The organism is Dysgonomonas sp. BGC7, assembly GCF_001261735.1.
Taxonomy (GTDB): Bacteria; Bacteroidota; Bacteroidia; order Bacteroidales; family Dysgonomonadaceae; genus Dysgonomonas.
The window spans coordinates 173,014-230,684 of the sequence record NZ_CVRP01000009.1 but is presented as its reverse complement, the minus strand read 5'-3'; the positions used below and the strand labels follow the sequence as shown (position 1 = coordinate 230,684).

The window sequence follows — 57,671 nt, the reverse complement described above, 5'->3', positions numbered from 1 at the left end:
CAATCCATTATTAAAGAAAATCGGGATAATCTTTTTATTCATCGCACCTTTGTCTTCAAGCGCACAAACCATTACTCCTGATAGCCTTACGGTAGAAAGAGAACAAGCCGACAGATTTAGTGAACTCTGGATGCTATACGACGGACGTATAACCCCTGTTGCCACATTTGCTCATGATTTCACCTTAAAACTAACAGGAAAATCAAGATTTGGCTATCTCAACTCTAATCAGTTCTTAATGGCTTTCCTCTTCTTTCCTCAAAAATGGGAACAGGTAGCCTTGTTCGAAGTGCATAGTCCCGAATTAAAGAAATTATTGAATGCAGAAACAGAGAAAGCCGCCTTACAAGATTTCTTCGACAAAGAACATAACTATAAGCTAGCCGACTATTTGAATAACGATATTATTACAGGGGCAAAAAAGACAGAGGTACAGAAAGAGGTAGAAAAGCTCAACGAGAAAATTCAACTTATAAATATGTTACACAGTGGAGGTTTACTTCAATTGTATCCTCAGCTTGTGAAAAACAGACTGGAATGGTTCTATCCTACTCAAAATTTACGAACACCCGAAGAGCAGGCCGGTATCCAAATCATCCGCAATTCGCTATTTGACTACTACAAGGCAATATCGGCTAACGACAATAATGCAGCCAATAATGTTATAAAGGAAATATCAACTTTTCAACAAAAAAATGGAGGAGAATTTCTACCATCGCAAATGCACAAAGATGCTGAGATATTCTATCTGAAAGTAGATTTCACATCTATCCTTTTTATGCTAAATCTGACTTTGGGCTGTCTTTCATTACTGACCGTATTCATATTGCCTGAGTCTAAGTTGAAGGTATTGCACAAAATATTTTATTTCTCTCTTCTTTTCAGCTTTTTAGTACATACGTTCTCTCTCGGATTACGTACATATATTGGAGGCAGACTTCCTTTCAGTAATGGATTCGAGACGATGATGCTAGTTGCATGGTGTGCTATGGGAATAGCTTTGATATTTTCTTCAAAGATAAAAATTGTTGTAACATTCGGCTTTCTCATATCCGGCTGCTGTCTGTTGGTAGCTCATCTAGGAATGATGAATCCTAAAATAACGCCTTTAGTCCCAGTCCTTTCATCTCCCTTACTGAGCATACATGTTTCTATTATTATGCTGGCATATACTCTTCTGGCATTTGTAGCCCTAAATAGTCTAATCTCAATTATATCAGTATTGATTGTAAGGAAGAAGGATACATCTAAGCTATTTCAACAGTTGGAACGTAATAAAATTTACAGTGAGATCTGCCTTTATCCATCATTATTCTTTTTGGGCGGCGGAATATTTATAGGAGCTGTGTGGGCTAATATATCGTGGGGCAGGTATTGGGGATGGGATCCAAAAGAAGTTTGGGCATTAATTACATTCCTTCTCTATAGTCTTATTTTACATCAAAAGAATATAAAATGTCTCTCTCATCCTTTATCATTCCATATTTTTGGTCTTCTAGCATTTTTATCGGTATTGATGACATACTTTGGAGTCAATTATTTTCTTGGAGGTATGCACAGCTATGCAGGAAGCATAGAGTTTGACAAAGTATGGATATGGACTATAATTGTATTTATTATTATATTCACTCTCATTATAAGCTCTTATCTCAGATATAAGTCATTGGAAAAAGAACTATATAAACAGGGGCATCATTAAAATAAAGCTGTCATATAATATGGAAGTATACTAATTCTATTTTCCATATTATATGACAGACATTTAGTTTTTTATTATTCTATCGGATCTCCAGGTTTCTTTTTAGAAGGATCGTAAACAGCCACACCAACCATAGAGTCGGCACAACCATAATATAAATACCACTTCTTCTTATAAAATGCTAACCCTTCAATAAAAACAGTACCATCCACATACTGTCCACTTTTTTCGAAATCATCCATAGGTCTAAAGAATGGCACGTCGAGCCTTCCGATTACTTTATATGGATTATTCAGATCAAACAGAACCTGCCCTGCACTATATGTTCCGGCATTGAAACGTTCATCTCTTCTATCATCTGTTCGATTCTTACCATTATACAATAATAAGATACCTTTATCTGTAATTATGGCAGGAGGTCCACACTCAGTTAAGGCACTATCGAAATATTTGTAACGAGGGTAAATCAATCCTTTCAATTCATTTTTCTCATTTAATTGAGGCTCCCAGTTAATCAGATCTTCTGAAGTCGCAGCATTAATCATTCTTTCGCCCCAATACATAAGATATTTGCCATTAACCTTTGCTATAACTTGCTTTCCATCAACCAGCTTTGTTACAATAGAGGCTGATTTACTTTCCAAATTCTCAAACCGTCCATCATATGCTTTTCCAAAAGCTAAGCCATGTTTCTCCCATGTTATTAGGTCACGGGATGTAGCTACACATAAACGAGGAACACTCCTATTCCAACCTGTATAAAACATTACATATAAACCTTCTTCAGTAACCGCAACACGGGGATCCTCACAACCTCCACGCCACTCAAGGTCTTTTGCATTATCTTCGGCCGGATATAACACAGGCTTGTCTCTCAACTTCATTGTTATACCATCGGAACTCTCAGCAAGACCTATACGAGAAGTGCGTTTTCCAACTCCGGTAGCAGAGTTATCCTCTGCTCTATATAATACAAAGATCTTCCCATCCTTTACTACAGCAGCAGGATTGAATGTATCACTTTCTTCCCATCCCACAGAACCCTTCTGCATAGGACAGTAAAACTTAGTCGCTGTATTTGGCTTAATTACCGGATTTACTCCCTCGGGACGAACGAATCCGCCAAAAGCCCAATCAGGCAAACGATTTACTTCCGACGTTTTTTTCTGTCCAAAGACCATTCCTGAACAGAATAATAAAACACTAATTACAATTAATCTAACGTACTTCATCAATTTTTTATCTTTTATAGTTACTATTAATACCAATGACTATTTATGCAACTTTTTCAGAAAAGAAAGAGAAGGTCGTATTTCTTTTTAGGCCCTCTCTTTCTATATATCATTTTTATACAATCTTATTCTAAAATAGGGTCAACAGTCCACGTCGTTATTTTATTAGCCGCTATAGCTTCAAAATCGTTATTCGTTAAAGACACAAATTTCTGTACATCCGCTCCCGGATTGCTAAAAGCCCAATAAGCAGTTAAACCTAAAGTAGAAGGGTCAACAAATATACCATTATATTTAGAAATATCAGATCCACTTAAAGCTTTAGTCCAAATACGAGCATAGCTTATTGCACCATTAAGTCTTCGTTTACCATCCGATTGAGCAATAAAGAAATTGGAAGTAAGATCTATCTCTTTAAGATCTGCCGGAGTACCTGCCGATAATTGTAGAGTTTCTTCTACACCGTTTACATATAATTTAAGGCGGTCAGTTCCTGTTTTAGAACCATCAAGAACCACAGCTACATTATACCATATTCCTGTTTCTATCTTTGTAGAGCCCTCAAATCGAACGCTTCCCTTCTTATCTGCTGCAAGTTGCAGGAATCTATCGCCGGTATCTCCTTTATGCACATCTACACGCATCAGGAATATTTGTTCAATACCCATAATAGTATTAATACGTGCATTACCATTATCATCTCCATTATGCTGATCTATCCTGAAACGAGCTTCATAAGTAATATTATTAACACTCTTCAATGACGGATCGGCAACTCCCTTCAAATAGAATGGAACGCTAAAATAATTAGATGAACCCATATTAGCAACCTGTTTTACCTTAGATACATTTACTGTGAAACTATATTGCTGCCCTTCTCCATCTTCAAGCAATACAGGAGTTGAACCTTCTGCTTTACCAACAATATACACAAGACTATCTTTCACGCTTACCGCTACTTTAGCATCATCTTCAGGCGTAGCCACATAGTTCAGATTACCTTTCAAGACTTTCACGACAAGCTTATTGTTAACTCCGACTACAGCTTCTTTGCCAACAAGATCGGTCTCGATACCAACAGGGGTGATTTCAATATTTACAACAGCCTCTTTACCCAATCGGTCTGTGAAAGTAACTGTTGTAGAGCCTATACTTACTCCTTTAAGAGTATAGTAAGGGCGATAAGGGTCTGTATTATCAAGACTTATAATAGAAGGGTCTGCAATAGAAATAGAGAGTTCGTCATTACTTGAAAAATTTCCGGAACTAACAATTAATGATATGCTATTTCCTCGCTCCATAGAAATATCTTTATGATTTACTTCTAAGTCAAAAACTCCTACTGCAACAGTGATATCACCAACGACTCCTTCTTTGTCCTGAATCTGAACTGTGGTTGCACCCAGTTTATTAAGGCTTTTTATAGTGATTACATCTCCTGAAATAGATGCTGTAGCAATAGACGAGTCAAAGCTTTTCACAGAATATCCTCCATTTCCGAATACAATTTTTACAGTCGCTTCCTCATTAGCTCCAATACGCACTACAGGTTTATCCACTACAATTTCATACAAATCTACAGAAGTAGAGTTATCATCATCATTATCGCAACTGGAATAAGATAGCAATATCAACAACGAAAGAAGAGTAGCTATATATTTAAAATAATTATTCATATTATTCATGTTGTTTTTCTTAATATAAGACTTATTACCATCCTGGATTTTGTATAAGAGATGGCGTACGCTGCAATTCGCTCTGCATTATAGGAAACAGATAGTGTTGGCTTTGGAATACTCTTTCTTCGACACAGAAACGTTCCATTGCATAATTCTCCCCACTTATTACGATCTTTCCATTTGCTTTCTTTACAGGACGCATACCGTTTATCATCCTTTGACATTTAGGTAAAGATCCATAATTAGAAGCCCAATAGTTCTTGGTTCGGGTAGAATTATCTGTACCCGATGCTTTCCACTGGCTTTCTTTTGAAAGTTCGTCTCTGCTATTAGGCTCCAAATATAGACGACAGCTCCAAGGACGTTTATTTTCATAGAAGAATTCAACTCTACGTTCACGTTGGATGTATTGAAACATAAGAGCTTTGTCCGTTTTAACCTCAGGTGGCATCGGTTTCATAAACGATCTCTCCCTCACAGAATTTACTAAGTTGTAAGCTTCGGCTATTTTATCCGCTTCACCCAATTCGTTCACGGCTTCAGCATAAATATAAATAAACTCAGGGAGCCTCCATATTGCAGGAGCATTAACACTAAAACTACTATTATTATTCCATGATTCCTTTTGCAATTTGCGTAGATAATACCCCGTAGTTGTAGCATTAGACGCCCCAATAGCATCAGAACCACTTGCAGTATTCATTGTTTTTGCATTATTACTATTATCTCGATATGGGGCTCCATGATAGATTATATCACGATAGAAACGTGGGTCACGAGTTCCTCTTTCGTACGGATTAGCATCGTCGTATCCTGCTTTACGGGCTTCGGAAGAATAAATAGGATAACCATAATTACCTACAATATATTCGTACTCATCAACTTGTTCCTGAACAGGTTGTTGACGAGAGCTACCGCCTCTGCTAGGAGGATAAACATCTCCTTGCCAAGCCTGATCTTTGTCTTTAGTGATGAAGAAAACACACTCTCCTGCAAATGCATCCATATCAAAAAACATATCCCACAGTCTTTTATATACACGACTGTCATTCAGATTTCCTCCATTAGGATCATCAAAATCAGCACTCGTATATTTAGTATATAGAGCATAACGTTTGTAGCCGCCTACCTCATAGTCGAGAACAGCCTTAGCTGCGTCACGAGCTGCTTCCCAACGTTTTTTATCATATCCATATTCGCTTTCGAAGACACGGGTCTGAGGATAACCTGCTGTCTTTGCCCCATTCCAAAGAGGTGTTGCTGCCATCCAGCGGGCAATAGAAATAAGGCCAAGACACGCTCCCTTATCAATGCGGCCAAAGTTAGGAGAGGTTTTTACATATTTAGCGGGAACTCTTCTGTATGCTTCTTCTGCATCTGCAACCATTTTCTCGACCATAGCATGAACAGACTCCTTTTTAAAATTCATAGACTCGTTTGCTTCTATTTTCCAGTTAATGTATGGAGCTTCTCCATACATACGAAATAATAGTAAATGGAAATAAGCACGCATAAAATACACTTCTCCTATACGAAAGCTTAATTCTCCGTCCTGAAGCGGATTATCAGGCGTATTGTATTTTACAACATTTTCAATAATCAAATTTGTTTTACGAATACCCTCATACAGATTCCACCAATATTGTCCCGAACTTCCGGGAAGTGAATTGGGATTCCATGCTCCATTATTAAAGTTATTTGTAATATTTCCCTCAACATTTGTACCTTCGCATTCATCTGTGATTGCAGAGGAACTAAAATGTTCGAAAAATACTAATGGTCTATTGGCTTTTTTAGCAGCAGCATATACATCAGTAACCATTTCATTTACTTTTTCGTAACGAGAAAAAGCTTCTTTTTCAGTTATCTGATCATTGTCATCCCTATCCAGATAATCATTACAAGATGAGGAAATCAACATCGCAACAGATAATCCGATTGTATATAATAAATTTCTTTTTTTCATTTTCTTCTTACTTTTTTAGAATGTTATATCTATACCAAAGTTGAATACTTTCTGGATAGGATACCAAGAGGCTCCATCTCCCGATTTTGTTTCCGGATCTATATCTACATCATCCAATCCATCCCATGTAATCAGATTAAGAGCTTGAGCATATATACGCACCTGCTGCAAACTATATTTCTTAAGTATTTTTTGAGGAATATTATACCCAACCTCTATATTTTTCAGACGAAGATATTTGGCATCATATAAGAATAAGCTACTCTGCCCATTTTTATTATTATCGTGCGTACCATAGTGTAATGCAGGATACTTAGCCGTAGATGCAGTTTCCGGAGTCCAACGATCTAAGTGCATTCTTTTTACTTTTCCTATCTTATCCTGATCGAACTGAGGAAAATCATAAACCGCAGGTCCATTCAACAAAATCGAAGTTCGTGCAGCACCTTGGAATAACACACTAAAATCGAAGTTTTTGTATTGAATACCTAATGGAATACCAAACATTAATTCAGGGCTACGAGGATTACCTAATGCTGTACGATCTTCATCTGTTACAACACCATCCCTATCGAGATCCTTATACACAGCATCCCCCGGTATAAGTTTTCCCCAAGGCTGATAGTTTATAGCATTTAGTCTGTCTGCCTCTGCCTGATCGGCAACGAAATGATCAAACACATATACATAGTTTTCATACAGTCTACGACCAGTCTCTCTACGCCATTCATTCTTACGGGCAACCTCTGCTTTATATTCCAGTTTGTTGCGGGCAAAAGTTAGATTTGGCTTAATATAATATCTTATATCTTTCCCTATTTTATCATTCCAGCTTATTTCTAAATCAATTCCACGATTGCTTACTTCTCCAATATTAGCTAACGGTGCATTTTTTCCAACAACAGTAGGAAAGCCCATTATACCATCTCCGCTCATATCTGTTATTATATCGTAACGATACTCATGGAAAAAATCGACAGTTAGATTGAGACGTTGATTGAAAGTTCCTATATCTAAACCTAGATTGAATTTCCTAGATTTTTCCCATGTTAAATTAGCATTTGCCAAATTACCTTCGGCCGTTCCACCTAGTCCTGTTCCAAAATCTTCACCAAAACTATAACCGCTACCTCCTCCATAAAAAGACAGATATGGGAATCGAGAACTCACATTATCGCTACCAACCAACCCAAATGATGTTCTAATCTTGAGCATATCAAGCCATGATGAAGCGTTTTCCATAAAAGACTCTCGACTTATAACCCATCCTAACGAACCGGCAGGAAAGAATCCATAACGTTTGCCCGGTGCAAAATTCTCAGAGCCGTTATATCCGAAATTAAATTCAGCCAAGTATTTCTTATCATAATAATATGCCAAACGACCTGTTATACCCTGATAACGATATGCTAATTCATTATTAACAGAACGATTGGAACGGTTGGCCAATAACATACCTGTAAATTCATGTACATCTTTGAATGTATTATTATAGTCTAGTCGAGCCTGAATATAAGTTCTGCTATCAGAAGCATTGTGGGTAAGTCCATTACCTATAGTCTGGTCGATACTATATTTATTACCTGTCTTGTAAGAACCACTGTAATATCCGGGATTCATATATACATCACTACCTTCCATCGGCATGAATGTTGCATATTGAGGATACTCTCGATAACCATCCTTGTACGTATCTAACTTTCTATTTAACCAACGTCCCTCTGACGCATCATAAGAAAAATTGAAATCGGCTTTTAATCCTTTCAATAAAAATGCCATATCCAATGTCATGGAGAAGCTTCCGTTCAGGTAGGTATTTTTTTCATTAAGATAACCAGTTCTGCTCAGTTCTCCCAACATATTGAAACGATATAAATTATCTCCATACAGCATTCCATAAGGATTTTGAGAAATATACTCCTCGTTCAGTGGATGATTATTCTCTTCCACCAATATTGGTAAATGAGGAGGTTGTGTTGCAGCTATTGTCATCAGACGACCGGCTGTTGTTCCCGGAGCATTACGATCTGTAATACGGGCACCAAGGTCTAGTCTGGCTGTTAAGAACTTTGTAATATCAATATCAATATTCGAACGAAAGTTATAACGTTTAAATTTCGCTTGAGTATCAAAGTCAGTCACATCTGTATATTTGTAATTACCTCCCTGCGAAAAGTAATTAGCAAGTACATAATAGCGGGCTCTGTCAGATCCTCCACGGATAGAAAGACTTACATCTTCCTGTACCCCTGTTTGGAATGCAAAATCGTAATAGTCCCAATTGTAACCTAAGCCATCAGAGTTATCCCCTTTAGCTCTTCTGAATTTATCTATAGCATCCTGAGAAAAAAGCTTAACATCATCAAGGCTACTTCCTGTCATTTTCGCATCGTTTGCACGGGCTTCGTTATACAACATTGCATAATCTGCCGATCCTAAATATTCCGGAAATTTTACAGGATTATTGAATCCTAAGGATGCTTTGAAATTAACACTTGCTTTTTCTGCTGCTTTTCCTCTCTTTGTGGTTATCACTATTACCCCATTTGCCCCACGAATACCATAAGCTGCTGTTGCCGACGCATCTTTTAGTATAGTAAATGTTTCTATTTCCTCTGGAGCCAGATAGCTCATATCCCGTTCGATACCATCAACTATTACAATTGCACCTTGATCTCCATAGGTTGATTTACCGCGAATAAATAGTTCACTTCTATCGACACCCGGTTCTCCTCCCGAATACTGATTTGCAATCAAGCCGGGCAAACGTCCTGCCAAAGCATTATTGATATTAGCAGTAGGACTCTGCTTCAGGTCTTTGGTAGTAATAGTAGCAATAGAACCAATCATCGTTTCTTTACGCTGCTTTGTATATCCTACTACTACAACTTCTTGCAAAGCCTTTGAGTCTTCATCCATAAGCACAGCAAGCTCCTTTTTTCCTGCCGGAGTAACTTCCACCGGCTGGAATCCTATATAAGAGAAGACCAAAGATGCCTCAGCATACGGCATATTGATAGAGAATTTCCCGTCAATATCAGTCATTGTGGCTACCTGGGTTCCTTTTACAACAACTGTCACACCAATAAGAGGATCATTGTTACTTTTATCTAAAACGACTCCCTTCACAGTTGTTTTACTTTGTTGCACCTCCTTTACATCTTTAATATTATCAGATGCATTGGCTATCAAAGGGCTACCAACCGCCAATAGAGAAGATATAGCAATAAAACAGATCTGAGACGAAGCAAAGATTTGTTTTTTTATTTTTTTCATTATCTGCATATTATTTATGTTGATAAAATTTATGTTTTCTTAGTATATACGATCTTCAGATTCTTTTCCTTTTGCCCAATCTTCGTAGCGAGCTCTGATCTCTATCAACGTTGCAGCCGGAACCTGAGCATTAGTCGCTATATCACAAACGCCATCGGTTCCCCGATTACCGGCAGTAGGAGCCTGAGCCCAATGATACTGATAAAAATAACGATTTGGATTATGTCCAAATGTCCATAAAACATCAGAGCTACTTCTTAAGGCATTAATGAACTTCTTCTTGGTATTTTCTGTATATATCTTATTAGTCGGTTGCTTTAACATATCCAGAAAATAACGAAGGAATACGCCACGAAATAATAGGTTATCTCCATTAGATCCTTCGCCAGAGAATATAGGATAAGTGCTATCCATCTTTTTATTAACCTGATAAGAACCGAATGCTACCGCATTGCGCAGATATTCTTCATCTCCAGTCGCATTATATAATTCGAGAGCCGATGCCATAAATGTTCCCTGATTATAAGACAGAGCTACTTTATCCGGTTTCCATTGCGCGGGATCGGAATTCTCGACACTCATATTATCGTATACTTGTCCCGTAGATATATCGCAAAGAAATTGGCTCATCCACGCATAAACTTCCTGTGCAAAGTTTAAATAATATGCGGCTTCTTCATCTTTTCCTTCTTTCTTACAGATTTTATACAACTTCATGGCCAAAAGACATCCGGGACCATTGGAACAAGACATACGAGAATAAGGAGAATCCCATTTCCAAGCAAGACCTTTCCGCGCTGTAGCTTTAAGATCGTTTCCATAACCGGCAACATCTTCAGCTTTCTCGTTCTTTGCTGTTTTGATAAACTTCCACTGAGTCATTGTTGCATCCCAAAACACTTGTTCGCCTGTAATATCATACATACGAGCAGTAGTCAGGGCACACCATAGCATATCGTCATAAAAGTTATTCCACAACCCTTCACTATTTGGATATCTGTTTCCCCAATGATTTCGACCGTTCCAGTATTTCATTCCTGAAAGCCAAGGTTCGAATGCATCTCTATATTTCTGTTCTCCGGTACGGATATAGGCATCTATAAGAACATCCATAGCATGAGGTTGCATCCAGTATCCAAATCCAAACTGTCTTTCGTCAGGCTCGGATCCACTCTCGATTTTATTAGGATCATGCCACTTGAGTGCAGCCAAAAAATAATGCTCTCCGGGAGCTGATGGGTCGTCATTGCAGAAAAAATATTTCAGGAAATCACCGGTGCTTGAATTACTAGCTTCAGTCCAATCTACATTTGAAACATATTCTCCACTAGCATCCCCTTTATATATATCTTCGTCGTCTCCACAAGAAAGCAGAGAGAGAAACAATAGGGAAAGTATAATGTATTTTTTCATTCTTTATTTACTTTTTAATTTTCTAAAATTACTCTACAGCCACCCAACGATGTGTATATACACCATAGTCGGCATTGAGATATATAGTTACATCTGTTCTTACAGTTGCCTCCCACTTATTATCTTTGAACTCTCCCCATTGCAACAATGTGTCATCATATCTGAAAGAGTAGTCCCAATCGCCGGACATCTCATACATATTGAAATAAGAATAATCTAAATTACCATTGTCGTCTCTTTTTGGAGAACCTCCATCCTTTATATTGCTACCCCAATTCATCCTCACATTTCCTTCCGAAGTAACTGTCTCCATTCTGAAATGATAGCGGGTTTCTCCTCCGGCAGCCCAACTCTCTTTACGTTTGTGGGCTAAGAAGCTTTTCACCCCCCATTTACCGTATCCGAGATAACTAAACTCCTGAGAATAAGACCCTGCTATACAGTAGAGATATAATTTTTTGATTTCAATCGTTTCCATCTCCTGAGTATTAAAATTCAGAGTTATTCTATATATTCCGTCTGTATTTTGTACACATTCGTAAGTTTCTCCTTCGAGTCTTTGTCTAAGTTTTCCTCCTGAATAATAATAGATATATTGTTCACCATCCTTCTCGCAAGTGAATAGATATGTCTTATCTTTTTTCATTTTCAGATAAACCTGATAGATACCATCATCTATCCGTGACATTTCCTGTGCTTTTGAAATATCCCCTCCATCTTCTGTAGCTGTACCGGTAATCAATAGATGATCTTCTTCTGTAGGTATATCATCTATACCATCCATCATGAAGATAGTAAATGTACCTTCCAGACTACTCAAAGACTGATCCAGCCCACAATAGGCCCTAACTTTCCATCTTAGGGTACCATTACTATTACATTTAAACTTAGCAAGGCGTCCTATCGCATTCATCTGAAAATGAGACAAGGTCAGTTTTGTCTCTAGCGCCTCCTTATCTGATTTTAGAACCTCTATTGGATTAGAAAAATCTCCATCATTTGTGTCAAATAGTACTTCATAACGAAAGACCGTATTTCCTTTTACTACTGTTGGTATCCATGACAGTACAATATCTTCCACTGATGTTCCTGATAAAATAACGCGTTCTCCACTTGCCATAGAAGTAAGGGTACGCACCGGCTCAGGTGGTACTATAGGCTCATAGTCTTCCTGATTAAATCCAGGATTAATTTCGTTACTGCATGCAGCAAAAGCTATCAGACAGAACAAAACTATTAGATTCGACAACCTGTTTTTCATATATTTTATTTGTTTTTTATTAATTCCATTTTAATATCATCCCCTGAAAATTATAATTTTCAGGGGGATCTGATCAAGACATTGTTACATCACGGACATCCGGCCTCTACCCACTTATCTGCAGGAAAAGATTTAGGATTAGTAACACTTACAGCCTGATTATCATAAACCACAGCATCGCAAGTTCCTGCAAGGTCTTCAATAGATGGTGTTGCTATGCCGTAACCAAATATCCAATGAGAAATCAAGCCTTTTGGAGAAGATTCTGTTAATGAACAAGCATTATTTCTTATCTGTTCGGCGGTACGAGCAACCTTCCAAACACGAGCCTCTCCTATAACTCCGGATAAACCACGCCAATAATCGCTACCCACACGCCCTAAACCCAAGCCAGGTGCATTGCTGGTCTGAGTAAGGTCTACAGTTTTTCGATCAAAATTAATAGCCGTAGAACTCTCGAAGTTTGTATATAACTCGCCATTAATATATAATTTGTGTCTTTGCGTAGGATCAGACAAAGTACCATCAAACACCAATACTAAATGATACCATTTATTCGCATCCATTATTGGGTTGGTTACCAATTTTTGCTCAGTTCCGTTAAACTTACTTACAAGTTCTATCTTTTGAGGAAGAGCATCTCTCTCTCCACGAAGGAGTAAGTTCCCCTCTAAGCCTATAAAACCTTGCAGGCCTCGTCCTCCTGCCAGTTTTACTTTCACCTCATATGTAACCTGAGATAGAGATTTGTAGTCTGCACTATTAGATAATGCACCATAGTTAGCAATTAAACAATAGTCTAATCCTATGTTCATTGCCAAAGGAGAAATTGTTACCGGGACTTTTTTGCTTTTACCTCGAATATCGGTTATCGTAACGGATGTAGTCCCTGCTTTCTTTGCTGTAACCGTAACCTCGGAGCCCACAACGCTCGCAGTTATCAGATTCTCATTTTCGGATACAACCGAATAATCTCCATTACCCTCTGTTATATTGAACTTACCGCTCAATCTAGTTCCTATAATATTGAGAGCGGCGATATCTGTTTCCAATTCTTTAGGAAGAACGGTTACTTCAATATCTTTCGTTGCTCCTTTTTGATCTGTTACAGTAATTGTTGTTGTTCCAACAGCAACCGATTTTATTGTAATAGTATTATTTGCTTCAGAAGCAGTAGCAATTCCTTCCGGGTTGTAAGAGAACTTATAGCCTCCATTTCCGCCTAGAATATTAATATCTCCTGTCTTATTAGGACCAACCAAAGACAACTCGTATTTGCCAAGTTCTAATTCTACAATTTTGATAAGAACATTTACTTCTGCAATCTGCTCCTTCTTGTCTTTTATTATAATCTTAGCATTACCTTCGCTCAATGCCTTTACTGTAAATATCTGACCAAACAAAGGGCCCAGTTCTATCACGCTTTCGCCACCGGCTTCTAAGGATATTTCATAACCGCCATTCCCTGTTTCTATTTTTACAGGAGTCACTGCACCTATAAACATTTCAGGGCTTGAGTTATCGACAGTCAAATCCCAAAGTTTAGCAACCTTGACTTTTACTTTGGCTATTTTTTTTCGCCCATCGACAATAAGAATCGTTGTCTCACCCAAGTTTGCATCAGAAGGAGATTTTATTGTTATTTTATCTCCTGAAACACTTGCATCGGCTACACTAGAGTCTAGGGATCTAATAGAATATTGCCCGTTTCCCGACGTAACATTTATAGTAATTTCATCTCCTTGTAGAAGAGTCACTACTGTGTTATCAACAACAAGCTCTTGTGCCGGATTAGAATTATCATCCTTGTCGTCATCGCTACAAGAAGCGATAAACAGAGGGATGATTAATCCGATTAGTAATAAATAATTTAACTTTTTTCTCATATAGATTTAGATTAGTGGTTTTTCTTATTTTTTCTCTAACTCATGTGTCAAAGAATATGGAGAATCAATTTCCAAAACACCCCTCTTGAGATTAGGTGTTGAAGACATTTCAAATCCAATTGAAGCACCTTTCATTAAGTCTTCATGCGTAAAATAATTTTTAGTATGGTTTTTACCATTTACTTTTATTGCTTTCACATAGCGATTTACTTTGTTATTGTTATTTGCTTTAATCTGTATTTGTTTTCCGTTTTCAAGATTAACTTTTACAGACTTAAATAATGGAGATCCTATAACATACTCATCAGTACCAGGACATACAGGATAGAAGCCCAAAGCAGAGAATACATACCAAGCCGAAGTCTGTCCATTATCTTCATCTCCGCAATAAGCATCAGGATTAGGATTGTATAGTTTATCCATTATCTCTCTAGACCAAAATTGAGCTTTCCAAGGTTCTCCCGAATAGTTATATAGGTAAATCATATGTTGTATGGGCTGATTACCATGGGCATATTGCCCCATATTCATAACTTGCATTTCTCTCATCTCATGTATAATTCCACGACTTTCCATACCTTTGTTGCCGGGAACAACAAAAACAGAATCCATCATCTGGTTGAACCCTTTACGACCACCCATAAGGTTAATCAACCCTTGAGGATCATGAAATACACAAAAACTCCAATGCCAACTATTGCCTTCGCAGAAAGCTCCGCTCCAATCTTCGGCGACAAAATTCTTATCAAAATCGCCATTCTCGTTACGCCCTGTCATAAGTTTATGCTCCGGATTGTAAAGCTTCTTATAATTCATAGCTCTATCTCTATAAATACCAATTTCACTCTCCGGTTTGTTCAAAGTCTTTCCTAACTTATAAATTGTCCAGTCGTTGTAAGCATATTCTAATGTGCGAGCAGCATTTTGACCTATACCTACATTATCGGGTACATACCCTAATTTATTATAAAATTCATAACCTACACGTCCTGATGCTGTTCCCGCCAGATGATTGTTTGCTCCATGCTTCAAGGCCTCCCATAAAGTTTCGATATCATATCCTCTCAAACCTTTGACATAAGCATCTGCAACTACCGAGGCTGAATTATTTCCTACCATAATATTACGATGTCCCGGACTCGCCCATTCCGGTAAAAATCCGCTTTCCTTGTATGCATTCACCAATCCTTCTTGCATTTTTTCACTTATAGAAGGATATACCATGTTAAGGAAAGGGAACAGACAACGGAAAGTATCCCAAAAACCAGTATCGGTAAACATATAGCCTGATAGCACTTGTCCATTGTAAGGACTATAATGTACAACCTCTCCTTTTGCATCTATCTCGTAGAAACTACGAGGGAAAAGTACCGAACGGTAAAAACATGAATAGAAAGTACGAAGATTATCTATGTTGTCATCTTCTACTACTATTTTACCTAATACTTCGTTCCAAATATTCTCTCCTTTACTTACAATCTGATCAAAACTATCTGCTCCCAACTCTTTCAGGTTGAGTTCAGCCTGATCGAAACTGATAAAAGAAGAGGCTACTTTAGCATGTACAACCTCTCCTTTTTTAGTTTCAAAACCAATGATAGCTCCGGCATGATTCTCTTTTGCCTCAAACTCGCCTTTACGTATTTCGTTATCGCCAACAGAAGCTGTATAGGCAAACGCTTTGTCGAAAGTAATAACAAAATAATTTTTGAAATTGTCAGGAACTCCTCCTGAGTTTCGGGTAGTATAACCTATTATCTTATTTTCCTGAGGAATAATCTTAATATATGAACCTTTATCGAAAGCATCTATTACAACATATGATTTATCGCTTTTGGGAAATGTAAAGCGAAACATAGCTGCACGATCAGTCGGTGTAATCTCTGTTGTTATATCATGGTCGGCTAAATAAACCTTATAGTAATGGGGCTTTGCAACTTCTGCTTTGTGAGAAAACCAACTTGCCCGCTTGTCCTGATCGAACACAGCCTTTCCTGTAATTGGCATTATAGAAAACTGTCCATAATCATTCATCCAAGGACTTGGTTGGTGAGTTTGTTTAAATCCTCTAATCTTATCTGCAGTATAGGTATATACCCACCCGTCTCCCATTCCTCCGGTTTGTGGAACCCAAAAATTCATTCCCCAAGGACGAGCTATAGCAGGATAAGTGTTCCCTGTTGATAATTCGAATTTGGACAGAGTTCCTGTTAGAGTATTAACATAGTCGACCGGCTTGAAAGTACCTTGAGCTGTCGATAAAAAAGTAGCTGATATTACACACAAAAGCGTAAGAACACATCTTCTAAAATTGCTGTTAGAATTCATTACTTGGTTTATTATTATATTTATTTCGGATTATATTATTGTTTTTATTACTCTCAAAATAAGAGCCTATAACATTTATCATTATAAGCTCTTATGAGAACCCAAACAACCCCAATTCCATGTATTGGATTTACTCTATACTATTAAGTAATTCTATTTTACCTTCATTTACCGTTTTCAGAATCAATTCGCCAAACAGAGTATTCTGCCAGGCAAACCACGCACGGGTGAAATCGTGTGGATCATTTTTGTTAAATGATTCATGGATAAAGCCTGTTCCGGCATCGGTATCCATTACCATTTTTATACACTCCTTCAGTTCCTTATCATCCTGGCTAGTGAATGCTTTCATCATAATACTCATAGGCCATACCATATCATAACCAATATGTGGCCCTCCGATACCTTCTCCCGCAGTTCCTTTAAAGAAATAGGGGTTATCTTTGCTCCATACAAAATTTCGTGTATTCTGGTAGATCGGGTCATTAATATCCACATCTCCAAGATAGGCTAATGACAGCAGACTAGGTGCATTAGAATCATCCATCAAATATTGATTACCAAACCCATCTACTTCGAATGCATAGATAGTACCATATTCAGGGTGATTAAATGTTGCATATTTTTTAAGGGCACTTTCAACTTCTTCGGCTAAGGCAGTACACTCTTTAGCTAAAGAGCCTTCATTATTTACTGTTTCTAATATTTCAGCAGCTTTTCTTAACGATGTCACTGCAAAAAAGTTAGAAGGTACTAGAAACTGATAAGTAGTAGCATCATCTGACGGACGAAAAGCAGAGACAATCAACCCTACAGGATTAACCGGATTGCCCAGTCCATTATTATTTAATGTATCGAGCTGACGTTCGGTCTTACGCTGAAACTTATATGGACCTACACCATCCTTACGTTGCTGTTCCCGAAAAGTTTTCAGCACATTCTTTATAGCATCTAACCACTCTGCGTCGAAAACACTAGCATCTCCTGTCGTTCTCCAATAATGATACGCCAGCCTGATAGGATAACATAAAGAATCTATTTCCCATTTGCGTTCATGAAGCTCAGGCTTCATATCAGTCATATCCGATTCCCAATGGTTTCCTACAAGAATAGCCCCATCATTAAAGGCATTCGCATAAGGATCTATGATTATACATTTAAATTGACGGCGAATAACTCCTGCCAACATTTTTTTTAGTTTTTCGTCTTTATTTGCCAACTGCACATAAGGCCATACCTGTGCTCCCGAATCGCGTAGCCACATTGCGTGTATATCTCCTGTATATACAAAAGTATCATCTTTTCCATCGGTCAAACGATAATGTACTGTTGTATCGAGCGTATTAGGAAAACAGTTTTCGAACATCCATGCCAGCTTAGGATTCTTCAATAGTTTTTTTACACGAAGAATCTCATTTTCCACTGCAGCAGAAGAAAACAGACGCTTATCTTTATCAGGTCTATTCGATTTATAACGATTTTGGTTAACTGTAGTATTATCCTGTTCAATCTTTATCTTCTCATAAGATCTTGCTGAGGCATAAACCTCATTTGAAATCACTATTGAACCTAAAACGCCTAAACCGAATAAAGCTTTTCTTATAACTTTCATATTTTTCATGGAAACTAAATTGTTATTTACATCAACTGATTTTACAATTATGGTTTTTCATTCTGACACAAATGTAGAGATGTTACATTCTATTTAAAAAATGTGCAACATTCAAATTTACACTGTGGCACAAATGCTAACTATATTGTCATAAATATTAACCCATATATAGCAGGGAAACTCTAATAAACACACCTCAGAGAGCATAATCCTTTCACTTAACATACATACTAAATGATGGAGGAAGTGCATCATCCGAAGAAGCCCAATCTTTGTTAGGATGTTTTCCCATTACCAATTCAAGATGGCCTCCTTTTACTACATCACTATGTAAGATCCAGGATTTATTCAATACTTTCCCATTCAGCTTTGCAGACTGAATAAATTTGTTTTCGGGAGCATAGTTCTTACATAACACCTCGAATGTTTTTCCGTTTCCAACATCTAGCTTTACAGTCTCGAAAGTCGGACTCCCTATTACATACATAGGCAATCCGGGTGTAACAGGATAAAACCCTATAAGAGAAAAGACCACAAAAGAAGTTAATCCTCCACCGTCTTCATCCCCGGGTATACCCATTAAATCGTTCCGAAACCACTGTTTGAGTAGATTACGCACTCTTTTTTGAGTTCTCCATGGCTGTCCTGCATAATTGTACAGATAAGGTATATGCATAGAAGGCTCATTACCCATCGAGAACTGTCCTACAATTCCTGTATGATCTCCAAACTGATGATGAAAATCGGGACGCCCTTTCCCTAGAGGGGTAGAGTACATACGCTCCAGTTCTTCGACAAAAGATCGCTTTCCTCCCATCATGTTGACCAAATCGGCAATATTATGTTGTACACCCCACCGATATACCCATGCATTATTTTCATCATATGCGTCACGGCCACCAATACCGGGAGGAAAGCGGTAATCAAGATCTTCCATAAACTTACCGGAAGCATCTTTCGGATGGAAGAACTTTGTTTCTTTATTGAATATTTTATGGTAGTTCAAACTACGATCGGAGAAATACGTTGCATCTTTCTCTTTACCTAAAGCTTTTGCAATAAGAGACAGACACCATTCATCATAAACTGTACCCAAAGTAACAGCTACTGGTTGCCGTTTTTCCCATCCATGAACCTCAGGAACAGTTTCCTGTTCTCCTTTAGCCAAAGCAGGAAAATAACCATGATCTTTATAGAACCGATCTAATATTCCTGCGGGTTTAGAAGACCAGGGTGCAAGAGTTTTTTCCGTTATGGCCGCTTTACAAGCAACATATGCTTTTTCGAGATCAAAACCTCTCAATCCTTTGTTGTAAGCATCTATGACCATCGCTACTCCATGATTTGCATTCATACGACGACTGTCTCCCGTAACTTCAGGAAAGTTTGGCATCCATGGTCTTTCCATCTGATCGGCCATACGCAGATAAGAATTAATCATATCCACTTCTTTTTTCGAATCTATAATAACTCGTAATGGATGTGTTGCCTGATGCGTATCCCAAATCCAATCATCGGTATAGAATGGAATTCCTTCATCATTATGAACCTTCTTATCGAATGCGCTATAATACCGACCATCTTCTGATATACAGATCATACGCTCATAGATACGATATAATGAAGTGTAGAAAACAGTTTTTGCATTTTCGTCACTTCCTTTTACTGCTATTTTACCCAATGTAGAGTTCCATATTTCTCTTCCTTTATTAGCGACTCCGGACAAATCGTAAGAAGCAATTTCTCTTTCCAAATTTTTCTTGGCTTGTTCTACACTGATGAAAGACACTCCATAACGAGCCTTTATCTCTTTTACAACTATCGGATACTCGGATATAAAATATGCGTTATGTCCACTCGTCGTATTCACCGCAGAATCTATAAGCTCGCCTTTATGTGTACCGACCTTTAAAGGCTGTATATTCGTCTCAAAATAAATGTAAACACGTGTATCATTATCCAGCTTCTGATAACCACTTATAGTGTTTCCTTTCGAAGTAAGCTCTCCATTACCCGTATTAAAAACCAAGAAAGGAGACTTTCCCGATTCATTGAATTGAATACGGTAAATACCAGCCTGATGAGAAGGGGCATACTCTACATGAATATTATAATCGTCTAAATCGACACTATAATAATAAGGTCTGATTATTTCATTATCATAACCAAAGTCTATTACACTTTTCATATCTTTTATTTCTCCCTGATAAGGACTAAGATTGAAAGCAGAACTTCCTCTATGGCTCGTCACAATAAGAGGAAGCCCTCTCACGGTATTACCTGTATAGTCTCCTCTTTCGGGATATACCCGAAGCATGCTATTAGGGAGATGTATAGTAGGGTATGTAGGTACAAGCATGTGGCTTATATTCCCTATGTAAGGATTAACGTAATTGACAGGCTGCGTCTCTTTCTGAGCTCTCCCCTGAATTGTTGTTAAAAAAAACAACATAATCAGAAGAGACAAGCCAATGGTATTTTTCTTTTTCTTCATAAATAAAAATTAATAGATATCGTTTTTCGGCACTGTTAATAAAACAGCACAAACCTACACCAGAAGTATTAACCGAGGTATTAATTAAATATTAACCAGCTATGAATAATAAGAAAAGAATAAATAAAAGCTCTATTATTTATGTGTTATGATCATCTCATATGTGAGTTTAGGCTCTTCTCCTAAAATATTTATATAATCGGAATGGAATTTATCGTAACTCTGTTTCGACAGCCCCTTTTGCCCAAGTTTATATAAGCTTCGACATTTAATCCGAATAGCATCTTCATCGATATCATCATGAGACAAAATAACATCTGCTAGTTTAACGAGAAACTTTAAGTCTTTCTGAGAAGAGTCCTGTAGAGCATACTTAAGTAAAAAATCAATAAGAAGGATCGAATAGCCTGATTTAAATTTGTCCACCCATTCTGCAATAATATTAGGAAGAAGTACTCCCGAAGAAGTGAGACCAACTACCTTCTCAGCAATAAACTTATCTATACTTTCTACATTTTTATAGTTATTCAGAATCGGCAAAGTAGAAACATAATCACAGAATACATCTTCTCCCAACAAGACCTGCCAGTAATTACCATTCTTTTGCAGCTTTATCTCGCCAATATCTTGTAACAACAGACGTAGCTTACTGATATTTACGTTACGATTATTTGTTGCTTTATTTTTATCCATATCGAACCAGAAAGTTTCATCTAGCCTTTCCGATGTAATACCTTTACCGGATGTATTCGACTCTAAGAGGATTATAAGAAACATCTGACGAATGACAGGTGTAAAGCTTGCTGTTATGTCATTACCCATCGTGTCGAAAACCTGAAAACCGCCAAACAGAAGAATAGAAGATACATTTTTTTTCTGCGTAAAAGGAAGAATACCCATCTCTTTATTTATAGGTCTGGTCACTACTCTTGCCTCATTCCTTTGCCTACATTTCTTATAAAAAATAAAAAAAACAATACCAGCCAAAGTGATTATTAAGATAGTAGTGACAGAAAAAATAATGGAATTTGATTCTTCTCGCTCCTGCAATATGTCAGATTTTACTAAAGGTGGAAAGAGTAAAGAATATATACTTATTTCCATATCTCCATCATCGGTCTTTTGAGATACTATAGAATACAGAGATTTGTCTTTATATAGAAACATATCGCAGAAAGATTCAGTGTCCTGAAAATGATAAGGTACAGAATCTTCAAGCATTCGATATGACATATCTGATATATTAATCTCATATAGATTCAAATAACTTTTATATACATCATTTCTGTAACCTAAAGTATATATTCTTTTTGTTCCGGGATCCACAACCATAGAATTACCAAAAGTGAGGTGAGCCTGCATATCTGCAATCTCTCCTAGTTTAATACATTTTTTAGTTTGTGTATCTATTTCATACAGGTCGTATAAGTTACGAGCAGCTTCTTCTTGTACTCCTGTAGAACTTCCATAACCGCCAAAGATAAGAATCTTATTTTTGCCCAAATATGCCATCGAGGCCAAATACCGGGGTGTTATTTCATTTATGAGATCTGTATATATCCAATTATTAGCAGACAAATTACGAGTCGCCAATACAGCACTATATTTATACAATCCATAACCGCCAAAAACGACTAATTCATTCATTTCAGGATTAATAAACCTATTGTGATGTTGTATCTTTATCACCCCATTGGAAATATGCCCATCCCATCTTTGTTTTTCAAAATCAAAGTACAGTAACTCCGGTTGATCTATGTTATACGAAATAAGTCTATTGCTTCCATAATCGTAAATGAGTTGTGAAGACGCCCCAACAAAAGGCTCTCCTTCTACTTTGATCCTTCTTATAGCCTTATTTCCTATATCAATAATGAACAAGCTGTCTTTAGTTGCTGCAAAAACACATCTATTTATAGAGTCATACGCTATCTGAGGATTACCGATACTCAGTCTGAATGAGACTTCCTTATTCCATTCTGCATGCTTATCTAGTTCCCAAATCCCATTATATATATTAGCTTCAGCTTGCACTTTTTCATCATATACAATGCCTGCTCCATGTTTAGCCAAACTCCAGTGTCTTACAATATTGCCATGCTTATCTCGTATTATAAGATTGCGTATTGACATAGGAGGAACATCTGATGTATAAAAATTCCGGTGGTTATTGGCTCCAAATAATAATTTATATGTGGCTGAGTTGGAGAAAGAGTTATGCATTGCACCGTTTTTTCCGCCTAAAGAATAAAATATTGAATCTTTAGCTATTCGTATCTTTACTTTTACCCATCGATTTTCGAAGCTATTACGATCAAACTTATATTCAGAAAAAGCCTGAGTTCCTTTCACATCATTCAATATGAAGTTTATCCGATTTTCTCCAATATAAGATGTCATATCCAAGCTCGCCGTATCATTCTCTATAAGCCTGAATACATAACCATAGGAATGCGGGGAATATCTGAGTTTAAGATCAAATTCTAATGTAAAACCGGAAGTTAGATGAATAGGATTGTTAAAAGTAAAATCAGCCTTAGTCCGCTCATCCTTATTTACTTCATGTGATCTAAAAGTCAGACCTATAGAGTAATATTTATCTATTTCTTTCGAATAAACCCCACCCGATACAAGAAGTAACAAAAATAAAAAAATGCAATATTCGGTTTTAATTAGAATCATGTGTTCTTTTGTGAAAGAAGAGCACTCTCAGTATCTTCTGTCTGAAAAATCAATAAACGAAAATAAGGCAAAGGTAAGGCTTTTAGAGAAAGCCTCTTTCTTTAAAGTATTAAATATTTTAAGAAGATAAAATTACTTTACCGCGTCATCAATAAAGAAATAGCTTAAGGAACTGTGAGTACATAAGTACTATCTCTTTCGGTATTCAGGTCGAGAAGAACTGTTTCTTTCAATTCCAAATCAATTAATTGACCTGCATTGTTACCTTTTATTATATCGGGGGCAATCCCTTTAAAATAGAAAGGATTTGAATTTTCACCTATTGCAGGAACAATTTTCAGGTCATTAGATATCAAAGGTTCATGACTCCTCAACCTACAATTTCCTCCTAGAGTAGAATGAATTACCACCTCTGTTAGTTTTCTGTTTTCCCACTCCATATCTATTACAAAACCTCCTCTGCCCCTTAAGCCTTTCACACAACCATCAACCCAATTGTCAGGAAGTGCCGGCAAAAGAAAAATTTCACCACCATGACTTTGCAGAAGCATTTCTGTAATGCCCGATGTACCGCCAAAGTTACCATCTATTTGAAATGGAGGATGAGCATCGAAAAGGTTAGAGTATGTTCCTCCTCCTTTAGATGTTTTATCGGTAGCATCAACATGCCTTAACCCATTTTTCAGCATCAAGTAAGCATGATTACCATCCTCCAGACGCGCCCAAAAATTAATTTTCCAAGCCATAGCCCAACCGGTTCCACCATCTCCTCTCAATAATAATGTTTGCTTTGCCGCAGCAGCAAATTCCGGGTTGACACGAGGTAAAATTTCTTTACCGGGATGTAGTCCGAATAAATGAGAAACATGCCTATGTTTAGTGTCCTGCTCTTCGAAATCAGAGAACCACTCCTGCAACTGACCCTTAGCACCCAGATGTGGAGGATATAATCTGTCTCGGGCGCCTATCAATTGTTGACGAAAATCATTGTCTATCCCCAAAACTTCAGAAGCGGCAATACAGTTCGTGAACAAATCCCATATGATAGCCATATCCATTGTTGAAGCTTTTGAGATCCCCCCGTACATAATTCTTCCATCTTTAGAGTATTTAAATAAATTTTCTGGCGAAGTAGAAGGGTTAGTTACTAAATAGTTTGTCTCATTATCTTGTTGAAGCCACTCGAGCATAAACTCCGCAGCACCTTTCATCAATGGATAAGCTGTTGTCTGCAAGAATTTTTTATCGCCACCGAAAGCGTAATGTTCCCACAGGTGCTGAACAAACCAAGCACCAGCCATAGGCCAACACGTAACATGAGCTATATCAGCTTTATCTGAGTTATATCCGCCCGATGTGTATGACATTGACCAAATATCACTGTTGTGATGGGCTACCCAGCCCTTATCTATACCATAATTTACAGAAGCTGTTTTATTACCATTAACGCTTAAAGAACTCAAAAAGTCAAACAATGGTTTATGGCACTCTTGAAGCCCTGTTATTTCAGCTGGCCAATAATTCATTTGTGTATTTATATTCACAGTGTATGCCGATCCCCATGGCGGTTGAATATGAGGATTCCATAGACCTTGCAAAGTAGAAGGCAAACCGGCTGCCCGCGACGAGGCTATAGTCAGATAACGACCATATTGATAGTACAGCTCGACTAACCCATTGTCAGAATCATCTTTACTAAATAATTTTAAACGTTCATCAGTAGGTAAAACATTTTTATTGTTTGAATTTCCTAAGGACAACTCCACTCTGCTAAACAAAGACTGATAATCTTCAATATGATTATGCAACAATTCGGCATACGTTTTTTTACATGCTGCTTCTATTTGAGACGAAGCCTTTAAATTAGGATTTACACCTTGTTTTCCGGGTGATTTGTCAAAGCCATTGAAACTTGTTGCTGTAGATAGTATTATTGTTGCGGAGTTTGCACCAACAAGGGTTAATACACTATCTTTATTTATAAGGTGTCCCCCATTTGGTAAAACTCTCAGATGAACTTCAAAGTCAGTACCTTCATCTTGTGTATAGACTATCTGTTCGGGTTCATAAGAACGATGAGCGACATATTTAGGCGCTTTACCTCTTAAAATAATACTGCTATCATTCCCTTTCTGTACATTGTATTTTAATTTACTCCCAAGCGAAACATCAAATTCTACTGCACCCTCTTTATCTGCCTCTAGTCTTATTACCATTACCTGATCAGGATAAGAAATAAAACTTTTGCGGGTATAATTTACTCCATTTGCAGAAAAGTTGACAGAAGCCAAAGCTCTTGAAATATCCAAATCTCTATAAACAGCTTTTGCACTATCTTTACTCGCCATATTTAAGTATAAATCGGCTAAAGGCAGATAGCGAGCCGAATAGGGGCCTTGTGCATTCTCCTTCCATAATTGGGCTGCTTTCTGATAATCTCCATCATTTATCGCTTGTCTAATAGCCGCCAAGCTATCCTTCGCTTTCGGATTATTACCATCTACAGGGTATCCTGACCAAAGAGTATTATCGTTAAGCTGTATAAACTCATTCAATGAATTACCAAACACCATTGCTCCTATTCGACCATTACCTAAAGGAAGAGCTTCTTCCCATACTTGGGCAGGTTTATCATACCAAAGTTTCAAGAATTGTGCTTTTGGCTCTATTTGACAAACAGCTATAATCGGGTAAAGGATGAATGCATATAATAAATATTTTCTCATAGATATTTTTCAACAGTAAACAGTTAACAAATATATCAAATAATTCGTTAATAGGCATTTTCCGAACTTTTATATAACATGCAATCCCTATTTATAATGATAAGAAAAGGTCAATATCATTATATTTTGTGATTGATAAAAAAGCTTAATATAGTGACCTTTGCGCTCGATTATATTTTTTATTCACAAAAAAGCTATACAGTAAATTATGAGAAAAATTTATTTACTACTATTATTTTTAGTTATAAATATCTCTTTTATTGCAGCACAAACGATAAAAGGTAAAGTTCTAGATGAAAAAGGACAGCCTTTAGTTTCTGCAACAGTTGTAATAAAAGAACTAAATAGAGGTGTATCTACCGATAGCGAAGGTAAATTCAGATTTGTAAGATTACCTAAGAGAGAATTAACAGTAGAAGTTGGTTTTGTCGGTTATGATAACAATGTCAAAAAAATAAATTTTGATACTGAAGAAGAAGTACATCTACTATTCAATATGGTAACAAATACATATCTCGAAGAGGTAGAAGTATTTGGAGAACGCTACAAGCAGCCCGAAAAGCTAGATGCTATTACTCGTATGCCACTTCGTCCAAGTGAGCAAATACAAAGTATTTCTGTAATATCCGATAAAGTGATATCTGAACAAGGAGCACTTACAATCACAGATGCAGTAAGAAATGTTCCTGGAGTTACGCTATTCGGTTCTTATGGTGGTGTACGTGAAAGTATGTCTAGTAGGGGATATCGTGGCGTACCTGTTTTGAAGAATGGTGTACGTATCGACTCCGACTTCCGTACAGGATCTATTACTTCAGACATGCAGGGAGTTGAAAGCATTCAGGTTATAAAAGGCTCTGCAGCAGTCACACAAGGTGTTGGAAACGACTTAGGTAGCCCTGGAGGTGTGATAAATGTGGTAACTAAGACTCCTAAATTCGTTAATGGAGGAGAAGTCTCAATACGTACCGGAAGCTGGGGGCAATTTCGTCCTACATTTGATGTACAATCAGTATTAGATAAGGGTAAAACAGTAGCATTCCGTTTAAATGGAGCTTACGAACGTTCGGATGGCTTTAGAAAACATGTTTCTATGAACAGAGTATATATAAATCCATCTTTGGAATGGAGGCCCGATAGCAAAACGACTGTTACATTAGAAATGGATTACATGGATGAAAATAAGACTCCAGACAGAGGAACAATAAATCTGGCGGGTCCAGATACTGAAGCTTTGTACAAAATGCCACTCAATCAGTTTTTGGGATTTAATACAGACAATACGAGCAACAAAACATCTACATATGCAGCACGTATAGTACGTCAAATTGCTGATAAAGTAAGTATCAGGGCGGCTTATTTTAATTCCTCTTACAATTCTGATCAAACAGGAGCAGCTTTGGACACAATAAAAGGAGGATACTCAAATCCAGAAAGACAGCGCTCATTAAATCGCTCATTGAGAGAAGACAAGAACTCAACATTCCAACTTGACTTAATTGGTCGAGATATATTTACAGGGTCAATTAAACATACTTTCCAATTAGGATTCGATTATAAAAAGAATGACCTGATGACTAATTCATATGGTTATTTGAACGCTAAAGGAAAATTTGTTACACCTATTATAGATACAATCAACGCTACAAGTGGTAACATAAACAATGGCGCTCCAAAAATCCCTAACGGACAATGGAATCTGGGAGATCCTGTAATATCTCAGGAGTCGAGCTATGGAATAATGGCTCAAGAGGTTATGACTATCAACCAATATCTGAAAGCAATATTAGGGCTACGTTATAGTTACCAGACAAGTACTAGTGGAACTGGCTCTGGACAAACTACAGGAGACGCATGGGATCCTATAATAGGAGTTATGATTACGCCAATTAAGAATATAAATCTATTCGGCTCATATACTACTACCACAAGTCTTCGTTCCGCTGCACAATTGAAAGAAGATGGTTCTGCTATAGGGGCATCACGTTCTAAACAATACGAAGTTGGTATCAAATCTGATTGGTTAGACAATCGGCTACGTTTCAATTTCACTTACTTCAACATACTCAATTCGAATACATCCTACGGTATATACTCTACCGTTAATGATAGAACTCCATTGTATTACGACAATGCAGGTGATCTGAAAAGAGATGGTATTGAAGTAGAATTATCGGGACGTATCTTAGAGAACTTACAGATAATGACAGGTTATGCTTATGTAAATCCTCGCTATAAAAATAGTCCGGCATACAAAGAGGGATCTGCACCCATTAATACGGCTAAACATACGGCTAATGGCTGGTTAAATTATTTAATAAACAAAGGACCTCTAAAAGGACTATCTGCAGGTTTAGGAGTTTATTATGTAGGAGATCGCCCGTCTAATGATTATACAATTACTGTCGCTATACACAATACACAACCGAATGTAAAACCATTCGACATGCCTGCATATACAACTGTAAACGCACAGTTAGCATACACATATAGCAAATTTACAGCAAGAGTATTCTTTAATAACATCTTTGATGAGGTTGGCTACAACTCTTATTTCCGTGGAGGTTACATCAATCAGATAGATCCTCGCAATTTTGCTGCAGTTGTATCATATAAATTCTAAATTAATCACCATTTGTTGTTACTAGCCACATTGAATATCACCATATATTGCGATTGTATAATAGATAAAATATACCGACCTTTGTAATGATGATAGTTGATTTAATCTGGTATCAATAGCCAAAGAGATTTAGATTAAAGAATTACTTAACTTTGATGATAGTATCCGATGTTTTTTGCTTCGTACATTAAACATCGGATTTTTTTTAACGACAACCCGTATGCGCATTTTTCTAAAGAAGCTACACAAATGGCTTTCTCTACCCGTAGGAATTATTATCACAATAGTATGTTTAACCGGAGCAATACTTGTATTTCAAGACGAAATACTAGAATTAGCTAACCCCACACATTATTACATAGACGAAATAAAGGAAAGCCCCATTCCTTTGGCAGAGCTTATTCCTATTGTTAATGCACAACTAGATAGTAACACTGTAGCTAGTGTAAAGATAACATCCGACCCAAAACGGACTTATACAATGTCCTTAACTAAAGGTTTTCGCGAATCTGCTTTTGTAAACCAATATACAGGAGAGGTTACCGGATATTATAAGTTCAGAGAAAGTCCTTTTTTTACTATAATGACTCTTCATCGTTGGCTGATGGATGGTAGTCGCACGTGGGGGAAATATACTGTAGGAATATCGACATTACTTTTCACAATAATACTCATTAGCGGGTTCATTGTTTGGATGCCACGACGCTTTAATAAGAGTCGTTTCAAAATACAATTTCGAAAAGGAAAGAAACGGTTATTTTATGATTTACATAATGTCTTAGGAGCATATGCCTGCCTTGTACTCCTCATTTGTGCTTTAACAGGCATGATGTGGTCTTTCGATTGGTATAGAAATTCTGTCTTTCGTCTCTTTGGCGCTGAGATCAAACAAGAGCAAGGACATGGAGGGGGACAACGTGGCGAAAAGAAAGAAAAGCAAGAAACCAATATATTGAACTGGCAAAAGATATTCGATAATCTGGCAGCATCAAATAAGGATTACGAATACATACAAATACAGGATGGATCAGCCTCTGTACATTTAAAATCATCTATTACATCTCGAGCCTCTGATAAGTACGGATTTAATAAAGAATCGGGAGAAATAACAAAAACAACCCTATTCAAAGACCAAGAAACAACTACAAAAGTTTGGGCTTGGGTATATTCGCTCCATGTGGGTAACTATTGGGGAATATGGTCGAAAATATTCACTTGTTTTTTCTCTCTTGTAGGAGCCAGCCTACCCATTACCGGATATTATATTTTCTTCATCAAAAGAAGAAAGACAAAGAAAAACAGATAAAGATTCTCCTCAAAAAGGAATAATAGCTATATATCAGAATCAAAAAACGTTATCTATTTTACAATTTTCTATATATACTACGTTTGTTAATTTTCTTCATCGCGATCTCACATAATCCGAGCAATATATCTATGTAGTATAAACAAAATTTTTATCTTTGCCATAGCCTAACATTTTAAAGCTAAGCCAATAAAAGCGGAAAACTTCCGTTAAAAACAAAATGGCCTTACATTAAGATCTAAAAATCGGCAATGAGATACCTTTATGCTACCCTACTGTTTCTTTATGCAATTACAACATTTGCACAAACAAGCTATACTATCAACGGAAGAATCAGTAATTCCGAGAATACAGAGGCACTAGTCGGTGTTTCGGTCGGTATTAAAGAAATGCCTCAACATGGTAGCTTTAGTGACAATAAGGGAGATTTTGCTCTTCTTCTTCCTCAGGGAGAATATACCCTAATATTCAAACTGATAGGCTACAATACAAAGCAAATAAAGATAAAAATAGACAAAAATAAAACTCAAAATATAACACTGGACCCCAATGCCGTAAACCTCTCTGCTGTAGAAATCTCTGCTTTAAGAACTAATGAGAACGTAACAAGCGTTCAGTCGGGTGTAGACAAACTAGAAATACAAACAGCTAATAAAATCCCCGTATTATTAGGAGAAAGAGACATTCTGAAAACTATACAATTACTACCGGGCATACAAAGTGCAGGAGAAGGCAATACCGGATTTTATGTAAGGGGCGGAAGCAACGACCAAAATCTTATATTACTGGATAATGCCATAGTATATAATCCTTCACATCTATTTGGATTCTTCTCTACATTCAATTCAGATGTAGTAAGCGACATGACCATATATAAAGGATCTATGCCTGCACAATATGGAGGCAGACTATCCTCTACTCTAGATGTCAGTATGCGCGATGGAGATCTCAAAGAACATCATCTAACCGGAGGAATCGGACTTATATCGTCGCGATTAACATTTGAAGGACCGATACAAAAAGAACGATCATCCTTCATTGTTTCTGCACGACGTACTTATGCCGATGCACTGGCTCACCTTATAGGTGTAGAACAGATAAATGATTCGAAGCTATACTTTTACGATCTGAATACAAAGCTTAGTTATGTCCTATCGGATCGGAACAAGCTTACACTTACTGCCTATTATGGAAAAGACAAACTAGGCTTAGACAACATAGCTGCAATAGACTGGGGTAATGCAATAGCCAGCCTAAAATGGAATCACATATTCGATGAAAAAAAAGCCTCGTCTACCTCTATTTCATTCACAGACTATACATACAATGTTAGTGTAGATCTAACCACAGGCCTTAATGTAAAATCACACATAAGAGATTTCAATCTGAATCAGGAGTTCAGCTTCTATCCCAATTCAAAAAACACTATTAAAACCGGATTCAGTTCTGTATATCATCAGGTTGTACCTGGAGATCTTTCAAGCAAAGACCCATCCCGTTTAGAAGTTGTGCCATATGATCATCGTTATTCATTGGAGAATGCTGTTTTTGCCTCGAACAATATGAGACTATCTGACAAGTTGGAACTCAGCTATGGACTAAGATTCTCATCTTTCAGTATACTTGGAGGAGGAGAGTATTACAACTTTGACAATAATCAGAATATAACAGATACTATCTTTACCCGAAGTGGGCAGTTTGTTAAAACATACTGGAGTTTAGAACCTCGGCTTTCGGCAGCTTATCAATTAAATGATGTATCATCCATAAAAGCTTCATATTCGAGAAACTCTCAGCACATGCATTTATTATCGACTTCCAATCTATCGAGTCCCACAGACAGATGGATCGCAAATACCAATTACATAAAGCCGGAGATAGCCAATCAAGTTTCAGTCGGATATTTCCGTAACTTTGATAACAACATGTTTGAGTTCAGTGCCGAACTTTACTACAAAGACCTTCGCAACCAGATAGATTATAAAGACGGGGCGGATGTACAAGGAAAGGAACTAATAGAGACAGAACTACTCTTTGGTAAAGGCAGAGCATACGGACTTGAACTTTTCCTAAAGAAAAGATTTGGGCGCTTAAACGGCTGGATAGGATATACATTATCCAAAAGCGAAAAACAGATAGAAAAAATAAACGGAGGTAAGTGGTATGCCACTAACCAAGACAGAACTCACGACATTTCAGTAGTTGGCATATACGATTTAAACAAAAAATGGAGTTTATCGGGCACATGGGTCTTTGCGACAGGCAACCCCATGACATTCCCTTCGGGTAAATACGCTGTAGACGGACATACTATCTATTATTATGGAAGGCGAAACCAATACAGAGCACCATCTTTTCATCGGCTCGATTTAGGTGCAATATGTACTCTGAAAAAGACAAAGCGATATACTTCCGAGCTAGCATTTAGTGTCTATAATGCATATGGAAGAAAAAATCCTTATATGTTTGGATTCAGACAGAACAAAGAAAGCTCAAGTAAATCCGAATCTTATATGATCTATTTGTTCAGTGTAGTACCATCTATCTCTTGGAACTTTAAATTTTGAATCAAATGAAAAATGTCTATAGCATAGTCATATTAGTTATACTTGTTTCACACTTCGCAGCCTGCGAAAAAATCGTAGACCTGAATTTGGAATCAGCAGAACCGAAAATTGTCATAGACGCATCTATTACAGAAGGAGAACCATGTACTGTTATCCTAACTAAGTCTCAACCATTCACAGACAACAGTCCTTTCAAAAGAATATCGGGAGCCACAATCCGACTTTCGACACCCGGTAGATACACCGAAACTTTACAAGAGAGATATGAAGAGCCCGGTGTGTATATATCGCAAATGAAAGGTGTAGTAGGAAGAACATACAAGTTGGAAGTTCTAGTCGAAGACAATGTTTATGAGGCAAGCTCCACTATCCCTCAAAAAGTATATATCAATGATTTATTTATCTACGAGATAAGGTTGGGAGACGGTTCCTGGTACTCTCCTTGTATTGCATTCGACGATCCTCCCGAAGAAAGTAATTATTATTACACTATAGTATCAGTAAACAGCAAGATATTAAACTCTTACTACCTCACCGATGACGAAAACAGAAACGGAAAGCTTATAGAGCGTATTTTATATTATAATAAAGAAGACAATGATGACGAGGATCTTAAAATAGGAGATCAGATTGATGTAGTATTGCAAACGCTGGACAAGGGCATGTACACCTATTACAAGTCTTTATTTTCCATTGCTGCTAATGGAGGCACCAATCCTATTACAAACATTTCCGGAGGAGCTTTAGGCTGCTTCAAGGCCTACAATCCCTCTTATATGAGTATATCAATTGACTGGAGCCATGTAAGGTCTAATAAATAATTTTGTATATTTGCACTAACAAAAAGTATTATAGAAACATGTTCAAATTTTTAGCTCTCTTACTGCTGTTAGGTGTATTCGGATTCCTTATACTGGGAGTGTTCTTAGGTAGAGTTATCCGCTTCTTTGGATCAACAGACAGACGAAAAGCAAACAATAACAATTCGGCAAACAATAGTAATTCGAATTCCACAAAAGAGACTCAGAAAAAATTCTCTAAAAACGAAGGAGAATACATCAGCTACGAAGAAGTAAAGGATGACGAATAAGCAAGAAAGTTTTAATCTTCAAAGTTTATTTTATCATCAATAATATATTCAGGTCGACTTTTTACTTCATCGAAAAGGACTCCAATATATTGCCCTAAAACACCAATAGTAAGAAGCTGAACTCCTCCGAAAAATATGATCAGCATAACCGTAGAAGCCCAACCCGTAATAGCCGAAGTAAATCCGAACAAGTAGCCCAGCCACACCCATAAGGCATACACAATTCCAATAAAGAAAGCTAAAGATCCAAGACCTATTGATAATTTTAGCGGTTTTTTGGAAAAATATAACAATGCCGTTTTTGCAAAAGTGAGCATCTTCTTCAATGGGTATTTTGTCTCTCCTGCAAAACGCGCATCACGATCATAGTAAAAAGGGATCTGCTTAAACCCGATCCATGTTATCAATCCCCGAATATATTTGCCCTTTTCTTTGAGCCGGTTAAATGCAGCTATTGCCTTTCTGTCAACAAGTCTGAAATCGCCGGTATCACGAGGGAACTCAACCTCCGACATGCGATTCATTAACTTATAGAACATTTTTGCTGTAAACTTCTTAAATGCTGTTTCTCCTTTTCTCTCTTTACGAACACAATATACCACACTTGCTTCCTCCTTCAGATGAGTAGCTACAAGCTGAGGAATCAATTCGGGTGGATCTTGCAGATCGGCATCAATAATTACAGCCAGATCGGTTGTGCAATTATTCATCCCTGCCGTAACAGCAGGCTGATGTCCAAAATTTCGAGAAAAGTGGATTACTCTTACCTTATTATCCTGGTCTGCTATATGATTAAGTATAAACCTTGTGTTATCTCTACTCCCATCATTGATGAATACGATAAAAGAATCGACATCGTTCATGGAATTCAGCACCTCTTTGGTACGCCTGTAAAACTCTTGAATAACAGCTTCTTCGTTAAAACAGGGAACTATGACAGAAAGAGTAAGCATAGATAATTATTAGTAAAAGGTTAATATTCCAACTGATATATTGAGTCTGATGTATATGTATTATCAGGAGAGTATATAAGCCAATCAGTAAGCACTTCTAATGGATATGACTTAATATCACCTTCATTCAGCCCCGAAATCCAGTATGGCTGATTCAAGAGCTTTCCTTCTATTGTACCTCCATCTATAGATAAAACATCGAACCATAAATGCTCTTTCTCACTATTTGCCTGAGCATCGTCTACCGAAAGACCTAATTTAACCAAAAATGTCCATTTCGAATCATCCTCTTCTTCTTTCGATCCAAACATTTTTTTAAGGAAAGACTTTTTCTCAGGCTTTCTATATTCTTTATTAAATACTCTCTCAAAAGTAGAAAAACGCTCTTTTGCCAAAGCACTCATTCTGGCAGTCTCCTCATTTGTTATATAGTAAATCGGGTTTTCCGCTAAGGTAGGGGCATAGATTTCAGGGGAAACCATATTACCATCTTCCACAGCAAACAGCACTCCCGAAGGCTCTGCATGTACACTATCAACTTCATCTCGATCGGCAAAGCTCCCCAGTATATCTTTTGGCAAATCTTTCAGAGCTTCTTCCCATCTTAGCCAGCAGAGATTAATTCCCATGCCATCGTAACCAATAGTGAATCTTTCTTTCTCTCTGGCAGGATGCGTAAGGAATTTCTTTACTGTCATATTTATGAGTGTATTCATTTGCTCTGCACCTTGAGAGAAATTAAGCATCTCAAGTTCGACAGAAGCACAACGGTGCAAACCATGTGTATGAAACCAATATCTGCGATTTCCACCCTCAACCTCATCATATACACAATGAAGAGTATATAAATAATCGGGAGAAGGAGGTGTCTGAGACTTCGCTGTCATCGACAACCATTTGGCAGACAAAAGACGGTACGACATAAAGTCTATAACCAAACTCGCCTGAGGAACAACCGCATCCATTATCTTAAGTTGCAGATGGAACGACGTCAATGGATCAAGTTCGAAATACATGGAAGTTTCCAGATAAAACTCCTGTTCAGAAGCCCTATTTAGAGACTCTTCATCTATGGCATTTGCAAAACCATAATCGCGAAGATTTATATTATTAGCAGCACAAACATATAGTTCTACATTAAACGATGCCCCTTTATACTCTATCTCAGCATTAAATGCAGAAACAGAATACTCTGTATCTATTTCTGCTCTGGAAAAGGATTTCAGCTCGAAGGCTTTATTTATCGAGAGAGACTTTTCTATATGTGCAGCATCAAACTTAAAATTTTTATCGGATGGGAAAACTCCCATTACTGAAGATAAACCGGTTTCTCCGGTTTCCAACAATTCGTATTTTTCGTTATTATCCATGTAATTTAAATGCGTGTCAGATATTCTTTCTGTACAAACTTAATGAAAATATTAGTAAAAAATCCGATCAGATACTATTTTAAGCTATAAAATAATCAACTATCATATCCTATCCTAATATAAGACAACTAATAGAAGTGTACGATAAAACATCTTAAACGTAATTTTAACTAAAACCTGACAAACTTGTACACTTTTTACGACTTTCTGCATTTGTCATTTTTTCGCTCTTTTATCTAATCATTACCTATTTATAGATAAATTTTCGTTATACTTATAGTAGATATTCATCTGATATGAAACACTATTTCAGCTTCTGAGACGCATTACTAAAAACAAAAAACCGGACAATCAATTATCCGGCTCCTATTTTAAATTATTCTAAATATCAGAATTTCTTGATACCCATTATTTCACGAACTTCCCCCAGAGTCTTATCTGCATTTGCGCGTGCTTTTTCGGCTCCTTCTGTTGCAACTTTGTGCAGATATGCTTCATCATTCTGAATATCCAAAATGCGTTCTCTGATAGGAGCTGTAACTTTGATAATATCTTCTGCCAATTGTTTCTTCAGATCTCCATAGCGAATCTCACATGTATTCCACTTATCTTCAAAATGCATCACTACTTCTTCAGTAGACACAACCTTCAATATAGTAAAGAGGTTCTCGATACATTCGGGTTTCTCTGAATTCGGCTCTTTCGGTCCTTCATCGGTAAGAGCCCGTTTTACTTTCTTCTCTATACTCTTAGAGTCTTCGCTGAGATAAATGCAATTACCCTCCGACTTGCCCATTTTGCCACTACCATCCAAGCCAGGTATTTTTATAAGTTCTTGTCCGAAGTTATAGGCAACAGGCTCTTTAAAGTATTCTACACCATACATATTATTGAATCTACGGGCAAATTTACGAGTCATCTCAAGATGTTGTTCCTGATCTTTCCCCACCGGCACTTTATCAGCGTTGTGCATGAGTATATCTGCCGCCATAAGTGTAGGATATGTAAGCAAACCTGCATTTACATTGTCTTTATGTTTTCTCGCTTTTTCCTTGAAAGAAACAGTTTTGGAGAGTTCTCCCAAATATGCGTGCATATTAAGAAGTAAATATAGTTCGCATACCTCCGGCACATCGCTTTGTATATAAATAGTAGACACTTCCGGGTCTATACCTGCCGCCAAATATTCAGTCAGGACATTCTTTACGTTGCCATGCAGAATCTTAGGATCGGGATGTGTAGTCAGGGAATGGTAATCTGCAATGAAAAAGAAACATTTATTTTCATGCTGCATCCTTGTAAAGTTTCTCAAAGCCCCGTAATAATTACCCAAGTGCAGGTTTCCCGTAGAGCGTATACCGCTTAATACTGTATCCATAATATTTTGTTCTTATTTTATTGGAACACAAATTTACATTATAATTTTCGAATTTGGGCATAGAGCTATAAATTTTACCCCATTCCGACTTCACGCATAAAGATAGAAAGGCGGAGATTGATAATTATAATCTCCGCCTTTCCGATATTTCTTGTGTCTTTTACATATTCATTCCGCCGCACACAGGAATAGCCTGTCCTGTAACATAAGAAGATAGATCGGAACCTAAGAATACAGCTACATTAGCCACATCTTCGGGTGTACCTCCACGACGGAGAGGGATTTGTTCTGCCCATTTTTTCTTTACATCTTCCGACAAAACACCTGTCATCTCTGTGATAATGAATCCCGGACAAATACAATTTGCACGAACATTTCTCGAACCAAGTTCTTTTGCAATAGACTTAGCCAAACCAATCATACCTGCCTTAGATGCAGAATAGTTTGTTTGTCCTGCATTACCGGACAATCCTACTACAGAACTCATATTGATAATATTTCCTCCTTTTTGTTTTATAAACACCGGAGTGAGAGCATGAATAAAGTTGAATGCCGATTTCAGGTTTATGTTTATCACCATATCCCATTGTTGTTCATTCATACGCATCATCAATCCATCACGGGTGATACCTGCATTATTTATAAGTATATCTATTTGTCCGAAGTCTTTCAAAATATCTTCCACAACTTTGTGTGTATCATCAAAATTAGCCGCATTTGATGCATAACCTTTCACCTTCACTCCAAATTTGGCGATCTCTGCCTCCGTTGCTTTTGCATTATCGTCGATGGCCAGATCGGTGAATGCGATATTTGCACCCTGTTCTGCATATTTTAGAGCAATGGCTTTACCTATGCCACGAGCTGCTCCTGTAATAATTGCGGTTTTACCTTCTAATAATTTCATAATGTTATAAACTTAATGTTATTGACTTTCAAAATTTATATTATCTATTTCTTTTTCTTAATCCCTTCAAATATCAGATACGCGATATTTTCTCTTTGCGATTCGGTCTGTAAGCTCTCTGCTCTTATTTGTCCCCGTATATACGGAACCTCCAACCCCTTTAGTGCATGATGGAGAATCTCTGCTGTGGCCTGAGTATCGGGCATCTCGAAAGTACCTTCTTCCACCCCTTTGTTCAGAATATCTTTGAGCACCTGAATTTCTTTTAAATCGAATGACTTTCTCACATTCTGCACACGCCATATATCCCTAAAAAAATCGGCCTTAAGCGTTCCGTTTCGGGCTACTACATTTTTCACTGCATCGAAACGTGTATAAAAAAACAAAAGAAGCTTCTCATCTGCTCTGAGCTTTTTGTTCGCCACACTTTGCAATGCATGATACATCTGCTCAAGCTCTGTTTCAAGAACAGCCTGATACACCTCGTTTTTGTTATTAAAATAAGTGTATAACGTACGACGCCCCTTATGAGAAGCAACCGCAATATCGTTCATTGTAGTATTCTCTACACCTAATTTCGCGAACAATTGGCGAGCTACGTCGATTAATATATTTCTAGTCTTATTTATGGCCATACATTAAACAATGCACACAAGCGTTATAAGTGTGCAAATTTAGTATAAAAATATTGAATACATAAACTTTCATTCATTATATATTACAAAAAGACAGATAAGAGTCGTAAATGTCAACTTACATATTCGAACCTATACACTCTGACTCTTCTTAAGAACAATTATCCCACTCATTTTTACAAGAAGTAATTTTAACTAAAACCTGACAAACTTGTACATATTTTTTTTACTTTCGCAATTGTCATTATCTCTTCCTTTCGGCTTAGCCTAAGCCTCCACTTCGGGGAGGTGGGAGGCGCTTGTATAGATAAATGTTTTAATTTCAGCTATTGATTTACATTTATTATTAATTTAGAATAGTTCCTGTCTCTTTTTCAATATCCCATCTAAATATTTTTTGTACTTTTGTCCTTTCTTTTTAAAGTCAAAAAAAATCTAAAGATAGAAAGTCGTGGCTAATACGAAGTACATTTTTGTTACAGGAGGAGTTATATCCTCGCTAGGAAAAGGGATCATTGCATCCTCGTTGGGTAAACTATTGCAAGCCAGAGGTTATAAAGTTACTATACAAAAATTAGATCCATATATTAATATAGATCCAGGAACATTGAACCCGTACGAACATGGAGAGTGTTATGTAACTGTAGATGGACACGAGGCTGATTTAGATTTAGGTCACTACGAACGCTTTCTTAATCAACCAACCCACAAAGACAACAATATTACAACCGGACGAATCTACCAGAATGTAATAAACAAAGAACGTAAAGGTGACTATCTGGGAAAAACAGTACAGATAGTACCACATATAACAGACGAAATAAAGCGTAACATAAAAATGTTAGGCTCAAAATACAACTATGATTTTGTCATTACCGAGATTGGAGGTACTGTGGGCGACATAGAATCTCTACCTTTTATAGAAAGCGTGCGTCAACTTCGGTGGGAATTGGGCAAAAACTGCTTATGTGTACATCTTACCTATGTGCCATATATTGACGCAGCCAAAGAGGTGAAGACAAAACCAACGCAGCACTCAGTAAAACAACTTCAATCGGAAGGAATTCAACCGGATTTACTTGTCCTTCGTACCGAGCATCCACTCAATAAAGATATTCTTCGGAAAGTTGCATTATTTTGTAATGTAGAAGTCGATGCCGTTGTGCAATCTGTAGATGTACCAACGATATATGAAGTTCCGCTAAAAATGCAGGAACAAAATATGGACGAAATCGTCTTACGCAAATTGGGCATGCCTATCGGAGAAAAACCCGAAATGACACCTTGGCGCGATTTTCTCGACAAAAAGAAATATGCAAAAGAAACTGTTCGCATAGGGTTGGTAGGAAAATATGTAGAACTACCCGATGCTTACAAATCCATAAACGAATCGTTGCTGCAAGCCGCCATATACAACGAACACAAGCTTGATCTTCAATTTATATTATCTGACAAACTGACACCGGAAAACGTTGAAAAAACATTGTCACATATGGATGGCATAGTTATTGCTCCCGGTTTTGGACAGCGGGGTGTAGATGGCAAGATCCATGCACTGAAATATGCGAGAGAGCACGATGTTCCTACATTTGGTATCTGTTTAGGAATGCAATGTATGGTAGTAGAGTTTGCCCGTAACGTTCTGGGGCTAGAAGATGCAAATTCGACAGAGATGAACCCTCATACTCCATTTAAGGTGATAGACCTTATGGAAGAACAAAAAAACATTACTAATATGGGCGGAACAATGCGTTTGGGAGCCTATAAATGCGAATTGGAAAAGGGATCTCTTGTGTACAAAGCATATGGGAAGAAACTAATAGAAGAACGCCATCGTCACCGTTTCGAATTCAATGGTGATTATAAAGAGGACTTTGAAAAAAACGGAATGAAATGTACCGGTATAAATCCTGAAATGGGATTGGTTGAAGTTGTTGAAATACCTGGCAAAAAATGGTTCTTGGGTGTACAGTTCCATCCTGAATATAACAGTACGGTACTTTCTCCAAATCCATTATTTTTAAGTTTTATCAAAGCTGTAATTGAAAATAAAAAGAAATAACATAGAAAGGAATATATAAATTTATAATAGTATAGATGGATAAGAATACGATTACCGGGTTTGTCCTTATTGCAGCCGTCATCATAGGCTTCACACTACTAAGCAGACCTTCAGAAGAAGACCTAGCCAAACAAAAAGAGCAATTTAGGAGGGATTCGATAGAGTATGTTCAAACAAAAGAAAGAGAGAAAGAATTAGTCAAACCCGATTCTACTATAAAAAAAGAGCAGAGTCCGTTAGATGATTTTTTCACAGCTTCTGTTCAGGCACAAGACTCTTTAGCTATAACAGACTCTCTTCACTCGGGAACAAGCCAAGAACAACTGATAACTTTAGAAAATAATAAAGTAAGGGTAAACATTTCTACCAAAGGCGGTAAAATGATAGATGCCCAACTGAAAGATTACAAACGCTACGACGGAGACTCTCTTTATCTATTCAACAAGGATGGAGACTTCTCTCTCTTGCTAACCAATAAGCAAGGAAAGGTTCTACACACCAGCGACCTCATATTTACTCCAATACAGACAGCGGACAAAAACTCGCTGATTATGCGTTTCTCATATTCTGAGAATCAACACATAGATTTCATCTACAAATTGGCAGATGATGATTATATGTTGAAGTATGACATTTCGCTAGTAGGCCTACAGCCAATGCTAGATAGAGATAAAGCTGATATATTTGAGATACAGTGGTCGCACAAAATGCGCCGACAGGAAAAGAGTGTAAAAAATGAACAGCGCTACTCTCATATATACTATAAATATGTTGGTGGAGATGTAAAAGAGCTTAGCAGCGATAAAAACGAACAATTAGAAGTAAAAGAGCCTACAAAGTGGATTGCCTTTAAAAATCAATTCTTTGCTCCAATATTAATTGCTGATGGAAAAATAGAAACAGCTCTATTAGATTCTAGAGTATTGCAAACTGACGAAAATAGCGAATACTTAAAAACCTGCGATGCAAGAATTTTTGTTCCTGCAACATTAGACATGGCAGCGGGCACAATGAGCACAGGGTTCACTTATTACCTTGGGCCAATGTCTTTCTCTTTACTTAAAAATTATGATAGCCAAATTGCAGACGCAAGTCAGCAATTAGATTTGGATAAGTTAGTTCCACTAGGATGGACACTGTTCCGTTGGATAAATCAATATTTCGTAATTCCAATTTTCAATCTGTTAAGCAATACAGGCTTGTCGATGGGTATTGTAATCCTCTTACTTACTGTTATTGTAAAACTGTTAATTTCGCCTCTTACATACAAATCATTTATGTCATCGGCTAAGATGCGCGTGTTGCGTCCTCAGGTAGAAGAAATAGGTGAAAAGTTCCCTAAACAGGAACAAGCAATGGAAAAACAACAGGCTACGATGGCTCTCTATAACAAGGCGGGAGTGAATCCGATGAGTGGATGTATACCATTACTGTTGCAAATGCCAATATTAATCGCGTTATTCTCATTCTTTCCCAATGCGATAGAACTTCGTCAGCAAAGCTTCTTATGGGCTACAGACCTGTCAACTTATGATGCCATCATTGAGTGGACTACACACATTCCACTGATTGGTACACATATAAGCTTATTCTGTATACTGATGACAGCAACAAACATCGTCTACACCAAATTCAATATGGAAATGACAAATACCGGACAACAACAAATGCCGGGTATGAAATGGATGATGTACCTGATGCCGCTTATCTTCTTATTCATGCTGAACGATTATCCTTCCGGATTGACATACTATTATTTCCTTTCGCTACTGATAACCATTTTGCTGACAATAGGTTTCCGCTATCTGATAGATGAAGATAAAGTGTTGGCAAAACTGGAAGCAAATAAAGCCAAACCTAAAAAACAGTCAGGATTCATGGCCAGACTTGCAGAAGCCCAGCGCATACAGCAACAGCAGCTAAAAGATAAGAACAAGACAAACAGCACTAAAAAGAAAAGATAAAATATTATCACCCCATATAGTAAAAAGGTTATTTCTGTTGAAATAACCTTTTTTTCTTTATTTTTGTACAAACTGCAAAACAATGAAGATTTGTTATCTTATATTAGTACATAATAATTTCAAACATTTAGCCCGCCTTATCGAGGCTTTGAATGACGATAGCAACTCATTTCTGATACATATAGATAAAAAGGCTAAGGAGGTACAAATACCATCATTGCCAAATATAAAAGTAATACCCCAACATATAGATATAAAATGGGGAGGATTCAGCATGATAGAAGCTACTATAGCTCTTATGCAATCGGGACTTGAGAACTTTCCTGCTGCCGACTACTATATACTAATCAGTGGAGTGGATTACCCTATTCGCTCTAAAAACTTTTTACTCAAACAACTCGAAAGCGGAAGAGAATTTATAGACATAGCTCCATTACCTGTTCCTTTTAAGCCTCTGAGCCGTTACGAATACTATTACTTCGACTACAATCGCCGCAACCTGAAACACTACAATCCTCTTTTTATTATTGAAGTCCTATTAAAGAAACTGAAGATGAAAAGGAAAGCACCATTTCCTGTTTATGTCGGTTCGCAATGGTTCGCATTAACCCGTAGCTGCACATCATATATAATAGAAATAATAAAAAAAGAGAAGTCTTATATCCGTTTCTTCAAACACACATTAGTCCCTGACGAAGCTTTTTTTCAGACAATTATAGGAAACTCATCTTTCTTTGAGAATGTGTCGGCAAACCTTACTTATACCGATTGGGAGACTGCTGTTCCTCCTGCGTTAATTACAGAGAGGCATATAGAATACTTAAAGAACCATGTAACGTTTAACGATGAGTATGGACAACGCTACCCTTTCTTTGCCCGCAAGTTTGACGATAACAGCGAGCCATTATTGAAGGAGATAAGAGAAGAACTATGGAATAAATAAACTCAGAGAGAAGAAAGATCGGATAATAAATCACGGACATAGCTTCGTTCCATATCGGTAGGTCTCAGCACTTTGTCGTTCCATATCACAAGGTCAATATCTATTATTACTATTCCTTTTTCTTTATCAGATATACTTCTGCCCATTTCTTTTTCTATTTTCTTCAGGACATTATGTACCGAAACTTCCTCTTGTTGCGTATAAACAAGAGCAAGCTGATTAAGAAAATCATTCTTATAATGACTGCCATACGGAGAGGTTATAGAAGTCGATGAATAGCGGATATCTGAAAAATAAGAAGCAAGCAAAGCCTGACAACGAGCCAGATTACTCTCCCTGTCTTCATTCGATCCTATACTTATGAGTGCTTTATTCATAAAGGACACAAATATACATCCCATTTTTGAAATTAGCTTTATCTTTGTTTTATCTAAATTCAATGAAGTATGAAATTTGTAGCCATCATCCCTGCCCGATACGCATCGACACGATTTCCGGGAAAGCCATTAGCCGACATCGGAGGAAAACCTATGATACAACGTGTATACGAACAAGTAAAAAAAGCGGTGAGCGAAGTATGGGTTGCAACTGACGATCCCAGGATATTCGATGCAGTAGAAAGTTTCGGAGGAAAAGCGGTTATGACATCTCCTGACCATAAAAGCGGTACAGATCGAATACAAGAGGCTTTCTTGAAGATAAATACAGATTCTGACGTAGTCATCAACGTGCAAGGAGACGAACCTTTTATCCAACCCGAACAGGTGGAGGCTCTAAAGGCCTGCTTTAATAACAGCGATGTCGAATTGGCAACTTTGGTGAAACCTTTCAGAAAAGAAGATGGATTCGAAGCATTATTTAACCCCAACTCTCCTAAAGTTGTCATCAATAAAAAAAATGAAGCCATCTATTTCAGCCGCTCTATAGTACCTTACATCCGCGATGTGCATCATACAGAGTGGCTCGACAAGCATATCTTTTTTAAACATATAGGAATGTATGCCTATCGCTCCGATATACTCGGAGCAATAACAAAACTACCTCAATCATCGTTGGAAAAAGCTGAATCGCTGGAACAGCTTCGCTGGATAGAGAACGGATATAAAATACGAGTAGGATATACCGATATAGAAACTATAGGTATAGATACTCCCGAAGACATGGAAAAAGCACTGGCTTTATTAAAAAATCGATAGTCTGAAACGTTAAAATATAAGATTTCTATAATTTAGAAATTCTTCTACCCATTTTTTGCAATCAGGCATAGGCAAAAGGTAAATAGCTCATCGAAGAACAAATACCCAAGTCTTAAAATATATTATTATATGCGTCCGAGTGTCTAAACACTTGTTTAGTTAAGTATTCTTTTTTATTTTTGTAGTTAAACAATCGTTTAGAACACATGTTTAATAATGACACCTCCCCTGAGGTAAAACAGAAAATATTAAAAGAAGCACAAACTCTTTTTATCAAAAACGGATTTAAAGGAACAAGTGTACGCGACATAGCCAAAGCATCCGGCACAAATGTGGCAATGGTCAACTATTACTTTACTTCGAAGTACAACCTCTTCGAAATTATATTCGAAGATGCTCTGGACATTTTTACAAAAAGGATTTTTGACACAATTACCTCCGATCTTCCATTTCTGGAACTCGTAGAAACATGGATACATACATACTACGAATTGCTATTCGAATATCCACAAATAGCAGCTTTCATTTTGAATGAAGTTGCTCTAAACCCTGATGGATTAACTCAGCGCATAAGAAAGCGTAATCCATATAATTCGTTCAGTAAAATAGAAGCACGCATAGAAGAAGAGGTGAAGAAAGGGACTATCAGAGAAACTCCTGCTGCCGACTTCTTATTAAATATTTTATCTATGTGCATGTTTCCGTTCATCTTTGGCAATATGGCAATGACACTCATGGAAATCCCCCGAAACACCTATGATGAATTGATTGCCAATCACGAAAAATACGTAATCGAATTTACAATAAACGCATTAAAACCTTGCGATAATAAACAAAACTCAATATCTACACTGCAATGAATATAGATCAACAATATAAGATGGGAGTCGATGTAGGATCGACAACGGTAAAGGTTGTTGTTTTGGACAGTAATTTACAAATCATACATAAATCTTATTGCCGTCATCAGGCCAATATACAACAAACGTTAGTTACCGAACTAAAAAAAACAAAAGAGCTGTTTCCCGAAGCATCTTTTGACATACACATTTCCGGTTCGGCCGGTATGGGAATAGGGGAACGTATCGGAATACCTTTTGTACAAGAAGTGGTAGCCGCCGTAGAAGTCGTTAAAAATGTATATTCGGGTGCACACACTCTTATCGATTTAGGCGGAGAGGATGCCAAGATGGTATTTTTTAGCGAAGGCAAACATCCCGACATCCGCATGAATGGAAGTTGCGCAGGAGGAACAGGGGCTTTCATAGATCAGATGGCAAGTCTGATGAATATTCCCATCGAGGAATTAGGGTCAAAAGCTCTTAATTATGACAAGATATATCCTATTGCATCTCGTTGTGGCGTATTTGCCAAAACCGATGTACAAAACCTTATCAGTCGCAATATTCCCGTTGCAGACATTTCTGCATCTATTTTGCATGCAGTAGCATTGCAGTCGGTGACCACTCTGGCTCGTGGATGCGATGTTGTACCTAAAGTCATCTGTATTGGTGGGCCTCTCACATTTATACCTGCTCTTCGCAATGCGTTTAGGGATATACTAAAAATAGAAGATTCTGACTTCATCGTCCCCGAAAACGGAGAATACTTTCCGGCATGGGGCGCTGCTCTTTACAAAGAAGAAAAAGCTCGTAACTTCAATCTTAGTGAACTAATAGAAAATCTGGAAATATCCACCACATCCAACCACAGCGAAGCTTTAGAACCATTATTCAGCAACGAAGAAGAATATTCTGCATGGAATAGCAACAGAAGTATAAAATCTCTGGCATTTAAGAAGCTAGGAAATGAAAAATATGTTGAATGCTTTCTTGGTATCGACTCAGGGTCTACTACCTCCAAAGTTGTTGTAATGGACTCCGATTCTAATATTATCTACAAATTTTATGGAAATAACGAAGGCAATCCTCTGAAAAAAGTGATGGAAGGCCTATCCTTATTTTATAAAGAAGCCGAAGAAAAAGGTGTAAAGATCAAGTTTCTTTCCTCTGCTGCCACCGGCTATGGAGAAGACCTGATGAAGTCCGCATTGGGGCTCGATTATGGAATTGTAGAAACAATAGCCCACCTTTCGGGTGCACAATATGTAGACCCTAACGTTTCCTTTGTGCTCGATATTGGAGGACAAGACATCAAATCTATATTTATCAGCAATGGCTTAATCTCAAATATAGAACTAAATGAGGCCTGCTCTGCCGGCTGCGGATCATTTCTTCAAAACTTTGCCAATACAATGAACATGACTTTGGCAGAGTTTACCCGTTCCGCATGTTTAGCTAAATATCCTAGCGATCTGGGCTCTCGTTGCACCGTTTTCATGAACTCTAAGGTTAAACAATCTTTGAGGGAGAATGCAGGAAATGATGATATTGCAGCAGGGTTGGCATACTCTGTAGTCAAGAACTGCTTATTTAAGGTTCTCAAAATATCTAATCTCAATCAGCTGGGAAACCACATTGTAGTGCAAGGAGGAACATTCCGCAACGATGCTGTTTATCGTGCTTTGGAGATGCTTTCCGGCAAATCGGTCAGTTCTACCGATCACCCTGAGCTGATGGGAGCATTAGGAGCTGCATTATATGCACAGAAGCTATGGCAAAAAGGACAGGAAGTTACTACTTTCTCAGGAAAAGAAGCCCTGTTCGATCTCAGCACAATAGATTCGAGAGAACTTACCTGTAAAGGTTGTACCAATCTTTGCTCGGTACTCCGCTTCAAGTTCAACAATGGGAATATCAGCTATGCAGGAAACAAATGTGAGAAAGTATTTTACAATAAGAATACAGACAGAAAGCCCGGCTATAATGCCTTCGACAGAAAAAACGAAGTCCTTTTCGACCGACCTGTTAATGCCGAAAACATAGAACGAGGGCGCACTATAGGCATTCCGCGTGTGCTGAATATGTTCGACAACTATCCGTTTTGGCATACATTATTGTCAGAGTGTGGATTCAATGTCCGCCTGTCTCCCGAGTCCACTTTCCCTCTATACCAAAAAGGAGTAGGCGGAGTAATGTCAGACAATATTTGCTTTCCGGCGAAGCTTGTACATGGGCATATTCTGGCATTGATAGAACAAAAGGTGGATAGAATATTCTACCCTATTGTTCCCAAGGAGGAAAAAGAATTCGGACAAGCATCCAATTCGTTCAACTGTCCTGTAGTAAGTGGCTATCCCGATGTTATACAAAGCTCTATAGACCCCGAAAATAGACATGGTATACCATACGACGAACCCGTAATTACTTTTAGCAGCGATAAAGCTTTAGCAAAGGGATGTTATACTTATCTGTCAAGCCTTGGAGTATCAAAATCAGTTTTTGAAAAAGCTTTTACCAAAGCTCTAGCTGTAAAAAATGGATTGAAACAAGATCTTTATGGATTCCAGAAAGAAATACTAGACCAATCCTTAAAGACAGGAGAGCTTGTATTTGTTGTTGCAGGCCGTCCATATCACACCGATCCTCTTATTCATCAGAAAGTAGGGCAAATACTTTCCGATCTTGGAGTTACTGTATTAACTGACGATGTATTCCGTAAGCCCGAAAGTCAGGGCTTTGGCAAGTTGAATATTATCTCGCAATGGTCGTATCCCAACAGAGTGGTGCAAGCAGCTATGGAAGTAGCCAAACTCCCTCAGAATGTACAACTGATACAACTCAACTCTTTCGGATGCGGCCCGGATTCATTCTTTATGGACGAAACCCGTGAAATCCTTAAAGCTGTAGGAAAAAATATAACAGTTCTCCGTATAGATGAAATAGCAAGTCCCGGCTCAATCCGATTGCGATTGCGTTCGCTCGTAGAATCTTTGAAAGCCGTCAAATCAATAGACATTAAGCCTGCAAAATTATATCAGGGTTATTCTGTCCCGTATAAAAAAGCGACAGATAGCAAAAAAACAGTATTAATACCTTGGTTGTGCGACTTTATTTCTCCATTTGCTCCGGCATTGGGAGAACTGCTTGGGATAAAAGTAGAGAATCTGCCCAAATCGAATAAAATATCGGCTGACCTCGGATTGATGTACGGAAACAATGAAGTGTGTTATCCTTCAACATTAATTCTTGGCGATATAATCAACACTTTACAGTCTGGAAACTACGATGTGAAAGATATTGTATTGGCTATAACCCAAACTGGTGGGCAATGCCGTGCAACGAATTATATAGCTCAAATAAAAACAGGAATACAAAATGCAGGATTCAATGATATTCCGATCATAGCCCTTAGCTCAGGCGAGACATATCAGAACGGCGAAAGTGAGTTCTCTCTTGATTGGAAAAAAATTGCAAAGCTGGCTGTTCCGCTAGTCCTTTATGGAGACGGGCTTCAGCAAATGCATAGTGCCATATCGGTGAGAGAGAAAAAAGAAGGAGCATCTCAGGCTGTTTTCGACTTCTACATAGAGCGCGGTATAGACGCCGTGCGAGCGAAGAATCCTAAAACTTTATTCCGTCTGCTGAACGAGGCTGTGCAAGATTTTAACGATGTGGCTATATATGACAGAAACTATTCGAAAGTCGGGCTTATTGGCGAGATATTTGTCAAATATAATAATTACGCGCAAGCTAATATCTCGGAATGGCTTCGTTCTAAAAGTGTAGAGGTATCTACCCCGCCTCTGCTCGACTTCCTTATGCAGTTCTTTGTAAATAGCAAGGTAAACGCAGAGAACGGACTTTCGGAAGAAACAATTTTTTCCAAAACGTTGAAACCACTTATCTGGCATTACATAAACAGTAAGGTGAAAAAGTCTGAGAAGATATTAAGTAAGTTCAAGTTTTACGAAGCATCGGAGTCTATATATGCAAAAGCCGAAGCTGCATCAGAGGTTCTGAGCTTATCCAACCAATTTGGAGAAGGCTGGCTAATCCCCGGAGAAATAGCTCACTATGCTCGTAAAGGAGTGAATAAAGTAGTTTGTTTGCAACCTTTCGGATGTATAGCAAATCACATTGTAGCTAAGGGTGTAGAAAAGCGAATAAAAGAAATATACCCTGATATGAATATTCTATATCTGGATATAGATGGAGGAATAGCTGAAGTAAATCTTCAAAACCGCCTGCATTTTATGATATAAGAAAGCTTTAAGAGGCTGATTTTATGCCCAAAAAGGAAAAAGTGTGTTATTTTTTTGTTTATTCACAAAAAACTTATACTTTTGTACCGCCTTTTTAAGGTAACAGGATTGTCTCATGGTGTAATGGTAGCACTGCAGATTTTGGTTCTGCCTGTCTAAGTTCGAATCTTAGTGAGACAACGAAAAAAAGCAAATCCTTGACCTTCTTTTTGATAGTCAGGGATTTTTTATTCTATATATTGAAAATAGGAGTTTCTAGAATTATTTAAATGGCTGAATAGAAATCCCACTAAACGCTCCCTTCAAATAAAGAAACAACAGTTCTGTAGTTTAAAGACTAAACTATTTGAAAAATACACGCTATATTATTCCAAATAATAAATTGTAAAAAGAGAAAGAAAATCAAAATGGAGAAAGTAATTCTCTCCTAATTTTTCTATACCGTAGATACAACAAGTGCTTAAAAGAATTATTGTATCTATTTTCTCTTTCATATCTGATAGATATTATTTTATATCTTAGCGAACCGAACGAAATACCATAAGTAAACCTTAAATATCTTCGATAAAAGATCGAACCTTTTAATATTCTATAAGTATGAGAATTTTACTAAGTTTTCTTCTCTTATTTTGTATTCATAGTATCACAGCCCAAAATGAAATAGACTTATTGTTTCGGGATCTTGACAACAAAATAAAAAATAGTGCATTATATGTCGAGCTTAAAGAAGCCAAAATAGATGAATTAAAAACTGAGAGAATTAGAAATATAGCATCAGTGAATAAGACATACTCATCTAACTTTGCTATCTACAATGAATACAAGTCGTATATATCCGACTCTGCTATAAAATACCTCAATTATAACATGGATATTTCATATTCGCTAAACGATCAGCAAAAGCTAAATGAAACGTCAATCACCATGTCTGAGCTATTTGCCGGCTTAGGCATGTATAAAGAGGCCATAGACGTTATAGCAAACATTAAAAAAATATATTTAGACAAACCTCAGTTAATAGAATACTACTCAAATTATCGCCAAATCTATTCTGGCCTTGGTATGTACACTCAAAATAGTAGAGATCGATGGCGCTACTGGCAAAGGAGTAATGAATATAGAGACTCTATACTTAATCTGGCGAATAAAGATTCCGAAATATCACTCAGACTAAATGAGGGTATACTTCGAGAAAAAGGGAAAATAGATGAGGCTCTCGAATTAAACAACAAGCGCTTACAATATATCAAGAAAGGAACACCTGGATATGCACTGATAACCTTTCACCGGTCTCTATTATATAGAAAAAAAGGAGATCAAGATCAGGAAAAAAAATATTTAATCTTATCAGCCCTTTCCGATATACAGTCATCAATAAAGGACAATGCATCCATTTCTATGCTGGCAGATATACTAATGAAAGAAGGCGATATAAACCGAGCCTATACATATGTCAGATTTTCGCTGGATAATATTAACGATTATAACACCCGTATAAGGAGTTCCGAAATTCTAAACATTCAATCTATTATCGATAAGGCATATCAAACCAAAAGCAATGAACAAAGAGAAAGCCTCCGTATTTTACTCATAATAGCCACTGTACTATTAATACTCCTCATCATATCGGTATGCTATGTCTACAAACAAATGAAGAAAGGAGAATTGATCAGTAAACGGTTAAAAGAGACAAATACAGAATTAAATACATTGAATCAGAAATTACATAATATGAATAATAATCTGAAAAATGTAAATGTAGAAGTTACCGAGGCAAACTATATTAAAGAAGAATACATTGGCTATTTTCTCGATCAATGTTCAAAATATATCGAAAAGATGGATGAATACAGAAAGATGGTAAATAAAAAAATACAAAATAAAGAAATTGAAAACCTCTTTAAAGTAACGAAAAACAACGATCTTAAAGAGGAAGAGCTCAGAGAGTTTTTCAACAATTTCGATAATATGTTTATCCATCTGTATCCGGACTTTGTAGATAAATTTAATGCCTTGTTGCAGAACGATGAAAAAATAGTTCTGAAAAAAGGAGAAGTATTAAATACAGAACTTCGTATATATGCTCTTATGCGTTTGGGAATAGACGACAGCACCAAAATCGCTAATTTTCTGGGATATTCTGTAAATACAATATATAATTACCGGGCTAAAATTAAAAATAAGTCAAAAATATCGAGAGAAGATTTTGAGTGGACTGTAAAAAAGATAGGTACATTTAATGGATAACCCCAAGAACTTACAAAAACAAAGATAACGATTAGAAATCCGGTACTTAGCATGCCGGATTTTTCTTATATATACAGATTTATTCTACAAAATCACTATTAATAATTTATACACTATCCACTTATTACAAATACTACAGAAATAACAAAACACAAATATACAGCCAATTAGACAATTTAACAATTCACTTTTTTTGTTTTATCAGTTTTTTGATTTTTCTAAGTAAATATGTTTGCACTGAAATATATCTAAGCAGAATATTTTAGAAATATACCATTAAATCTAATACATATGATACAACAAAAAAGTGTTTCATTAAAATCACTATTACTCGTTACGGAAACTATCTGTCTGTTAAACTATACTTCAAAAAAACTTCTGATTCTTTTACTATTCTTGTGCTTCTCCTTACCGGGATGTGCAGAGAACTCTGATCCTCATGGAGGAAATGCCAAAGAAGAAGAGACAAATACCATAGGTAAAGACGTAGATATACTTGTAACTACCAACAACAGATCAAAAGATTTATTCAAAACCACTGTAGGTTTTGGGAATAAAACCAATATGTTGCCCAATACAATTACACTCAATCCTTCGGAAAGATATCAGCAAATGGATGGGTTTGGAGCTGCCATAACGGGTTCTACATGCTTCAATCTACTACAAATGACTTCAGAAAATCGCAACAAGTTTTTAAAAGAGACATTCCATTCTAAGGAGGGGCTGGGCTATAGCTATATCCGTATATCAATAGGCTGTTCCGATTTCTCATTAAGTGAATATACCTGTTGCGACAAAGAAGGTATCGAAAATTTCGCGCTACAAAGCGAAGAAAAAGACTACGTTATACCAATTCTTAAAGAAATAATTAAAATCAATCCTACAATAAAAATACTTGGTTCTCCATGGACACCTCCTCGTTGGATGAAGGTGAATAATCTCTCTGATTTACAGCCATACAATTCATGGACAAGCGGACAGCTTAATCCTAAATATTATGAGGATTATGCAACATACTTTGTAAAATGGATCAAAGCCTTCGAAAAGGAAGGAATTAACATCACTGCTATAACACCCCAAAATGAGCCATTAAACAGGAAAAACTCCGCATCTCTGTATATGGGGTGGGAAGAACAGCGCGATTTTATTAAAACGGCATTAGGTCCTAAGTTTGAGGCAGCCGGAATAAAAACACTGATTTATACTTTCGACCACAATTACAACTATGACAATATAGCAAGTCAAAAGAGCTATCCTCTCAGAATATATGAAGACACAGAAGCTGATAAGTATATCGCCGGAGCCGCCTATCACGACTATGGTGGAAGTCGTAGCGAACTTGTCAATATCCATAACAAACGACCCGATAAGGAATTGATATTCACAGAAACGTCTATAGGCACATGGAACAACGGGCAGGATCTGAATTCGCGTCTTCTTGGCGATATGGAAAATGTGGCATTAGGAACCGTAAATAACTGGTGCAAAGCTGTAATAGTATGGAATCTTATGCTCGACTCTTCAAGAGGACCATGGCGCGAAGGAGGATGCAAAACATGCTATGGTGCTGTGGATATCAGTGTTCCGGGCTTTAAGACAATTACACGAAATTCTCATTACTATATCATAGGGCACCTCTCATCTGTTGTAAAACCCAGCGCCACACGAATAGGTACTACAGGATATCTGGGAGAGAATATTATCTATTCTGCCTTTGAAAATACAGATGGAACATATGCTTTCGTCTTAATGAATAAAAACAGTGACAACAAAAAGATAACTGTCAGTGATGGCAAAAATCACTTTTCCTACGAAGTTCCTGCAAAGTCCATAAGTTCATATAAATGGCTTAAATAAATAGAACCTCAAATTTTTTAATCACTAAAGACCAAAATTTATTATGAAAAAATGCACACTTTTTATTTTAATGCTTGCGGTCCTCTTTTGTTTCGTGTCTTGCGACGACGATAAGGATAAAATACCAAATCTGGTATCCTACGAAATAGCATCTTCTGCTCATTTCGGAGACAGTATCCCTTTCTCGGTAACAGTAGATGGAAACGAACCGCTAAACAAAATCAAAGCCTCGCTTTACTACGGCGATGTTTTGGTTTCCGAAACTTTTATTCCGGCAAATAATCCCGGCAAGTATTCGGATAAATTATTTATTCCTCTTCTTGGAAATATACCTGATGGTACTGCTCAGATAAAGTTTATTATAAAAAATCGAGAGTTTGATTTTATTGCTTCTACAGTAGATATAAATCTCACTCGCCCTAAATATCCTTATCTGATATTAAAGACAAAATCAAGAGAATACAAAATGAACCCCAGCTCTACGAACGAACACCTTTATGTAGCAAACGAAGTATTTCCTGCCCAATATATGCCCGCTCTTATCGTTGCCCCTGCATATGGAGAGTTCGGAAATGAAATTGGCTTCGGCTGGGTAAAAGAGAACAGAGTAATAAAAGAGAATCAGATTGACTCTATTCCTTTTCTTAGCGATGCTGTCGGAAGCTATGGTATTTCATTCAATACACTCTCTTACGAAGGCAAACCATTTGTACCACCATCCTTTGGAGGTATTCCTTTTTCTGCACCATCAAATGGCCTAAGTATTATAGAAAATGAATTTACACAAAATCAGAATATTGTAATCGGAGGATATCCCGATCTGAAAGACTGGTGGATAGATCCTACATTCCTCGACAAAAATGGAGACGGTTCATTCACCCTGCGAGCCAAAAATGGAAAATACCGCATAACAGCTGATGCCAATCTGAAATATTTCAGAATAGAACCAATGGTAGGTAGCACTCTTGCTGTATTTAACCCTACTACCAAAGATGGCACAATATGGATACTTGGAGATGCTTATGTTGGGAATCCGTCTTATGCCCGAAACAACATTAACTGGAGCGAAAGCAAAGGTATAGCTGCGGCACCGCTTGGTAATGGAATATTCCAGATAAAGTTTATTGCAGGAACCACACTGAGAGGCTCTGCATCGGGTGTTAATATGAAATTCTTCTATCAAAGGGGATTTGGCGTAGAATTTACCCGAGACAAGATTAGTGTAGTAAGCGATTTGTTCGAAACTCCTGCTGCTGATGGTAACATCAGGCTAAAATCCGGAAAAACACTTGTCTCGGGCAGAAAATATGTATTTACCGTAAATACCTCAAGCTTACCGACAACAGCAACTGTTACTGAAGAAAATTAAGCAAACTTATCTAATAATATCAATATGAAATCATATATGAAAATATCAGAAATAATAAATGCAGTAAGATACAAGCACAAATCCATATTCAAAACAATGATATTGGTTACGGCATCTGTATTTTGCAGTGCAAACAGCGTATATGCCATTTCCGATAGAAACGAAATATCAGAAATAAAAGAAACTGCTCAATCGGCAATTACTATAACAGGTCTGGTAACCGACGGTGATGGCAATCCTCTGATCGGAGTTACAGTGTCCGTAAAGGGAACAACTACCGGAGTCATGACAGATTTAGAGGGACGCTACTCGATAAGAGTACCCGAAGGAAAAAGTTTAGAATTCACCTATATTGGATTCAATACCGAAACCCGCGAAATAAAAAAAGGAGAAACTTCTATTAATATCCGCATGGTAGAATCTTCAGTCGATTTAGAAGATGTAGTTATTATCGGATATGGACAACAGAAAAAAGAAAGTGTTGTATCGGCTATTAATACTGTAACATCTAAAGAGTTGGCTGTTACAGGGCGTAGTTTAGCCAACAGTATAGCCGGGCAAATAGCCGGCGTTATAGCAATACAACCATCCGGTGAACCGGGGTATGATGATTCCAATTTTTGGATTCGTGGGGTAAGCTCCTTTGCCGGAGGCACCAATCCTCTTATTGTAGTAGATGGAGTTCCCAGAGGAAGTTTCAGCAATATCCCTGTAGATGAAATCGAAACTTTTACAGTGTTGAAAGATGCTGCTGCAACAGCAGTCTACGGTGCAGAAGGAGCAAATGGAGTTGTCTTAGTAACAACAAAGCGAGGTAAAGCCCAAAAGACAGCAATAAGTTTCAATATGGAACAAACAATGAAAACACCTATTCGCCTCCCCGAAATATTGGATTCTTACCGTACGCTCAACTTATATAATGAAGCGAGATGGAATGATGACGGAAATCCTCTGAGAGACTGGGTTGCTCCTTTCTCTGACGAAACACTTGAAAAATACCGTACAGGAGCAGATCCTGATCTATATCCAAATACAAACTGGATGGATCTCTTAAAAGACCATACATATACTAGCCGTTATACAATCAATTTCAGAGGAGGAGGAGACAAAGTCAGGTTCTTTGTATCAGGAGCATACTATACCGAAGATGGGATATATAAAGGAAACCCGATCGAAGATTATGATGCAAATCTGAAATATGAACGTTATAATCTAAGATCCAACATAGATATGGATATAACAAAAACTACAAAAATGTCGGTAGACATGAGTGGCTTCTACGTTCAGCAAAATGCACCTCGAAGTAGTGCCGACCGATTATTCAGTGCCTTCACCATTTTTCCAACATACTTGATACCAATGGTCTATTCTGATGGAACTTTTTCGGATCATCCTCTGAATACGGATGTGAATGCCGAAAGAGCAAACCCTTACAACCTGCTAAACAACGTAGGATATACTAAAAACTGGGAAGTTACCGTTCAGACTCGAGTTGGCCTTGAACAAAAACTAGATATTATTACCAAAGGTTTATCATGGAAAGGTGCTGTAAGTTTCGATTCTTTTACACAAGGACGTATCGACAGAGCTAAAGAAGCCCAATCCTTCTTTGCCGAAGGAAGAGATGCCGATGGGAAACTAATCTTAAAACAAATAAAAGCCGGATCAGCCTTAGCAAACCCAACATCATCTGCCAGTTCGGGAGAGAAAAAGATATATCTGGAAACATCTTTGAACTATGACCGCTTATTTGCAGAAAAGCATGCCGTTACAGGCTTAATCCTCTATAATCAGAAAGAATCTCAGTATCAAAGACGAGATAATGGCATAGAAATGCTTCCATACC

34 protein-coding genes (2 of these 34 only partly in view) are annotated in these 57,671 nt (G+C 37.3%); 16 read left to right on the top strand and 18 right to left on the bottom strand.

Annotated features, from left to right (window positions below; genetic code table 11):
• Positions 1-1,699 carry the 3' portion of a cytochrome c biogenesis protein CcsA gene (gene ccsA / locus BGC7_RS09450; RefSeq protein ID WP_050701331.1) on the top strand. The gene continues 668 nt to the left of window position 1, outside the view, so the window shows 1,699 of its 2,367 coding nt (coding positions 669-2,367); the start codon falls outside the window, past its left edge; it ends in the stop codon at positions 1,697-1,699.
• Positions 1,700-1,773: 74 nt separating this feature from the next.
• Here the strand turns inward: ccsA and BGC7_RS09445 are convergent, their stop codons facing one another.
• The 12 genes from BGC7_RS09445 to BGC7_RS09390 form a co-directional block, all read right to left on the bottom strand.
• The gene (locus tag BGC7_RS09445; protein ID WP_087880066.1) at positions 1,774-2,931 is read right to left on the bottom strand and encodes a glycoside hydrolase family 130 protein; all 1,158 of its coding nucleotides are present in this window, start codon (positions 2,929-2,931) and stop codon (positions 1,774-1,776) included.
• A gap of 125 nt (positions 2,932-3,056) precedes the next feature.
• Positions 3,057-4,607: a LamG domain-containing protein gene (locus BGC7_RS09440; RefSeq protein ID WP_050701436.1), complete on the bottom strand. Its 1,551-nt coding sequence runs from the start codon at positions 4,605-4,607 to the stop codon at positions 3,057-3,059.
• Between the two features lie 34 nt (positions 4,608-4,641).
• The gene (locus tag BGC7_RS09435; RefSeq protein WP_050701330.1) at positions 4,642-6,576 is read right to left on the bottom strand and encodes a RagB/SusD family nutrient uptake outer membrane protein; all 1,935 of its coding nucleotides are present in this window, start codon (positions 6,574-6,576) and stop codon (positions 4,642-4,644) included.
• 15 nt (positions 6,577-6,591) lie between these two features.
• Positions 6,592-9,852, bottom strand: a complete 3,261-nt coding sequence (locus BGC7_RS09430; RefSeq protein WP_050701435.1) for a SusC/RagA family TonB-linked outer membrane protein — start codon at positions 9,850-9,852, stop codon at positions 6,592-6,594.
• A 39-nt stretch (positions 9,853-9,891) separates the two neighbouring features.
• A complete protein-coding gene (locus BGC7_RS09425; protein ID WP_050701329.1) occupies positions 9,892-11,265 on the bottom strand; it encodes a glycoside hydrolase family 76 protein in 1,374 nt (457 codons plus the stop codon).
• A 28-nt stretch (positions 11,266-11,293) separates the two neighbouring features.
• A complete protein-coding gene (locus BGC7_RS09420; protein ID WP_050701328.1) occupies positions 11,294-12,526 on the bottom strand; it encodes a SusE domain-containing protein in 1,233 nt (410 codons plus the stop codon).
• An 89-nt stretch (positions 12,527-12,615) separates the two neighbouring features.
• A complete protein-coding gene (locus tag BGC7_RS09415) occupies positions 12,616-14,412 on the bottom strand; it encodes a LamG-like jellyroll fold domain-containing protein (protein ID WP_050701327.1) in 1,797 nt (598 codons plus the stop codon).
• A 24-nt stretch (positions 14,413-14,436) separates the two neighbouring features.
• Positions 14,437-16,740 carry a GH92 family glycosyl hydrolase gene (locus BGC7_RS09410; RefSeq protein WP_050701326.1) on the bottom strand — a complete coding sequence of 768 codons (2,304 nt, stop codon included), beginning with the start codon at positions 16,738-16,740 and terminating at the stop codon, positions 14,437-14,439.
• A 130-nt stretch (positions 16,741-16,870) separates the two neighbouring features.
• Positions 16,871-18,361, bottom strand: coding sequence for a glycoside hydrolase family 125 protein (locus BGC7_RS09405; protein WP_050701325.1), 1,491 nt, complete (start codon positions 18,359-18,361; stop codon positions 16,871-16,873).
• Positions 18,362-18,566: 205 nt separating this feature from the next.
• Entirely contained in the window at positions 18,567-20,846 is a 2,280-nt protein-coding gene (locus tag BGC7_RS09400) for a GH92 family glycosyl hydrolase (protein WP_082206604.1), read from the bottom strand.
• A 135-nt stretch (positions 20,847-20,981) separates the two neighbouring features.
• The gene (locus BGC7_RS09395; protein ID WP_050701324.1) at positions 20,982-23,528 is read right to left on the bottom strand and encodes a Kelch repeat-containing protein; all 2,547 of its coding nucleotides are present in this window, start codon (positions 23,526-23,528) and stop codon (positions 20,982-20,984) included.
• Positions 23,529-23,692: 164 nt separating this feature from the next.
• A complete protein-coding gene (locus BGC7_RS09390) occupies positions 23,693-26,254 on the bottom strand; it encodes a glycoside hydrolase family 95 protein (RefSeq protein ID WP_050701323.1) in 2,562 nt (853 codons plus the stop codon).
• Between the two features lie 208 nt (positions 26,255-26,462).
• Between BGC7_RS09390 and BGC7_RS09385 the strand changes: the two genes are divergently transcribed.
• From BGC7_RS09385 to BGC7_RS09365, 5 genes are all read left to right on the top strand, one after another.
• Entirely contained in the window at positions 26,463-28,877 is a 2,415-nt protein-coding gene (locus tag BGC7_RS09385) for a TonB-dependent receptor (protein ID WP_050701322.1), read from the top strand.
• A gap of 220 nt (positions 28,878-29,097) precedes the next feature.
• The gene (locus BGC7_RS09380; RefSeq protein ID WP_050701321.1) at positions 29,098-30,183 is read left to right on the top strand and encodes a PepSY-associated TM helix domain-containing protein; all 1,086 of its coding nucleotides are present in this window, start codon (positions 29,098-29,100) and stop codon (positions 30,181-30,183) included.
• Between the two features lie 251 nt (positions 30,184-30,434).
• On the top strand, positions 30,435-32,750 hold the full coding sequence (locus BGC7_RS09375; RefSeq protein ID WP_050701320.1) for a TonB-dependent receptor: 2,316 nt from the start codon (positions 30,435-30,437) through the stop codon (positions 32,748-32,750).
• A 5-nt stretch (positions 32,751-32,755) separates the two neighbouring features.
• Positions 32,756-33,571: a DUF4249 domain-containing protein gene (locus tag BGC7_RS09370; RefSeq protein ID WP_050701319.1), complete on the top strand. Its 816-nt coding sequence runs from the start codon at positions 32,756-32,758 to the stop codon at positions 33,569-33,571.
• Between the two features lie 38 nt (positions 33,572-33,609).
• Positions 33,610-33,840, top strand: a complete 231-nt coding sequence (locus tag BGC7_RS09365) for a DUF4834 family protein (protein WP_050701318.1) — start codon at positions 33,610-33,612, stop codon at positions 33,838-33,840.
• 11 nt (positions 33,841-33,851) lie between these two features.
• Here the strand turns inward: BGC7_RS09365 and BGC7_RS09360 are convergent, their stop codons facing one another.
• The 5 genes from BGC7_RS09360 to BGC7_RS09340 all read right to left on the bottom strand — a co-directional run bounded on the left by BGC7_RS09360 (position 33,852) and on the right by BGC7_RS09340 (position 39,083).
• Positions 33,852-34,793, bottom strand: coding sequence for a glycosyltransferase family 2 protein (locus tag BGC7_RS09360; RefSeq protein ID WP_050701317.1), 942 nt, complete (start codon positions 34,791-34,793; stop codon positions 33,852-33,854).
• Between the two features lie 20 nt (positions 34,794-34,813).
• On the bottom strand, positions 34,814-36,163 hold the full coding sequence (locus BGC7_RS09355; protein WP_050701316.1) for a DUF4026 domain-containing protein: 1,350 nt from the start codon (positions 36,161-36,163) through the stop codon (positions 34,814-34,816).
• Positions 36,164-36,551: 388 nt separating this feature from the next.
• Complete coding sequence (gene trpS / locus BGC7_RS09350) at positions 36,552-37,541, bottom strand: tryptophan--tRNA ligase (protein ID WP_050701315.1); 990 nt, start codon at positions 37,539-37,541, stop codon at positions 36,552-36,554.
• Positions 37,542-37,701: 160 nt separating this feature from the next.
• Positions 37,702-38,448 carry a 3-oxoacyl-[acyl-carrier-protein] reductase gene (fabG, locus tag BGC7_RS09345; RefSeq protein ID WP_050701314.1) on the bottom strand — a complete coding sequence of 249 codons (747 nt, stop codon included), beginning with the start codon at positions 38,446-38,448 and terminating at the stop codon, positions 37,702-37,704.
• A 44-nt stretch (positions 38,449-38,492) separates the two neighbouring features.
• Entirely contained in the window at positions 38,493-39,083 is a 591-nt protein-coding gene (locus BGC7_RS09340; RefSeq protein WP_050701313.1) for a TetR/AcrR family transcriptional regulator, read from the bottom strand.
• 451 nt (positions 39,084-39,534) lie between these two features.
• Here BGC7_RS09340 and BGC7_RS09335 point away from each other — a divergent pair, with 451 nt between their 5' ends.
• The 3 genes from BGC7_RS09335 to BGC7_RS09325 all read left to right on the top strand — a co-directional run bounded on the left by BGC7_RS09335 (position 39,535) and on the right by BGC7_RS09325 (position 44,052).
• Entirely contained in the window at positions 39,535-41,145 is a 1,611-nt protein-coding gene (locus BGC7_RS09335) for a CTP synthase (protein ID WP_050701312.1), read from the top strand.
• A 35-nt stretch (positions 41,146-41,180) separates the two neighbouring features.
• Positions 41,181-43,109: a membrane protein insertase YidC gene (yidC, locus tag BGC7_RS09330; protein WP_050701311.1), complete on the top strand. Its 1,929-nt coding sequence runs from the start codon at positions 41,181-41,183 to the stop codon at positions 43,107-43,109.
• Between the two features lie 82 nt (positions 43,110-43,191).
• Positions 43,192-44,052 (top strand): beta-1,6-N-acetylglucosaminyltransferase, encoded by an 861-nt coding sequence (locus BGC7_RS09325; protein WP_050701310.1) that lies wholly within the window; start codon positions 43,192-43,194, stop codon positions 44,050-44,052.
• Between the two features lie 2 nt (positions 44,053-44,054).
• On the opposite strand, the gene BGC7_RS09320 is transcribed toward BGC7_RS09325, so the two are convergent.
• The gene (locus BGC7_RS09320; RefSeq protein ID WP_050701309.1) at positions 44,055-44,429 is read right to left on the bottom strand and encodes a 2-amino-4-hydroxy-6-hydroxymethyldihydropteridine diphosphokinase; all 375 of its coding nucleotides are present in this window, start codon (positions 44,427-44,429) and stop codon (positions 44,055-44,057) included.
• A 69-nt stretch (positions 44,430-44,498) separates the two neighbouring features.
• Between BGC7_RS09320 and kdsB the strand changes: the two genes are divergently transcribed.
• The 7 genes from kdsB to BGC7_RS09285 all read left to right on the top strand — a co-directional run.
• On the top strand, positions 44,499-45,248 hold the full coding sequence (kdsB, locus tag BGC7_RS09315; protein ID WP_050701308.1) for a 3-deoxy-manno-octulosonate cytidylyltransferase: 750 nt from the start codon (positions 44,499-44,501) through the stop codon (positions 45,246-45,248).
• A gap of 206 nt (positions 45,249-45,454) precedes the next feature.
• Entirely contained in the window at positions 45,455-46,108 is a 654-nt protein-coding gene (locus BGC7_RS09310) for a TetR/AcrR family transcriptional regulator (RefSeq protein ID WP_050701307.1), read from the top strand.
• On the top strand, positions 46,105-50,352 hold the full coding sequence (locus BGC7_RS09305) for an acyl-CoA dehydratase activase (RefSeq protein ID WP_050701306.1): 4,248 nt from the start codon (positions 46,105-46,107) through the stop codon (positions 50,350-50,352). The genes BGC7_RS09310 and BGC7_RS09305 overlap by 4 nt, the downstream gene beginning before the upstream one ends.
• Before the next feature lie 597 nt (positions 50,353-50,949).
• A complete protein-coding gene (locus BGC7_RS09300; protein ID WP_050701305.1) occupies positions 50,950-52,599 on the top strand; it encodes a DUF6377 domain-containing protein in 1,650 nt (549 codons plus the stop codon).
• 291 nt (positions 52,600-52,890) lie between these two features.
• On the top strand, positions 52,891-54,456 hold the full coding sequence (locus tag BGC7_RS09295; protein ID WP_082206602.1) for a glycoside hydrolase family 30 protein: 1,566 nt from the start codon (positions 52,891-52,893) through the stop codon (positions 54,454-54,456).
• A 43-nt stretch (positions 54,457-54,499) separates the two neighbouring features.
• Entirely contained in the window at positions 54,500-55,825 is a 1,326-nt protein-coding gene (locus BGC7_RS09290; protein WP_082206600.1) for a DUF5125 domain-containing protein, read from the top strand.
• A gap of 36 nt (positions 55,826-55,861) precedes the next feature.
• Positions 55,862-57,671 carry the 5' portion of a SusC/RagA family TonB-linked outer membrane protein gene (locus tag BGC7_RS09285; protein WP_242034328.1) on the top strand. Its footprint extends 1,445 nt past the window's final position, so only the first 1,810 of its 3,255 coding nucleotides appear in the window; its start codon is at positions 55,862-55,864; its stop codon lies off the right edge, out of view.

Coding starts and splice junctions, on each gene's coding strand:
- BGC7_RS09445 (WP_087880066.1), bottom strand. CDS start 2,931: ATGAAGTACGTTAGATTAATTGTAATTAGTGTTTTATTATTCTGTTCA.
- BGC7_RS09440 (WP_050701436.1), bottom strand. CDS start 4,607: ATGAATAATTATTTTAAATATATAGCTACTCTTCTTTCGTTGTTGATA.
- BGC7_RS09435 (WP_050701330.1), bottom strand. CDS start 6,576: ATGAAAAAAAGAAATTTATTATATACAATCGGATTATCTGTTGCGATG.
- BGC7_RS09430 (WP_050701435.1), bottom strand. CDS start 9,852: ATGAAAAAAATAAAAAAACAAATCTTTGCTTCGTCTCAGATCTGTTTT.
- BGC7_RS09425 (WP_050701329.1), bottom strand. CDS start 11,265: ATGAAAAAATACATTATACTTTCCCTATTGTTTCTCTCTCTGCTTTCT.
- BGC7_RS09420 (WP_050701328.1), bottom strand. CDS start 12,526: ATGAAAAACAGGTTGTCGAATCTAATAGTTTTGTTCTGTCTGATAGCT.
- BGC7_RS09415 (WP_050701327.1), bottom strand. CDS start 14,412: ATGAGAAAAAAGTTAAATTATTTATTACTAATCGGATTAATCATCCCT.
- BGC7_RS09410 (WP_050701326.1), bottom strand. CDS start 16,740: ATGAATTCTAACAGCAATTTTAGAAGATGTGTTCTTACGCTTTTGTGT.
- BGC7_RS09405 (WP_050701325.1), bottom strand. CDS start 18,361: ATGAAAAATATGAAAGTTATAAGAAAAGCTTTATTCGGTTTAGGCGTT.
- BGC7_RS09400 (WP_082206604.1), bottom strand. CDS start 20,846: ATGAAGAAAAAGAAAAATACCATTGGCTTGTCTCTTCTGATTATGTTG.
- BGC7_RS09395 (WP_050701324.1), bottom strand. CDS start 23,528: ATGATTCTAATTAAAACCGAATATTGCATTTTTTTATTTTTGTTACTT.
- BGC7_RS09390 (WP_050701323.1), bottom strand. CDS start 26,254: ATGAGAAAATATTTATTATATGCATTCATCCTTTACCCGATTATAGCT.
- BGC7_RS09385 (WP_050701322.1), top strand. CDS start 26,463: ATGAGAAAAATTTATTTACTACTATTATTTTTAGTTATAAATATCTCT.
- BGC7_RS09380 (WP_050701321.1), top strand. CDS start 29,098: ATGCGCATTTTTCTAAAGAAGCTACACAAATGGCTTTCTCTACCCGTA.
- BGC7_RS09375 (WP_050701320.1), top strand. CDS start 30,435: ATGAGATACCTTTATGCTACCCTACTGTTTCTTTATGCAATTACAACA.
- BGC7_RS09370 (WP_050701319.1), top strand. CDS start 32,756: ATGAAAAATGTCTATAGCATAGTCATATTAGTTATACTTGTTTCACAC.
- BGC7_RS09365 (WP_050701318.1), top strand. CDS start 33,610: ATGTTCAAATTTTTAGCTCTCTTACTGCTGTTAGGTGTATTCGGATTC.
- BGC7_RS09360 (WP_050701317.1), bottom strand. CDS start 34,793: ATGCTTACTCTTTCTGTCATAGTTCCCTGTTTTAACGAAGAAGCTGTT.
- BGC7_RS09355 (WP_050701316.1), bottom strand. CDS start 36,163: ATGGATAATAACGAAAAATACGAATTGTTGGAAACCGGAGAAACCGGT.
- trpS (WP_050701315.1), bottom strand. CDS start 37,541: ATGGATACAGTATTAAGCGGTATACGCTCTACGGGAAACCTGCACTTG.
- fabG (WP_050701314.1), bottom strand. CDS start 38,448: ATGAAATTATTAGAAGGTAAAACCGCAATTATTACAGGAGCAGCTCGT.
- BGC7_RS09340 (WP_050701313.1), bottom strand. CDS start 39,083: ATGGCCATAAATAAGACTAGAAATATATTAATCGACGTAGCTCGCCAA.
- yidC (WP_050701311.1), top strand. CDS start 41,181: ATGGATAAGAATACGATTACCGGGTTTGTCCTTATTGCAGCCGTCATC.
- BGC7_RS09325 (WP_050701310.1), top strand. CDS start 43,192: ATGAAGATTTGTTATCTTATATTAGTACATAATAATTTCAAACATTTA.
- BGC7_RS09320 (WP_050701309.1), bottom strand. CDS start 44,429: ATGAATAAAGCACTCATAAGTATAGGATCGAATGAAGACAGGGAGAGT.
- kdsB (WP_050701308.1), top strand. CDS start 44,499: ATGAAATTTGTAGCCATCATCCCTGCCCGATACGCATCGACACGATTT.
- BGC7_RS09310 (WP_050701307.1), top strand. CDS start 45,455: ATGTTTAATAATGACACCTCCCCTGAGGTAAAACAGAAAATATTAAAA.
- BGC7_RS09305 (WP_050701306.1), top strand. CDS start 46,105: ATGAATATAGATCAACAATATAAGATGGGAGTCGATGTAGGATCGACA.
- BGC7_RS09300 (WP_050701305.1), top strand. CDS start 50,950: ATGAGAATTTTACTAAGTTTTCTTCTCTTATTTTGTATTCATAGTATC.
- BGC7_RS09295 (WP_082206602.1), top strand. CDS start 52,891: ATGATACAACAAAAAAGTGTTTCATTAAAATCACTATTACTCGTTACG.
- BGC7_RS09290 (WP_082206600.1), top strand. CDS start 54,500: ATGAAAAAATGCACACTTTTTATTTTAATGCTTGCGGTCCTCTTTTGT.